Annotated in this window: 56 protein-coding genes; 15 read left to right on the top strand and 41 right to left on the bottom strand. The window is 67.3% G+C overall.

Features of this window, described 5'->3' with window-relative positions:
• Positions 1-49: 49 nt before the first annotated feature.
• From rpsG to hppD, 5 genes are all read right to left on the bottom strand, one after another.
• Complete coding sequence (gene rpsG, locus GPX89_RS43245; RefSeq protein ID WP_030517120.1) at positions 50-520, bottom strand: 30S ribosomal protein S7; 471 nt, start codon at positions 518-520, stop codon at positions 50-52.
• Positions 520-894, bottom strand: coding sequence for a 30S ribosomal protein S12 (gene rpsL / locus GPX89_RS43240; RefSeq protein WP_014353064.1), 375 nt, complete (start codon positions 892-894; stop codon positions 520-522). The genes rpsG and rpsL overlap by 1 nt, the downstream gene beginning before the upstream one ends.
• Positions 895-1,193: 299 nt before the next feature.
• Entirely contained in the window at positions 1,194-1,754 is a 561-nt protein-coding gene (locus GPX89_RS43235) for a DUF3558 domain-containing protein (protein WP_328602993.1), read from the bottom strand.
• A gap of 8 nt (positions 1,755-1,762) precedes the next feature.
• A complete protein-coding gene (locus tag GPX89_RS43230; RefSeq protein ID WP_157393595.1) occupies positions 1,763-2,293 on the bottom strand; it encodes a DUF3558 domain-containing protein in 531 nt (176 codons plus the stop codon).
• Between the two features lie 69 nt (positions 2,294-2,362).
• A complete protein-coding gene (hppD, locus tag GPX89_RS43225) occupies positions 2,363-3,586 on the bottom strand; it encodes a 4-hydroxyphenylpyruvate dioxygenase (RefSeq protein WP_157393594.1) in 1,224 nt (407 codons plus the stop codon).
• Between the two features lie 160 nt (positions 3,587-3,746).
• Here hppD and GPX89_RS43220 point away from each other — a divergent pair, with 160 nt between their 5' ends.
• Positions 3,747-4,268, top strand: a complete 522-nt coding sequence (locus GPX89_RS43220; RefSeq protein ID WP_157393624.1) for an Lrp/AsnC family transcriptional regulator — start codon at positions 3,747-3,749, stop codon at positions 4,266-4,268.
• Here GPX89_RS43220 and GPX89_RS43215 read toward each other — a convergent pair whose 3' ends face one another.
• The 9 genes from GPX89_RS43215 to GPX89_RS43175 form a co-directional block, all read right to left on the bottom strand.
• Entirely contained in the window at positions 4,269-4,913 is a 645-nt protein-coding gene (locus GPX89_RS43215) for a GntR family transcriptional regulator (protein WP_157393593.1), read from the bottom strand. It lies immediately after the preceding gene.
• Positions 4,914-4,941: 28 nt separating this feature from the next.
• Positions 4,942-5,934 (bottom strand): isopenicillin N synthase family dioxygenase, encoded by a 993-nt coding sequence (locus GPX89_RS43210; protein WP_157393592.1) that lies wholly within the window; start codon positions 5,932-5,934, stop codon positions 4,942-4,944.
• Positions 5,931-7,091 carry a periplasmic binding family protein gene (locus tag GPX89_RS43205; protein WP_157393591.1) on the bottom strand — a complete coding sequence of 387 codons (1,161 nt, stop codon included), beginning with the start codon at positions 7,089-7,091 and terminating at the stop codon, positions 5,931-5,933. Before GPX89_RS43205 ends, GPX89_RS43210 begins: the two co-directional genes overlap by 4 nt.
• Before the next feature lie 35 nt (positions 7,092-7,126).
• Complete coding sequence (locus GPX89_RS43200) at positions 7,127-8,134, bottom strand: ABC transporter permease (protein ID WP_157393590.1); 1,008 nt, start codon at positions 8,132-8,134, stop codon at positions 7,127-7,129.
• A complete protein-coding gene (locus GPX89_RS43195) occupies positions 8,134-8,865 on the bottom strand; it encodes an ABC transporter ATP-binding protein (RefSeq protein ID WP_328602998.1) in 732 nt (243 codons plus the stop codon). Before GPX89_RS43195 ends, GPX89_RS43200 begins: the two co-directional genes overlap by 1 nt.
• A 208-nt stretch (positions 8,866-9,073) precedes the next feature.
• Complete coding sequence (locus GPX89_RS43190; protein WP_157393589.1) at positions 9,074-10,414, bottom strand: amidohydrolase family protein; 1,341 nt, start codon at positions 10,412-10,414, stop codon at positions 9,074-9,076.
• Positions 10,415-10,559: 145 nt separating this feature from the next.
• On the bottom strand, positions 10,560-11,672 hold the full coding sequence (locus GPX89_RS43185; protein ID WP_328602992.1) for a winged helix DNA-binding domain-containing protein: 1,113 nt from the start codon (positions 11,670-11,672) through the stop codon (positions 10,560-10,562).
• Positions 11,673-11,694: 22 nt separating this feature from the next.
• Positions 11,695-12,669: an NADPH:quinone oxidoreductase family protein gene (locus tag GPX89_RS43180; RefSeq protein WP_157393588.1), complete on the bottom strand. Its 975-nt coding sequence runs from the start codon at positions 12,667-12,669 to the stop codon at positions 11,695-11,697.
• Positions 12,670-12,857: 188 nt separating this feature from the next.
• On the bottom strand, positions 12,858-14,639 hold the full coding sequence (locus tag GPX89_RS43175; protein WP_328602991.1) for a serine/threonine-protein kinase: 1,782 nt from the start codon (positions 14,637-14,639) through the stop codon (positions 12,858-12,860).
• Between the two features lie 224 nt (positions 14,640-14,863).
• Here GPX89_RS43175 and GPX89_RS43170 point away from each other — a divergent pair, with 224 nt between their 5' ends.
• Entirely contained in the window at positions 14,864-15,637 is a 774-nt protein-coding gene (locus GPX89_RS43170) for an acyl-[acyl-carrier-protein] thioesterase (RefSeq protein WP_328602990.1), read from the top strand.
• A gap of 108 nt (positions 15,638-15,745) precedes the next feature.
• A complete protein-coding gene (locus GPX89_RS43165; protein ID WP_157393586.1) occupies positions 15,746-16,522 on the top strand; it encodes a hypothetical protein in 777 nt (258 codons plus the stop codon).
• A gap of 259 nt (positions 16,523-16,781) precedes the next feature.
• On the opposite strand, the gene GPX89_RS43160 is transcribed toward GPX89_RS43165, so the two are convergent.
• Positions 16,782-18,449: an FAD-dependent oxidoreductase gene (locus GPX89_RS43160; protein WP_157393585.1), complete on the bottom strand. Its 1,668-nt coding sequence runs from the start codon at positions 18,447-18,449 to the stop codon at positions 16,782-16,784.
• 226 nt (positions 18,450-18,675) lie between these two features.
• Here GPX89_RS43160 and GPX89_RS43155 point away from each other — a divergent pair, with 226 nt between their 5' ends.
• Complete coding sequence (locus tag GPX89_RS43155; RefSeq protein WP_157393584.1) at positions 18,676-19,167, top strand: SixA phosphatase family protein; 492 nt, start codon at positions 18,676-18,678, stop codon at positions 19,165-19,167.
• A gap of 7 nt (positions 19,168-19,174) precedes the next feature.
• Here the strand turns inward: GPX89_RS43155 and GPX89_RS43150 are convergent, their stop codons facing one another.
• The gene (locus GPX89_RS43150; RefSeq protein WP_157393583.1) at positions 19,175-19,378 is read right to left on the bottom strand and encodes a hypothetical protein; all 204 of its coding nucleotides are present in this window, start codon (positions 19,376-19,378) and stop codon (positions 19,175-19,177) included.
• Positions 19,379-19,549: 171 nt separating this feature from the next.
• Here GPX89_RS43150 and GPX89_RS43145 point away from each other — a divergent pair, with 171 nt between their 5' ends.
• Both GPX89_RS43145 and GPX89_RS43140 read left to right on the top strand, forming a co-directional pair.
• Positions 19,550-20,014, top strand: coding sequence for a MerR family transcriptional regulator (locus GPX89_RS43145; protein WP_157393582.1), 465 nt, complete (start codon positions 19,550-19,552; stop codon positions 20,012-20,014).
• 3 nt (positions 20,015-20,017) lie between these two features.
• A complete protein-coding gene (locus tag GPX89_RS43140) occupies positions 20,018-21,019 on the top strand; it encodes an aldo/keto reductase (RefSeq protein WP_157393581.1) in 1,002 nt (333 codons plus the stop codon).
• A gap of 11 nt (positions 21,020-21,030) precedes the next feature.
• Here the strand turns inward: GPX89_RS43140 and GPX89_RS43135 are convergent, their stop codons facing one another.
• Both GPX89_RS43135 and GPX89_RS43130 read right to left on the bottom strand, forming a co-directional pair.
• On the bottom strand, positions 21,031-21,834 hold the full coding sequence (locus GPX89_RS43135) for a dioxygenase family protein (RefSeq protein WP_157393580.1): 804 nt from the start codon (positions 21,832-21,834) through the stop codon (positions 21,031-21,033).
• Positions 21,835-21,849: 15 nt separating this feature from the next.
• The gene (locus GPX89_RS43130) at positions 21,850-22,467 is read right to left on the bottom strand and encodes a GTP cyclohydrolase II (RefSeq protein WP_157393579.1); all 618 of its coding nucleotides are present in this window, start codon (positions 22,465-22,467) and stop codon (positions 21,850-21,852) included.
• 96 nt (positions 22,468-22,563) lie between these two features.
• Here GPX89_RS43130 and GPX89_RS43125 point away from each other — a divergent pair, with 96 nt between their 5' ends.
• The gene (locus tag GPX89_RS43125; protein ID WP_157393578.1) at positions 22,564-23,025 is read left to right on the top strand and encodes a MarR family winged helix-turn-helix transcriptional regulator; all 462 of its coding nucleotides are present in this window, start codon (positions 22,564-22,566) and stop codon (positions 23,023-23,025) included.
• Here GPX89_RS43125 and GPX89_RS43120 read toward each other — a convergent pair.
• Complete coding sequence (locus tag GPX89_RS43120) at positions 23,022-23,402, bottom strand: MerR family transcriptional regulator (RefSeq protein WP_328602989.1); 381 nt, start codon at positions 23,400-23,402, stop codon at positions 23,022-23,024. The two genes, GPX89_RS43125 and GPX89_RS43120, sit on opposite strands and share 4 nt — an antisense overlap.
• A 45-nt stretch (positions 23,403-23,447) precedes the next feature.
• On the opposite strand from GPX89_RS43120, the gene GPX89_RS43115 reads away from it, so the two are divergent.
• The 4 genes from GPX89_RS43115 (at position 23,448) to GPX89_RS43100 (ending at position 26,105) form a co-directional block, all read left to right on the top strand.
• Entirely contained in the window at positions 23,448-24,233 is a 786-nt protein-coding gene (locus GPX89_RS43115; RefSeq protein WP_157393577.1) for an alpha/beta fold hydrolase, read from the top strand.
• Positions 24,234-24,318: 85 nt separating this feature from the next.
• Entirely contained in the window at positions 24,319-24,801 is a 483-nt protein-coding gene (locus tag GPX89_RS45235) for a carboxymuconolactone decarboxylase family protein (RefSeq protein ID WP_157393576.1), read from the top strand.
• Between the two features lie 3 nt (positions 24,802-24,804).
• Positions 24,805-25,119, top strand: coding sequence for a GNAT family N-acetyltransferase (locus tag GPX89_RS45230; protein WP_157393575.1), 315 nt, complete (start codon positions 24,805-24,807; stop codon positions 25,117-25,119).
• The gene (locus GPX89_RS43100) at positions 25,116-26,105 is read left to right on the top strand and encodes a pirin family protein (protein WP_157393574.1); all 990 of its coding nucleotides are present in this window, start codon (positions 25,116-25,118) and stop codon (positions 26,103-26,105) included. Before GPX89_RS45230 ends, GPX89_RS43100 begins: the two co-directional genes overlap by 4 nt.
• A 1-nt stretch (position 26,106) precedes the next feature.
• On the opposite strand, the gene GPX89_RS43095 is transcribed toward GPX89_RS43100, so the two are convergent.
• Entirely contained in the window at positions 26,107-26,946 is an 840-nt protein-coding gene (locus tag GPX89_RS43095; RefSeq protein ID WP_157393573.1) for a helix-turn-helix transcriptional regulator, read from the bottom strand.
• A gap of 167 nt (positions 26,947-27,113) precedes the next feature.
• On the opposite strand from GPX89_RS43095, the gene GPX89_RS43090 reads away from it, so the two are divergent.
• The gene (locus GPX89_RS43090) at positions 27,114-28,121 is read left to right on the top strand and encodes an aldo/keto reductase (RefSeq protein ID WP_157393572.1); all 1,008 of its coding nucleotides are present in this window, start codon (positions 27,114-27,116) and stop codon (positions 28,119-28,121) included.
• 7 nt (positions 28,122-28,128) lie between these two features.
• On the opposite strand, the gene GPX89_RS43085 is transcribed toward GPX89_RS43090, so the two are convergent.
• Positions 28,129-28,599, bottom strand: a complete 471-nt coding sequence (locus GPX89_RS43085) for a PaaI family thioesterase (RefSeq protein WP_157393571.1) — start codon at positions 28,597-28,599, stop codon at positions 28,129-28,131.
• A gap of 47 nt (positions 28,600-28,646) precedes the next feature.
• Positions 28,647-30,140: a malate dehydrogenase (quinone) gene (gene mqo / locus GPX89_RS43080; RefSeq protein ID WP_198347859.1), complete on the bottom strand. Its 1,494-nt coding sequence runs from the start codon at positions 30,138-30,140 to the stop codon at positions 28,647-28,649.
• Positions 30,141-30,409: 269 nt separating this feature from the next.
• Between mqo and GPX89_RS43075 the strand changes: the two genes are divergently transcribed.
• Positions 30,410-31,261, top strand: a complete 852-nt coding sequence (locus GPX89_RS43075) for an LLM class flavin-dependent oxidoreductase (protein WP_157393569.1) — start codon at positions 30,410-30,412, stop codon at positions 31,259-31,261.
• Here the strand turns inward: GPX89_RS43075 and GPX89_RS43070 are convergent.
• On the bottom strand, positions 31,254-31,790 hold the full coding sequence (locus GPX89_RS43070) for a CGNR zinc finger domain-containing protein (RefSeq protein WP_328602988.1): 537 nt from the start codon (positions 31,788-31,790) through the stop codon (positions 31,254-31,256). The two genes, GPX89_RS43075 and GPX89_RS43070, sit on opposite strands and share 8 nt — an antisense overlap.
• 39 nt (positions 31,791-31,829) lie before the next feature.
• Between GPX89_RS43070 and GPX89_RS43065 the strand changes: the two genes are divergently transcribed.
• The gene (locus tag GPX89_RS43065; RefSeq protein WP_157393568.1) at positions 31,830-32,780 is read left to right on the top strand and encodes an EamA family transporter; all 951 of its coding nucleotides are present in this window, start codon (positions 31,830-31,832) and stop codon (positions 32,778-32,780) included.
• 78 nt (positions 32,781-32,858) lie between these two features.
• Positions 32,859-33,599, top strand: a complete 741-nt coding sequence (locus GPX89_RS43060; RefSeq protein WP_157393567.1) for a hypothetical protein — start codon at positions 32,859-32,861, stop codon at positions 33,597-33,599.
• 64 nt (positions 33,600-33,663) lie between these two features.
• Here the strand turns inward: GPX89_RS43060 and GPX89_RS43055 are convergent, their stop codons facing one another.
• The 18 genes from GPX89_RS43055 to GPX89_RS42970 form a co-directional block, all read right to left on the bottom strand.
• Positions 33,664-34,116, bottom strand: coding sequence for a hypothetical protein (locus GPX89_RS43055; protein WP_157393566.1), 453 nt, complete (start codon positions 34,114-34,116; stop codon positions 33,664-33,666).
• 136 nt (positions 34,117-34,252) lie between these two features.
• A complete protein-coding gene (locus GPX89_RS43050) occupies positions 34,253-38,206 on the bottom strand; it encodes a DNA-directed RNA polymerase subunit beta' (RefSeq protein WP_328602987.1) in 3,954 nt (1,317 codons plus the stop codon).
• A 100-nt stretch (positions 38,207-38,306) separates the two neighbouring features.
• Positions 38,307-41,795 carry a DNA-directed RNA polymerase subunit beta gene (gene rpoB / locus GPX89_RS43045; protein WP_328602986.1) on the bottom strand — a complete coding sequence of 1,163 codons (3,489 nt, stop codon included), beginning with the start codon at positions 41,793-41,795 and terminating at the stop codon, positions 38,307-38,309.
• 554 nt (positions 41,796-42,349) lie between these two features.
• Positions 42,350-43,093: a hypothetical protein gene (locus GPX89_RS43040; protein WP_157393564.1), complete on the bottom strand. Its 744-nt coding sequence runs from the start codon at positions 43,091-43,093 to the stop codon at positions 42,350-42,352.
• A gap of 12 nt (positions 43,094-43,105) precedes the next feature.
• A complete protein-coding gene (locus GPX89_RS43035) occupies positions 43,106-43,975 on the bottom strand; it encodes a hypothetical protein (RefSeq protein ID WP_157393563.1) in 870 nt (289 codons plus the stop codon).
• Positions 43,976-44,035: 60 nt separating this feature from the next.
• Positions 44,036-45,277 (bottom strand): MCE family protein, encoded by a 1,242-nt coding sequence (locus GPX89_RS43030; protein ID WP_157393562.1) that lies wholly within the window; start codon positions 45,275-45,277, stop codon positions 44,036-44,038.
• Positions 45,274-46,515 (bottom strand): MCE family protein, encoded by a 1,242-nt coding sequence (locus GPX89_RS43025; RefSeq protein WP_157393561.1) that lies wholly within the window; start codon positions 46,513-46,515, stop codon positions 45,274-45,276. The genes GPX89_RS43030 and GPX89_RS43025 overlap by 4 nt, the downstream gene beginning before the upstream one ends.
• Entirely contained in the window at positions 46,512-47,771 is a 1,260-nt protein-coding gene (locus GPX89_RS43020) for an MCE family protein (RefSeq protein ID WP_328602985.1), read from the bottom strand. The genes GPX89_RS43025 and GPX89_RS43020 overlap by 4 nt, the downstream gene beginning before the upstream one ends.
• A gap of 3 nt (positions 47,772-47,774) precedes the next feature.
• Positions 47,775-48,782, bottom strand: coding sequence for an MCE family protein (locus GPX89_RS43015; protein WP_157393560.1), 1,008 nt, complete (start codon positions 48,780-48,782; stop codon positions 47,775-47,777).
• The gene (locus tag GPX89_RS43010) at positions 48,782-49,858 is read right to left on the bottom strand and encodes an MCE family protein (protein WP_157393616.1); all 1,077 of its coding nucleotides are present in this window, start codon (positions 49,856-49,858) and stop codon (positions 48,782-48,784) included. Before GPX89_RS43010 ends, GPX89_RS43015 begins: the two co-directional genes overlap by 1 nt.
• An 8-nt stretch (positions 49,859-49,866) precedes the next feature.
• On the bottom strand, positions 49,867-51,219 hold the full coding sequence (locus tag GPX89_RS43005; RefSeq protein WP_157393559.1) for an MCE family protein: 1,353 nt from the start codon (positions 51,217-51,219) through the stop codon (positions 49,867-49,869).
• Entirely contained in the window at positions 51,216-52,082 is an 867-nt protein-coding gene (locus GPX89_RS43000; protein ID WP_157393558.1) for an MlaE family ABC transporter permease, read from the bottom strand. The genes GPX89_RS43005 and GPX89_RS43000 overlap by 4 nt, the downstream gene beginning before the upstream one ends.
• Positions 52,083-52,085: 3 nt before the next feature.
• On the bottom strand, positions 52,086-52,880 hold the full coding sequence (locus tag GPX89_RS42995; protein ID WP_033088700.1) for an MlaE family ABC transporter permease: 795 nt from the start codon (positions 52,878-52,880) through the stop codon (positions 52,086-52,088).
• 10 nt (positions 52,881-52,890) lie between these two features.
• Complete coding sequence (locus GPX89_RS42990; RefSeq protein ID WP_328602984.1) at positions 52,891-53,952, bottom strand: ABC transporter ATP-binding protein; 1,062 nt, start codon at positions 53,950-53,952, stop codon at positions 52,891-52,893.
• A gap of 276 nt (positions 53,953-54,228) precedes the next feature.
• On the bottom strand, positions 54,229-54,609 hold the full coding sequence (gene rplL, locus GPX89_RS42985) for a 50S ribosomal protein L7/L12 (protein ID WP_157393557.1): 381 nt from the start codon (positions 54,607-54,609) through the stop codon (positions 54,229-54,231).
• A 63-nt stretch (positions 54,610-54,672) separates the two neighbouring features.
• A complete protein-coding gene (rplJ, locus tag GPX89_RS42980; protein WP_157393556.1) occupies positions 54,673-55,236 on the bottom strand; it encodes a 50S ribosomal protein L10 in 564 nt (187 codons plus the stop codon).
• A gap of 282 nt (positions 55,237-55,518) precedes the next feature.
• Entirely contained in the window at positions 55,519-56,175 is a 657-nt protein-coding gene (locus tag GPX89_RS42975) for a chymotrypsin family serine protease (RefSeq protein WP_157393555.1), read from the bottom strand.
• A gap of 191 nt (positions 56,176-56,366) precedes the next feature.
• A partial coding sequence (locus tag GPX89_RS42970) for a PIN domain-containing protein (protein ID WP_157393554.1) occupies positions 56,367-56,646 on the bottom strand: 280 nt, incomplete at its 5' end.

Genomic DNA, 56,646 nt, shown 5'->3' with positions numbered 1-56,646 from the left:
ACATGTGACTCGTCTCCCGGCAGCTCCGAACGGAGGGCCGGGCCACAGGTCACCAGCGGTAGTGCGCGAAGGCCCGGTTCGACTCGGCCATCTTGTGGGTGTCCTCACGACGCTTCACCGAAGCGCCCAGACCGTTGCTGGCATCCAGCAGCTCGTTGGCCAGACGCTCGATCATGGTCTTCTCGCGACGGGCGCGGGAGTAGTTGACCAGCCAGCGCAGCGCCAGAGTGTTGGCGCGGCCCGGACGGACCTCGACCGGCACCTGGTAGGTGGCACCACCGACACGGCGGGGCTTGACCTCGAGGGCGGGCTTGACGTTGTCCAGCGCGCGCTTGAGGGTGACGACCGGATCGGTGCCGGTCTTCTCGCGGGCCTGCTCGAGGGCACCGTAGACGATGCGCTCGGCGGTGGACTTCTTGCCGTCCAGCAGGATCTTGTTGACCAGCTGCGTCACCAGCGGGGAGCCGTAGACCGGGTCGTTGATCAGGGGACGCTTGGGAGCGGGACCCTTACGCGGCATTAGCTCTTCTCCTTCTTGGCGCCGTAGCGGCTGCGGGCCTGCTTGCGGTTCTTGACACCCTGGGTGTCGAGCGAGCCGCGGATGATCTTGTAGCGCACACCCGGGAGGTCCTTCACACGACCGCCGCGGACGAGCACCATCGAGTGCTCCTGCAGGTTGTGGCCCTCACCGGGGATGTAAGCCGTGACCTCGACCGCGCTGGTCAGGCGAACACGCGCGACCTTACGCAGCGCGGAGTTCGGCTTCTTCGGGGTCGTGGTGTACACGCGGGTGCACACGCCACGACGCTGCGGGCTCCCCTTGAGGGCCGCAGTCTTGGTCTTGGCGACCTTGTCGCGGCGACCCTTGCGGACCAGCTGGTTGATGGTTGGCATAGACCGGCTTTCCTTTTAGTAACCAGGTGTCTGGAACTTCATGTCTTTGTCATTCGAGCTTTCCGCCCTGTTCCCGTGGCATTTCGTCTCCACGAGGTCGGGCGTGTCGAGCGCAGCTCAGAGCCTAATTCAAGGCACGCTGAAACGGTCAGCCGCTCTCGCTGGCCTACGTACTGCGCATCAACTTGCCCGAATGCTTCCGGGCACAGCGGTCCACGATACCCGCAGGCTTTGAAGGGGGCAAAAAGGGGTCCCTCGAGCGGGGCTGGTAGAGGGCTTATCGAGCAAGATCCGCGGTCTTATCGAGCGAGATTCAGGGTCAACTCGACCAGCTTGCGCGCGGCATCGCAGGGGTCCGCGTGCTGAGATCCGTTGCGGTAGTTGACCCACCAGCCGACGATGCCGGTGTCCGCCGCGGGAGCGCTCACGCCGCACGAGTCGGAGTCGTTCGGGCGGTGGGTTTCCAGCGATCGCCGACCCTGCACGGTTATGTCGTTGCTCACATATTTCAGGCGGTCGTTGTTCTGCTTCTCGTTGGCGAGCGAACCGAGCTCGTACCAATTGAGCGTGACCATGCCGCTGCCCGCGCTGCCGCCGGTGAGATTCCACATGCAGACCGCGCCGTTGAAGGACGGCTCGACGTACATGTTGTCGCCGACCGACTTGCCGATGTCGTCCTGCGCGACCACGGTGCACTCGCGCAGCAGCTTGTCGAAGTTGGTGTTGATCTTGGAGGTGCCGCCGGTGGTGCCCGGGGTCCCGCCGGCGGGGAGCGCGGTGCCCGGGACGGTCTTGCCGCAACCGGCGAGCGTGGCGGTCAGGGCGATCGTCGCGACGGCGAGTGCGGTCCTCTTGTTCACGGTCTGCCTCATCCCAGCCGCTGCACGGTCAGTTCGGCCATCTTGCGGGTGCGGTCGCAGGGGTTGCCGAGGTTGCCGCTGCTGAACACGCCGTAGGAGATGGACCATTCGAAGAAGTCGTCGTCGAGCTGGACCGCGAGGTCGCAGACGGCATTGCTCGGGTCGAGGGCCTGGAAGCCCTTCTTCCCGCCCACCTCGATGGTGTCCGGGGCACGGCCGACGCTGGCCACCCACGCCTTCTCACGGTCGATGGGGCTGCCGCGGTAGGAGGCGAAAGTGACGCTGGAGGAACTGATTCCACCGGCCTGCCAGTTGCAGCCGACCGAGTTCTTGAAAACCGTGGTGAGGGAGCCGAGCCCGCCGAGGTCTTTGACCTCGTCATCGGTGAGGTGGCCGCACTCGCCGACGAACGGTCCCAGCGTGGCCACCTTGGCGGGTGGCCGGAACGCTGGATCGTCGTTGGAATCCTTCTTCCCCCCACACGCGGACAGCAGCATCGCGAGGCTCAACCCCGCCACGATCGCCGACGCCATTCGCATGGGCTGAACTCTACTGGTTTTGCGCGATCCGGCTCGGCGTCAGGGTTTGCGGTCGTGTTGCTTTGCTGTTCAGAGGTTTCCGCGCGCCTCTTGTTCACGCTCTATTGCCTGGAACAGCGCCTTGAAATTGCCCTTGCCGAAACCGAGGGAGCCGTGGCGTTCGATGAGTTCGAAGAAGACGGTCGGTCGGTCGGTGATGGGTTTGCAGAAGATCTGGAGGAGATAGCCGTCCTCGTCGCGGTCGACCAGGATGCCGCGGCGCTGGAGTTCGGCGACCGGGACGCGGACGTGGCCGATGCGCTCGCGCAGTTCGGGGTCCTCGTAATAGCTGTCGGGGGTGTCGAGGAATTCGATGCCCTCACGGCGCAGCACGTCGACGGCGGTGAGGATGTCGTTGGTGGCCAGCGCGATGTGCTGGACGCCGGGGCCCTGATAGAACTCGAGGTATTCGTCGATCTGGGAGCGCTTGCGGCTGGGGGCGGGTTCGTTGAGCGGGAACTTGACGCGGTGGTTGCCGTTGGCCACGACCTTGCTCATGAGGGCCGAGTATTCGGTGGCGATGTCGTCGCCGACGAATTCGGCCATGTTCTCGAATCCCATGACGCGCCGGTAGAACTCGACCCATTCGTCCATGCGCCCGAGTTCCACATTGCCGACCACGTGGTCGATCGCCTGGAAGATGCGCTTGGGTTGCCCGGCGCGCGGGGCGTAGGCGGAGGTGCGCGGCTGATAGCCCGGCAGGTACGGGCCGTAGTAGCGGGAGCGGTCGACGAGGGTGTGGCGGGTCTCGCCGTAGGTGGCGATGGCGGCGGTGCGGACGGTGCCGTATTCGTCGGTCTCGTCGCGGGGTTCTTCCAGTACGACCGCGCCCTGGGCGCGGGCGCGCGCGATGCAGCGGTCCACGTCGGGGACCTCGAGCGCGATGTCCACCACCCCGTCGCCGTGCCGATCGTGGTGTGCGACAAGCGGACTGGCCGGATCCACCGCACCCTTGACGACGAATCGAGCGCCTCCGCTGCGCAGCACGAACGCCTTGTGGTCACGATTGCCGGTCTCGGGGCCCGCGTAGGCCTCCAACCGCATGCCGAAGGCGGACTGCAGATAGTGGGCGGTCTGGGTGGCGTTGCCGACCGCCCACACCACCGCGTCCCAGCCCAGCACGGGGAACGGGTCGGCGGCGGCATCGTGGTCCACCAGGCCGACGAGGCGGCGTAATTCGTCGTCGCCGGGCAGGTCGCCGGTGCGGGCGGGTTGGTGACCGTCGGTGCGCTGGTGTCCTGCGTCGATGCTCATGTGCCCAGAAAAACCCAGGGGTTCCGACTAGGCAATATCGCCGAATTCCACTGGACACTCTGGTGAATTGCACCACCATCTGCCCGCCGGTGCTGGACAATTTGAATAGCAGCGCACGCACGAGCGGGGTTCCGCTCGACTCATGAGCGGAGGCTCCCCGATGTCCCGCACGCCCGCCCGGCTGGATGAGCTGGACCTGGCCATCCTGACCGCCATGCACGAATACCAGAAGGCGGGCATCCTCGAACTCTCGCGCCGCACCCGGGTCGCCCGCGCCACCGTGCAGTCCCGCATCGCGCGCATGGAGGAGGCGGGGGTGATCTCCTCCTACGATCCGCAGATCGATGTCACCGCAGCGGGTTTCGACGTGCAGGCGTTCGTGACGCTGGAGATCGCCCAGGGTGCGCTGGACGCGGTGGCCGCCGACCTCGACGCGATTCCGGGCGTGCTGGAGGCGTATGCGACCACCGGTTCGGGCGATGTGCTGTGCCGCATCGGGGCGGACTCGCATGCCGGGTTGCAGTCGGTCCTGCTCAGCATCGACAAGACCAGTTCGGTGGTGCGCTCGCACAGTGTCGTGGTGCTGTCCACCGTGGTCCCGCATCGCACGCTGCCGCTGCTGCGCACGCTGACTCCGTCAGGATCGAGCAAGGCCCCGGCGTACCGGGCCGCGCATTCCTGATCAGCGGCGGTCCATGCGGGTGAGCAGCCCGCACACGTGGGCTTCGGCGGCCGCGCGGGCGTCGCCGGGGTGCCCGGATTCGAGGGCCTCGAGGATGCGCCGGTGTTCGCGCAGCGCGGTGGTGCGGTTGCGCGGGTGGGTCCACAGGTCGCCGCGGTAGAGGTGGGCCTGGGCTTCCAGGCGGGCGAGTTCGGCTGCGAGGGTGGCGTTTCCGGCGCGGTCGCGAATGAAGGTGTGGAATTCCAGGTCGAGTTCGGTGTCGCGGGCCGGGTCGGTGTTGTCGCGCAGGTGTTCTTCCTGGGTGGCCAGGATGGCGGTGAGTTTGCCGAGATCGGATTCGGTGAGGCGGGTGGCAGCGCCCCCGGCGGCGAGGCCGTCGAGGACCGCGCGCACGGCGAGCACCTCGCGGATGCGCTCGTCGTCGACGACGGCCACCCGCGCACCCGCGTGCGCGACGGTGACGGCCAGGCCCTCGTAGATGAGCTGCTGCACGGCCTCGCGCACGGGGCTGCGGCTCACGCCCAGGCGCGCGGAGAGGGCGAGCACGCTCAGCGGCGTGCCCGGCTCGAGTTCCCCGGACAGGACGAGCTGCCGCAGCTGGCGGTGCACGGTCGGGCCGAGCAGCTCGCCGTCCGGTTCGGTCATCGAGATTCCCTTCGTGTCGCTTCGAAACTTACCGCTGCGGGCGGTAGTTGGCCTGCACGCGCTGGGTGAGGAAGTCCGCGGCGGTGACCGGCGGATAGACCCCGCGCGGGCCCCGAATGATCGCGTCGCGGTCGGCCTGGGCGAAGTAGGCGATGCTGTAGCGGTCGCCCTGGTACTCGTCGGGGCCGGGACCGCGCACGCGATGGAAGTTGGACGGCAGCTCGTCGTCGCTCCACCGGGTGAGCATGTCGCCGATATTGCAGGTGATCAGGGACGACGACGGGGTGATGGAGGTCCACCGCTGGTCTTCCATCTCCTTGCCGGGACAGACCTGCAGCCCGCCCTGGCCGTCGCGCTGGAACAGCAGGGTGAGGCAGTCGAAATCGGTGTGCGCGCCCGCCCGCCAGCGGCCGGGGACGTCGCGCAGTTCCGCCGGGACGGCGAAATAGTGCAAAAGCCGCAGGGTGGACTGGTATTCGGGCGACGCCGGGTCGTGTGCGGCGGTGAAGTGGTCGCGGGGGAAGCCGAGGCGGTCGGCGAAGCAGGACAGCACCCGCATGGCCACGGTCCAGCAGCGGTGTTCGAAATCGAGGATGGCGGCGGCGAATCCGGGTAGTTCGGCGTCGGTGGGCCACAGTCCCGCCATGTGCGGTCGGGTGACCTGGTAGGACTCCTTCTGGTCGGGGACGCCGATGGAGGGACGCACTTGGCTCAGGCTCTCCCAGCCCGCGTTGTTCGCCTTGACCAGCGGGTACTGCCCCTTCACCGGTTCGGGCAGCGCGAAGAAGCCTGCGGTGCGAGCGAAGACGTCGTCGATCAGTTCCTGCGGGATGCCGTGGCCGGAGAGCTGGAAGAAGCCGATCTCGGTGGCGGCGGTCCAGAGTTGGTCGGTGATCTCGGTGCGGCGCTCGTCGAAGCCGGTGAGATCGATGACGCGGATGTCGCGGCTGTCGGTCTCCGAGCCGAGGCCGCCCATGCGCTGTTCGCGGGCCACTTCGGACAGGTCGTAATCGGTGCTCATGCGGTTACCTTCGGGTCGATGAATTCGGTGGTGACCAGGTCGCGGGCGGCGAGCCCGGCGGGTACGGCCGCGCCGCCGCGGCGCAGGATGGGGCTGAAGGCGTCGATGACGCGCTGCACGCGGGCGGTGTCGAAACTGCCGATGACACCGTCGCTTTCGGGTCCGACGAGGCCGTTGTCGATGAGCACGCGGGAGCCGAAGGCGGCGAGTTCGGCGCTGTAGGGCGTAAATTTGGGGCTCTTGGCGACGACGTCCACCACGACGTCGTTCACATGCTGGGGGTCGGCCTTGAATTGCGCGGTGGCCCTTTGGATCATCGGCACCAGCCGTTGCAGGCAGGGCCGCAGCTCGTCGAGCTTGTCGGCCCGCACGGTGACCGTGCGGGCGTAGCCCTCGTAGCCGACGTCGCGCAGCAGCTGGTAGGCGACCGGCTTGTTCCAGGCACGCACCTCGTGTTCGTAGACGTAGGGCTCGGAGTTGGCGAAGCCCTGTTGCGCGAACGACGGATCGGCGACGAAGCGGGACGGCGAATTGTCGTAGGAGGCGTCGATCTGCTTGGCGTTCAACAACCCCCGGTCCACCAGCCAGTCGGGATACAGCTGCCCCTGCGAGACCACCACGGGCGCACCGGATTTCCCGATGTCGGCGATGCCCTTCCAGTCCGGATGCGTCTTGGGATCCCACATGAGCATCTGCGGGCTGTAGCGGAGCAGCGTGGTGACGGCGACCACCGGCTGTTTGCCCGCCGCGGCGATGGCCTGCTCGGAGTGGGTGAGGCCCAGGGTGATCGAGGAGTCCACGTACATCTGCGAGGGCACCGTCTGGAAACCGATGGCCGGTCCGCCCGCGCGAATCTCCAGTTTCACGCCGGTGTCCTTGCCGTCGACCACGAGCGGCCCGGTGACCTTGCTGTTGTCGGCGTCGACGCGGTAGCCGGGGCCGAGCAGGCCGAAGATCGGGCCGGAGTCGGTCTCGGGTTCCCATTGCAGCTGGACCGTGACGGTGGCGGGGCAGACCCCGGCGAGCTGTTGTTCGGGCGGGGCGGCGGGCAGGGCCACGGCCGGTGTGTCGGCGGGCTTGTCGGAACAGGCCGCCGCGGCGGCGACGGTCAGGGCGGCGAGGGCTGCGACGCCGATCCGCCGGAAGGTTTTGGACATGGCTTCTCCACGAATAGTGCCGGGGGCGTGTGTTTTCAGCGGCCGGAGGCGTGCCAGCGGCCGACGGTGAGCCGCTGCGCCGCGGTGAACAGTGCGAAGACGGTGACGCCGAACAGGGCGGCGAGCACCAGTGCGGCCAGCAGATCCTCCGATTGCAGGCGGGCGCGATAGGTGTCGAGCAGGGTGCCGATGCCGGGCTGCCCCTTGGCGAAGAACATGTCGCCGATGACCGCGCCGGTCACCGCGAGTCCGGCGGCGGTGCGCAGGCTGGCCATGATGGACGGCAGCGCGGCGGGCAGTTCCAGGGAAACCAAGCGGCGCAGTCGATTCGACCGGCCGAGCGCGAACAGCTCGCGGAGATTGGCGTCCACCGACTGGATCCCGAACAACGTCATGGCGATGATCGGATGCACCGCGATGAGCACGCACACGATGGTCCGCGCCGTCGGCCCGTACCCGAACCACAGCCCGATCAGCGGCACCACGGCCAGCACCGGAATCGCTTGCAGCACAACCGCATATGGGTATACCACCCGCTCGACCACCTTGGCCTGGCTCATGATCACCCCGACCGCGACGCCGATCACCGCGGCCAGCGCCAGCCCGGTGACGGCGATCCGCGCGGTGACCGCCAGCGCCCGCAGCATCACTTCCAGTTTCGCCGGGTCGGCCAGCGATTCGGTGAGGACCCGATGCGGCGGCGGCAGCAGGAACCGCCGCTGCGGCGAGAGCAACACCAGCGACACCAGATACCAGGCCCCGAGGGCGAGCCCGGCGGAGACCAGCGGCACCAGCGCCTTGCGCAACACGCGTACCGCGAGCGCCCCGACAGCCGAGCGCGACTTCTCCGCGACCGCTTCGGCGGCGAGTGCGTTACCGGCGGTCGCTTTCGGTGACGGGTTCGATGCGGGCTCGGAGGGCGGCCGCGTGATCCGAGCCACGCCGTCCGGCCCGGGACCCGGCGCGAGTTCGGGTGCGGGGCGGCGGTCGGCGCCGCTCGCGGCAGTTCGGGCGGGAGGGGCTGCGGTGGGGTGAGCGGCCATCAGGAGGCTTCTTTCAGGGATGCGGACACCTGGGCCGCGAGCGCGGTGAAGGCCGGCTCGTAGCGCAGGTCGCGGGTGCGGGGATACGGGAGGTCGATGTCGATGACCTCGTGGATGCGCCCGGGGCGGGCGGACATGACCACCACGCGGGAGGCGAGGAAGACGGCCTCGGAGACCGAGTGGGTGATGAACAAGGCGGTGAAGGCGTTGTCTCGGTAGAGGCGCAGCAACTCCTCCTGCATGCCCAGCCGGGTGATCTCGTCGAGCGCGCCGAAGGGTTCGTCGAGCAGCATGAGTTCGGGTTCCAGCGCCAGGGCGCGGGCCAGCGAGACCCGCATGCGCATGCCGCCGGAGAGCTGGCCGGGCAGCTTGCCCGCGAAGTCGGCCAGGCCGACCGCGGTCAGGGCGCGCGTCGCGCGCGTCCGCCGTTCGGTGCGGCCGATCGCCCGCAGCTCGGCGCACAGTTCCACATTGCGCAGCACCTTGCGCCAGGGCAGCAGGGTGGCGTCCTGGAAGATGAATCCGACCGAATCGGTCTGCACCGCAACGCTTCCCGACGTGGCGCTGTCCAATCCGGCGGCCAGCCGCAGCAGGGTGGACTTGCCGCAGCCGGAAGGCCCCACCACGGCGACGAATTCGCCGCGGCGGACCTCCAGGTCGATGCCGTCCAGTGCGACGACCTCCCCGGATCCATTGCCCCCGAATCGCTTTCCGACACCGGCGAACGAGATCTCGGTGGCGCGTCCGGGTTCGGCGGCGAGGTCGGGTCCCGGCCGCTCGGCGGGTGCGCCGGACAGGAGGGCCGTGCCGCTGTGTGCTGTGTCCCGTGGAGCCACCACACTCACCTTCTCACTTTATTGCGTGCAATGCTTGACGTCCTTTCAGTCTTGCGTTCCTTGATTACATGCAATCGAGCGTCTGTTTCGGCTCGATTAACTGTTATCGCATGCTATTCAGCAGGTTCACGAGGTCGGCCTCGTCGATCCGGGTGCTGCGGCCGTCGCGGATCACCGCTTCGCCGTCGACCCAGACGGTGTCCACCACGCGCGGGGAGCCGGTGGTCAGCAGGCTCGCGCCCGGGTCGCGGACGGGCAGGCAGGCGAAGTCGCGGTCGAAGCGCACCAGGGTGAGGTCGGCGCGATCGCCGACGGCCAGACCGGTGGGGCCGTCGGCCAGCCCGAGGGCGGGGGCCGCACCGCGGGTGGCCAGGCGCAGCATGTCGTCGAAGGGGAGCAGATCGGCGCGCTCGTGGTGGGCGCGCTGCAGGTAAGCGCCCACGCGCAGGGCCAGCAGCATGTCCTGGGTGTCGTTGCTGGCCGCGCCGTCGACGCCGAGACCCACGCGCACGCCGACGTCGAGCATGGCGGGAATCGGGGCCACACCGCTGCCGAGGCGCATATTGCTGAGCGGGTTGTAGGACACCGAAACCCCGCGTGCGGAAAGGGTTTCGCGACCCTGGGCATCGAGTTTGCAGCAGTGCACGGCGAGGGTCCGCGGGCCGAGCAGTCCGCCCGCGTCCAGGTAGTCGACGGCCGAGCGGGCTGCATGCAATCGGCACATCTCCTCGTCGGTGCCGGTCTCGAGCAGGTGGATGGAGATGGTCTTGCCGTGCTGCGCGGCGTATTCGGCCACCGCCGCCATGCCGTCCGGGGTGAGGCAGCGCGGGTTCGGCACGGCCAGCGCGGTGGTGATGCGGGAACCCGCCAGGCGCGTGTCGAGATCGGCGAGATGAGCGAAGACCTCCGGAAGCGGTTGCACCAGACGGGGATCCATCCCCCACTTGCGAGTGGGGTCCGACCGGTCGGCGAGGCCGCGCCCGAACACGACCCGGATCCCCAACTCCGACAAGGCTCGCAGTGCCGCGTCGTGCACGGCCTGCGACGGGTTCGGCCACATGTGCTCGACGACGGTGGTGACGCCGCTCCGCAACAGTTCGAGTCCACCGGCCAGCGCGGCCGCGTAGGTCTGCTCGGGGGTGGCGGCGACGGTGAATTCGCCTACGCAGTGCAACCATTCGAGCAGCGGCAGCCCCTCCCCCGCTCCGCGCAGGACGGACTGTTGCAGATGGGTGTGGGTGTTGACGAAACCCGGGATCAGATGGCCCCCGGCACCGTCGGTGTAAGGGAGCTCGAGTCCGGCTCCCGCACCGGGGGCGAGGGCGGTGATCACGCCGTCGACGACCACCACGTCCTGTCCCGGCAACCAGCGGGGACCCGCCGGGGTGGCGAGGTAGGCGGTGACGTCACCGATGACGACGGAACAGGGCTGAATGCGCACCATGCGGCATTCCTCTCGGAAATGCGGCTGGTTCGCCCACCGGGTGTTCGATGGTGCCCGTCGCCCGTTGCAGCCATGAGCGTCGTGCCGGGAAGCCTAACGACCCGGTGTTGCCCACAGGTAAATCCTCGCGCGCGATCTCACCCGGCTACGGCCGCAGGTCGGCTCCCGGCGCCAGGATCTCGACGCTGCGCGTGTGGGTGGGTTCCAGGAATTCCAGCAGGGCAACGGCTTCCGCTTCGACGGCCTCGCGTTCGGCGCGCGTCCAGGTGCCGTGCGGGCAGATCCGCAGCGATGCCGTCGTGCCCTTGGTGAAGACCTTGTAGACACCGGTCAGGTATCCGTCCACCAGCACCGGCGAGACCTGGTTGGCGAAGGCGCGCAGGGGCGGGGCATTGCCGTCGGGGACGATCCGGCTCCGATCCTGGTGGGACAGAATCGCATTGTCGTACCAGCCGAGCAGGCGGACCGGTGCGGGCAGTTCGGGATCGGCGAGTACGGCGTCGGCGGCGTCGTAGAGGGTGCGGCCGCGGTCGTCGGTGTAGGTGCGGACGCGGTCGCCGAGTTTTGCGACGGCCGCCTTCATTCCGGTCAGTTTGGACCAGGTCTGCATGTCCATGGTGGTGGCGGGGCCGAAGGCGCGCAGGTAGCGGAGCAGGAGCTCCTCGAGGGGATAGCCCGGATCGAGGGGTGCGCCGAGCCAGGGCTGCACACGGGACCAGATCGGGCGGCTGCTGTCGCCCCAGCGGCCGCGGGGCGGGGTTTGCAGGACGGGGAGCTGATAGAGCCAGGCTTGGACGATCGCGCCCGGGTCACGGTCGGGGTAGAGGGCGGCGGCGTGCTCGCGCAGTTGCGCGGCGGGCATCGGTTCGTCGCCCAGTACCGATTCCCCGTGCGCGCGAACCTCTTCCGGGTCCAGCCCGACCAGCGCGCCGTAGTTGAAGCCCTTGCGGAACGGGATCTTCTCCAGTTCCGGCTGGATGTGCGGAGCGATGCGCAGTGCGTCCGGCGGGGTAACCAGGTGAATGGTGCCGCGCATCAGGGTGATTCGCACCAGCGAGCGGTCGTCGAGGGCCTTCGAGACCGTCGCCGGGGCGAAATCGATTGCGCGGCTCCACAACGCGACGAACGGCGGCAGCATGTCCTGCGCCTGCAGGCCGACCAGGTGGTCACACAGGTCGCCGACGTCGAGCGCGGTTCGCTCCAGCAGGTGCTGACGGGCGAGCAGTGTCCGGTTGAGAATCCGGTTGGACAGCTTCACGATTCAGCACCGTAGCGCTTTCTCAGCGGATCGTGACGACGACTTTCCCTGTCGCGGTGCGCTTGTCGAGGGCGGAGACGGCCTCGGCGGTGTGTTCGAGGGTGTAGAGCACCGGTTCCGGCGGGGCGATCTTGCCGTTGGCCAGCAGCGGCTCCACCTCGGCCCACTGTTCGGCCAGGTAGCCCGGGTGGGACATGGCCCATTCACCCCAGGCCGCGCCGATCACCTCGACGTTCTTGAGCAGCAGGCGGTTCACCTTGACGGTGGGGATCTCACCCGCGGTGAAGCCGACCACCAGCAGGCGGCCGGCCGAGGCCAGGGAGCGGATGCTGTCGGTGAAGCGGTCGCCGCCGACCGGGTCGAGCACGATGTCGACGCCGCGGCCATCGGTGAGTTCCTTGACCGCGTTCAGCCAGCCGTCGGTGAGCACCACGTCGGTGGCGCCGTTGGCCCGCGCGACCTCGGCCTTCTCCTCGGTGCTGACCACCGCGATCACCCGGCCCGCGCCGAGCGCCTGGGCCATGCGCAGCGTGGAGGTGCCGATACCGCCGGCCGCGCCGTGCACCAGGACGGTCTCGCCCTCGGCGAGGCGGCCGCGATTGCGCAGGCAGAAGTGCACGGTGAGGTCGTTGAACAGCACGCCCGCACCGGCTTCCAGCGACACGTTGTCGGGCAGCTTGAACACCATGTCGACCGGGGCTACGGCTACTTCCGCGGCGGCATTGCCGAGCAGGGTCAGCGCGACCACGCGGTCACCGGCCCGCACGTGCGCGTTCTCCGGGGCCTCACGCACGATGCCCGCGACCTCGCACCCGACGACGTAGGGCAGCGGCGGCTTCATCTGGTAGAGGCCGCGGGTCATGAGGACGTCCGGGAAGGCGATGCCGGCGGCGTGCACGTCGATGACGACGCCACCCGGATAAGCGACGGGCTCGGGGAAATCGACCACCTCGATGGATTCGGGGCCTTCAAGCTTGCTCACCACGGCTGCGCGCATTTTCCCGATCAACTCCGATCAATCCACCTGCGGATGCTCCCCCGCCTCCCCGCGACTCTAGCGGGCGGCTGAGAGCCGTGACCAGTCTCGCATCCGTACCCGCGTTGGGTGCCAACGCGATCTTGGACGTACCCGGGGAGTTACCCCGGCCACCACTAAATCAGTTGTCACGCTGGGAATCGGAAAGCTCAGCGGTGGGCGTATTCGATCATGGATTCATTAGCGGCGACCTGGCCGCCACTGGTGATGACCAGGCTGTAGGCGGTGATTTTGTACTGGGTGCCGTCGGTGGGGTTGGTGACGGTGAAGCCGCCGGAGCCGTCGGGCACCGGGTCGTCGAGCTGGATGCCCGCGCCGTCGCTGATGCGCAGGCCCTTGTAGTAGTAGCGGCCCGCGGAGGTGCGGCAGACGACCAGGCGCGACTTGTCGGTGCGACCGATGGCCATGGCCGGATCGTCGCCGTTGCAGCGCGGCGATTGCGAGGTGAATCCCTGGCCGTCCGTACCGGATACGGAGCCGGAGAGCGGGGCCAGCGTCGTGGTGGGAGGCGTTGTGGTGCGGTAGGCCGAGGTGGTCGTGACCGAGCCCCCGGCGCTCGGGGTGACCGGCGCGGCGCTGTTGCCGCCGCCGTCCTTGCCGCCGGTGTGGCTGTTGGACAGCAATGCCCAGCCGAGCACGCCTCCCAGCACCAGGACCACGCCGATGAGCGCGCCGATCAGCAACGGCAGCCTGCTGCGCGGTTCGGGTGGCAACGGCAGTGGCGCGGAGGGGTGCTCGCGGGGCCGCGTCGGGTTCTCGTACCGTCCCGCCGGGTTCTCGTAGGTGGGTGCGACGGGCTGCCGCCGCACGGTCGGGTCGTAGTTGCCGGGTCCGGAGTAGTTCCCGGGTCCGGAATGGACCGGCGGTCCGGCGGGGCGCTCACCGCTCGGCTGGCCCACCGGACCGGAAAGGCGCTGCGGCCCCGAAGGATCCACCGGCCTCGACGGATTCGTCCCCCGCGGCGGCGGGTTCCCGTACGGCTGCGCGGGCCCCGAGGGATGGTCCAGGTACCGCGAACCGGAATGGCTCGGCGGCACGGCCGGGCTGGGAAGGGTCGGCGGGGCGGGCGGCACCGTGGTGCGGGCCGGTTCCCCCTGCCCGGCGCGCTGCAGCGCGGCCCGCGCCGCCCGCGCCAGCTGCCCGGCGCTGGCGAAGCGGCGCGTCGGGTCCTTGGCCATGCCGATGGCGACCACCTGGTCGAACCCGACCGGCACGCCCGCCCGGACGCTGGGCCGCGGTGGCGGCGTGAGCATGTGGGCGCGAATGGTGGCCAGATTGCCCTCGGTCAGGAAGGGCGGTCTGCCGGTGAGGGATTCGTAGAGCACGCAGGCCAGCGCGTAGATGTCGGCTCCGGCCGAGACGGTGGCGCTGTGCTCGAAGCGTTCGGGGGCCATGTAGGCGAACGAGCCGATGGCATTGCCGGTCTGGGTGAGCTGGGCGTCGGATTCGGTGTGGGCGATGCCGAAATCGACCAGGTAGGCGAACATCTCGCCGGTGAGCAGGATGTTGGCGGGCTTGACGTCGCGGTGCACGAGTCCGCTCTCGTGGGCGGCGTCGAGCGCGGCGGCGATCTGCTCCACCACGGTGACGGCGTGCTCGGGCGGCAGCGGGCCCTCGTCGTGCAGGTACGCCTTGAGGTCGCGGCCGCGGACCAGGCGCATGTCGATGAACAGGACCCCGTCCACCTCACCCCAGTCGTGCACCGGAATGACGTGTGGTTCCTGCAGTTTGGCGGCGGTGCGGGATTCGCGGCGGAAGCGCTCGACATAGCTGGGCTGCCGGGCCAGGTCGACATCCAGCAGTTTCACGGCGACCACTCGATCGCGCACGGTGTCGTAGGCCTCGTAGACCTCGCCCATGCCTCCGACGCCGAGCAGTCGCCGCAATTCGTACTGTCCGAACCGCGTACCGGCCCTCTCCCCTGCGGCCAATCGCGTCGTCCTCCCTCTGCCGGATCTTCGAAAACCAAGGCTACGGCTCGGGTGACGCACTGTCACCACTCCCTGAGGTGACCATCGTTCCCCCCTGTGGCGAGTTGACCGTAGAGTCATGTGACGGACTTCGGTCAACAGGCACCGCGACGGTGCTGATGGATAGACATGCGGCACGCGCTGTTGGGTAGGACTCGGAACGGCGTGCAGCGCGAGGAGCACCAGTGTCACTCGATGAGCCACTCGCCCCGCTTCCCGAGGAGGGCATGGGCTTCGCTTCCGCGTGGCCCGTCCGGGCCGGCGATGTGGATCCCTATCACCGGCTGCGATTCGATGCCGCGGCCCGCTACCTCCAGGACATCGCCTGGGAGGAAATGCAATCCGGGTTCTTCCACCGGACCGATCCGGCGTGGATCGTGCGGCGCACGGTGGTGGATGTGGTGCGGCCCGTCCACTGGCCGGATCGGGTGGAACTGCGGCGCTGGTGTTCGGCCATGTCGACGCGGTGGACGAATATGCGGGTGCGGATCACCAGCGAGGACGGCGGATTGATCGAGACCGAAGGGTTCTGGATCAATATCAACGAGTTCACCAATATGCCGACCCGCATCAGCGACGAGGGCCTGGCCCAGCTCGCCCGCACCACCGACGAGCACCGGCTGCGCTGGCGGCCCTGGCTGACCGATCCCACACCGCCGGAATCGGATGTGGATCTGCCGTTCCCGGTGCGCGCCACCGACATCGACCAGTACAACCACGTGAACAACGCGGCCTACTGGCAGGCGCTCGAGCAGTATCTGGTCGACTACCCGAAGCTGGTCGCCGGACCGCATCGCGCGGTCATCGAGTACATCGCGCCGGTGCTGGCACGGCAGCACATCAGTGTGCGCAGCCGGTACGAGCCCGGCGATCGCACCGGGCACCCCGCGCTGCGACTGTGGTTCGTGGTGGGCGGGGTGACCACCACCGCGGTGCGCATCGGTCCGCTGCCGAGCTGATCTTTCGCGACATCCCCGGATCACCTTCGCATTCGCTGGCCGTTTGCCTGCGACACTGGGCGACGAATCGATCGCCGAGGGGGTGGTCGAGAACAGGAGATCGTCGCCATGCGATTGGCTCACCTAGCGCTGCTGGCCGCCACGCCCGCCCTCGTTGTCGGGCTCACGGCCTGTAGCCACTCCAAGGATTCGGCGAAGAACACCACCTCGACCTCGGTCGCGGCGACCAGCACCACCACGGCTCCGGCCACGGCGACGACCTCGCCCAACCCGAAACCGCTGCCGCCCAATCCGACCCGGCCGCCGGTACCCACCACCCAGACCGCCTCCGACGTCAATTGCGGACCGGTAACCGGAGCCAATGGGCAGAATGCCGACGTGATCGCCTACGCCAATGCGGCGGGCGTGCCCGGCTGCACCGAGGGCATCACGGTCGCCACCCATTACGTCCAGGGCACCAGCTCCGGCGAGGCCGTCCAGGTCGACGGCTGGACCTGTGAAGCCCAGCCCGACACCGCCGTTCCGCACATCTGCTTCAAGGACGGCTTCCTGCTCGGCCTGCGCGGCGGCGCGGCCCCGGTCCCGCCCGCTCCCCCGACCACGACTCCCCCGCCGACCACCACCTCGGTCGCGCCCGCGGGCAATGTCAACTGCGGCACCGTGACCGACGCGGGCGGCGGCACGCGGACCGTGATCGCCGTGGCCACCGCGGCGGGCACCGTCGGCTGCACCGAGGCGATCAATGTGGCGAGCCAGTACGCGCAGGCGATCAGCACCAGCGACGTGGCCACCATCAACGGCTGGTCCTGCAACGCCCAGCCGGACCCCGCCTACCCGTCCATGTGCGCGAAGGACGGCCTGCAGATCGAGCTCGGCGCACAGTAGACCCGACCTGCCCGAAAGTACTGCGGCCCCACCCGGTTCGGGTGGGGCCGCAGTGTCCAGCGGGAGCGGGGCAGACCCCCGGGCTCTCTGGGGTTCGGCGGCGAAGCCCCCAAGGCAGCTCCTTGGGTTCGGACCAAGCCCCAAGGCAGCTCCTTGGGTTCGAGCCAAGCCCCAAGGCAGCTCTTGGCTTCGGGGCCAAGCCCCCAAGGCGGCTCCTGGGGGTTCGGGGGCGAAGCCCCTGAGAGTCCCGAGAGTTGGGCTATCCCTTGGCTGCCTTGAGCAGATCCTCGATCTTCGTGAACTTCACGCGGGGGCGGCCGCCGGCCTTGCCCGCGGTCTTCTCCGCGGTGTCGATGGCCTTCCAGCCCTCGCGGCCGATCTGGTCGGGCTGCCGCTCGGCCAGCAGCGCTTCCAGGGCGGCCCGATTGCCTTGCGGGGCGGCCAGTTTGCCGTTGGTGAAGTCCTCGATCAGCTGGTCCACGGTCTCCTGCGAGTCGACGCGGTTGGAGCCGATGACGCCACGGGGGCCGCGCTTGATCCAGCCGGAGACGTACACGCCCTGTACCGGGTTGCCGTCGGCCAGGACTCGGCCCTTGGCATTGGGGATGACGCCGTTCGACTCGTCGAAGGGCACGTCCGCCACGGGCTCGCCCTTGTAGCCGATGGAGCGCAGCACCAGGGAGGCGTCCAGAGTGCCGGTGCGCTCGGAAGCGCGGGCCACCGTGCGACCGTTCTCCTCGACCAGCTCATTGTGCACATAGGTGAGCGACTCGACCTTGTCGTCGCCGTGGATGGCCGTGGGCGACACCAGGTACCGGAAGACGATGCGCTTGTTGGCAGGGTTGCGGCTGCCGTCGGCGTACTCCTTGGCCAGTGTGTACTTGAGCCGCAGCGACGGTTCCACGTCCGGATCGTCGAGCTGGGCCTGGGAAGCCGGGTCAAGATCCAGGTCACCGTGGTCGACGATGATGTCGACACCCTTCAGGTGCGCCAACGCCAGGAACTCCGACGAGGTGTAGGCGGCCTGCAGCGGACCGCGACGGCCCAGCACCACGACCTCCTTGATGTTGCTGCGGCGCAGCGCATCCAGAGCGTGGTCGGCGATGTCGGTCTTGGCCAGCTCGTCCGGCGAGACGGTGAGCACGCGGGCCACGTCGAGCGCGACATTGCCGTTGCCGACGATGACGGCGCGCTCGCCCGAGAGGTCGAAGTCGCGGTCGGCGAAGTCCGGGTGGCCGTTGTACCAGGCCACGAACTCGGTGGCGGAGTGGCTGCCGGGCAGGTCCTCGCCGGGCACGCCGAGGCGGCGGTCGGTGGCCGCGCCCACGGCGTAGATGACGGCGTGGTGGTGCGCGAGCAGTTCCTCGTGCGAGATGTGCTTGCCGACTTCGACATTCAGCCGGTACTGCAGCGCCTCGCGACGGAAGGCCGACTCGAACAGGCTCGCCACCGACTTGGTGCCCGGGTGGTCCGGCGCGACGCCCGCGCGGACCAGGCCGTACGGCGTGGGCAGCCGGTCGAACAGCTCCACCTCGACATCGGCGCGGCGCAGCAGCTCCTCGGCGGCATAGCAGGCCGCGGGGCCCGCGCCGACGACGGCGACGCGCAGCGTGCCGAGGTCCTTGGGCGCGCGCGTGGGCGCGACCAGCGGCTCGAAGTTCGACTCCAGCGGATGCCGCTCGAAGTAGGCGGCATTGATGTCCTTGAACCGCGCCAGCGAGGCGAGCAGGTCGTCCTCGGAGAAGATCGCGTCGACCGGGCAGGCGTCGACGCACGCGCCGCAGTCGATGCAGGTGTCCGGGTCGATGTAGAGCTGCTCGGTCGTGGCGAACTCGCGTTGCTCAGGCGTGGGACGAATGCAATCGACCGGACACTCGGGTACGCAGCTGGCGTCGTTGCAACAACGCTGCGTGATCACATAGGCCATATCTCGCAGATCCTCGAAACTGTCGCGTGGTGCTACTCCGCTCGGGGTTCGAGCAGGGCGGTAGAACACGTTCTAATATAGGCGGCATTCCATCGGGTGTCGGCACTGCGATGTGACGCCACCTTCAGTGTGCCTCGAGTGTGAGCACTGTCTCGACGCGGCACCGGCGTGCACCGCTGTGAGTCCGGTCTCGGGGCTCGACTCGAGGACACTTACCGTAATGCCTATGGTGCGGACTCTCATCTTGATGCGGCACGGCAAATCGGGATACCCGGAAGGGGTGGCCGACTTCGAACGGCCGCTCGCGCCGCGCGGGCAGCGCGAGGCGGCGCTGGCCGGAGACTGGCTGCGCGAGACCCAGCCGATGATCGACGCCGTCCTGTGTTCCAGTTCCACGCGGACCCGCGAGACCTTGGCGGCCACCGGCATCACCGCGCCGGTGTCCTACGAGAAGTCGATCTACGAGGCGTCCCCGCACACCCTCATCGAATTGGTCCAGCTCACCGAGGATTCCGTCGAGACCCTGCTGATGGTCGGCCACTCCCCCGGAATGCCCTGGACCGCATGGGAACTGGCGGCCAACCGCGATTCCGCACCGGCGGAGGAGATGAGCGCGAAGTTCCCCACCTCCGCGTTGGCGGTCATCGAATTCGACCGGCCGTGGGCGAGCGCCGACCCGGGCACGGGCGAACTGGTGCGCTTCCACGTGCCGCGGTAGGGCGAGATCAGCCGAGTAGTTTGCCCTTCCACACCACGACGCCACCGACGATCAGCAAGAAGAGCAGCGCCAGCCAGAAGTTCGTCAAAAACCACACCACTCCGAACACCGCGACCACGGGCAGCGCGGCGATGGCCGTGATCACCGGTTGTTCCTTGGCCGTCTCCAGAGCCGAGCGCGCCCTGATCCGATCCATGTCTTTTCCAGGCATGACCCCAGCGTAGGCCCGAAATCCGCGGGTTGCCCGGCGCATCGAATCTTCGCGCCCGGTGGATCAGATCTTCGCGCCCGGTGGATCAGATCTTCGCGCACTTTAGGCTTGCTTGGAGTGCACTCCAACCCACTACCGTCGGGGTTGGTTCGGCAGAGGAGGGCGAGACCGATGGCAGCAGCACCCGTACAACAGCGGAACGCACCGCTGGACGTCGTCGAGCACGAGCGGCCGCGGTATTCGATCGGCGAGGTGTCCGATCGCTGCGGCCTGACCCGCGACACGCTGCGCTGGTACGAGCGCATCGGGCTGATGGACTACGTCGGCCGCGACCACAGCGGCCAGCGGCGTTTCAGCGACCGCGATCTGGACTGGCTGGCCTTCATCGGAAAGCTGCGGCTCACCGGAATGTCGGTGGCCGACATGGTGAAGTACGCGGAACTGGTGCGGGAAGGGCAGCACACCTACCCGGAACGCCTCGAGATGTTCCGGCGCACCCGCGCCGAGGTCCTCCACCAGATCGAGGAATTGCAGTCCACCCTGGTCGTTCTCGACTACAAGATCGCGCTCTACGAGGGCGGTCCCGTCTGCGATCCGCCGTACCGCACGAATGGCAGTGCTACCAAAGGGGATTGATCGATGACCGGCACACAGGCCTTACCGACCGCGGCCCTCGGGAACACCCGGGTCGGCGCGCAGGGGTACGGGGCCATGGGCATCAGCGAGTTCTACGGCCCGACCGACGCGGCCGAGGCGCGGGCGACGCTGGAGCGGGCGCTGGAACTGGGCGTGACGCTGTTCGACACCGCCGACGTCTACGGCAGCGGGCACAATGAGGAATTCGTCGGCGAGTTCGTGCGGGCGCACCGCGAGAACGTGGTGCTGGCAACGAAATTCGGGATCGTCCGCAAGGCCGACGATCCGGCGTTCCGCGGCATGGACAACTCACCGGAGTACATCCGGCGGTCGGTGGACGCCAGCCTGAAACGGCTCGGCATCGAGGTCATCGACCTGTACTACATGCACCGCAAGCAGCCGGGCGTGCCGATCGAGGACACCGTCGGCGCGATGGCGGAACTCGTCGCGGCGGGCAAGGTCCGGCAGCTCGGGCTGTCCGAGGTGACCGGGGCGGAACTGCGCGCCGGGCACGCCGTGCATCCGATCGCGGCGGTGCAGTCGGAGTGGTCGCTGTTCTCGCGGGACGTGGAGCGCACCGCGGTGCCCGCCGCCGCCGAGCTGGGCATCACCTTCGTCCCGTATTCGCCGCTGGGCCGGGGCTTTCTGACCGGTGCCGCGCCGACCACCGGCGAAGGCGATGTGCGACGCGGCATGCCGCGGTTCAATGGCGAGAACGCCGTGAGCAATACCGAACTGCTGGCCCCGCTACGGGCCATCGCGGAAGCGCGCGGCCTCACCCCCGCGCAGATCGCCCTGGCCTGGGTGCACGCGCGAGCCCGGGTGCACGGCCTGTCGGTGGTGCCGATTCCGGGCACCCGCAGCCGGATTCGGGTCACCGAGAATGTCGCGGCCGCCACGGTGGAGCTGACCGCGGACGAACTGGCGACCCTGGAACCGATCGCGGGCCAGGTCGCCGGGGATCGCTACGCGGACATGACCTTCGCGTCGGCGGGTCGCGAGTAGCAGATCGATAGTCAGCCGATCTGAATGGACCTCTTCGCCATGCCGTACCAGAAGCCGTCGATGGCGGTGTGCTGAGTGGACAGCTCATCCGCGCCCGCGCCGAGTGTCACGAACAGTGGCGCGAAGTGTTCGGTGCGCGGGTGGGCGCGGCGGGCGTCGGGGGCGGTGTGCTCGAAGTTCAGCAGCGCGTCGATGTCGCCCGCCGCCAAAGCCTCGTCGCCCCAATGGTCGAACTCCTTGGACCAGCCGGGCGCGTAATCGCTGGGGAGGCCGAAGTTCGCCTCGCGCAGATTGTGGGTGAAGAAGCCGCTGCCGAGGATCAGAATCCCCTCGTCGCGCAGCGGGGCGAGGCGGCGACCCAGGTCGTAGAGGCCGACCGGGTCCAGGGTCGGCAGCGAGAGTTGCAGGACCGGGATGTCGGCGTCGGGATACATCTCCACCAGCGGCACGTACGCGCCGTGATCGAGCCCTCGGGTGGGAGCCTCGTGCACCGGATGTCCCGGACGATCGAGTAGCGCACGGACTTTCGCGGCCAGCTCGGGTGCGCCCGGAGCCGCGTAGCGGACCCGGTAGTAGTGCTCGGGAAAGCCCCAGAAGTCGTAGATCAGCGGCACGGTGGTGGTCGCGCCGAAGGTGACGGGCGCGTCCTCCCAGTGCGCCGAGACCACGAGAATGGCCGTGGGCCTGGGCAGTTCGGCCGACCAGGCGGCCAGCTGGCCGGGCCAGATCGGGTCGTCGGCCAGCGGCGGCGCACCGTGGCTCAGATAGAGCACCGGCATGCGGTCCGCCCGCTCGTGAGTCACGGCCTGGGACATGGGTTTTCCTTTCGATTACCCGACGAGTCGGATGGTGTGGCCGGTGTGCTCGGCCTTGGCGCGCAGGTAGCGCAGGTTGGCGGGGTTGGCGTGGACGCCGGTCGGCAGGGTGTCGCGCACGGCCACACCGAGCGCCGTCAGCTGGCGCACCTTGTCGGGATTGTTGGTGAGCAGGTCGATGTCGTCGACGCCCAGGGCGGAGAGCATCTGGGCGGCGGCGGTGTAGTCGCGGGCGTCCTCGTCGAAGCCGAGTTCGGTATTGGCCTGGTAGGTGTCCAGGCCCGAGTCCTGCAGGGCGTAGGCGTCGAGCTTGTTGTACAGGCCGATGTCGCGGCCCTCCTGACGCAGGTAGAGCAGGATGCCGCCGGCCTCGGCGATGCGTTCCACGGACTCGCGCAGCTGGGGACCGCAATCGCAGCGGGCCGAGCCGAAGACGTCACCGGTGAGGCATTCCGAGTGCAGGCGCACGAGGGGCGTGTCCCCGGGCTCGCCGAGAATGAGGGCCAGGTGTTCGCGGCCGTCGGCGAGGCCGTCGAAGGTGACCGCCTGGGCGGTGGTCGAGTAGCCGTCGGCGAAGGTCAGCGGGATCCGCACGCGGGTGCGGACGCGAGCGCCGACGAAAGTGCTGCTCATGATTGCTCCTGAGGGCCACGGACCATGTCGTTCAAAATTGAACCGTGGGGAGCGCGAGGTTATTCCACTTCGAACAACCGGCTGTAACCTGGGCAGATGAGTTCACGCTGGCTGACACCGGCCCAGCAGGAGGCATGGTTGGCCTACTTGAGCGCCTCCAGCCTGCTGGAACGCCGAATCGGGCGGCAGCTCGAACGGGACTCCGGACTCTCGCACCTGCAATACGAAATCCTGGTTCGGCTCGCCGCCGCCCCGGACGGTGAACTGCGCATGGCCGAACTGGCCACCACGCTGCTCAACTCCAAGAGCAAGCTCACCTACCAGGTCGACCAGCTGGAGAAGGCCGGGCTGGTGACCCGCCGCAGCTGTCACAGCGATCTGCGCGCCGTCTACGCCCGGCTCACCGACGCGGGCCGGGAACGCCTCGAACAGGCCGCGCCGGGGCATGTCGATACCGTGCGCGAATTCTTCATCGACGCGTTCACCCCGGAGCAATTGGCGGCGGTCACAACGGGTTTCACCGAGGCCAATCGCCGACTGCGGGATGCGCCGGGTTAGAGATCCGGGTCGAAGGGGGCGGCGAGGACGGCATCCTGCTGCCGAGCCAGCAGCTCCCGCCGCCGGGTGAGTTCGGCGATCTGATCGTCGAGACGATGCAGGCCGTCGCCCACTACTTTTCGCGAGTGGTCACAGTGCTGGAAGCCGGAATCGGTGGCGCAGGGCAGCAATTCGCGGATGTCGCGGGTGGGCAGACCCGCGTCGAGCAGCTCACGGATGCGGGCCACCCGGTCGGGGGCCGATTCCGGGTAGCTGCGGTAGCCGTTCGAATCGCGGTGCGGGACAAGCAGTCCCTGCTCTTCGTAGTAGCGCAGCAGCCGCGGGGCCACGCCGGTGACCCGGGACAGTTCCCCGATCAGCACTGTGACCTCCCGCACATCGCATTGACCTTCACACCCATGTGAATCCCTAACGTCGCCGCCATGACGAACATTTCTTCCCTCCCCGCACTCACCACCCTGGTCACCGGTTCCGGCCCCGCGATCGTGCTCGCCCACGGCGGGGGCGGCGGCATCGACGCCAACTTCGGCGGGCTGATTCCCCTGCTCGCCGAGGATCATCTGGTGATCGGCTCCGACTACCCCGCCGACGACACCCCGCTCACCCTGGACCTGCTCGCGGACGCCCTGGTGGCCGAGGCGGTCGCGAACGGCGCGGAGACCTTCTCGATCGTCGGGTTCTCGCTCGGCACCACGGTCGCGATTCGCGCGGCCGTCCGGCACCCCGACCGGGTGCGTGGGCTGGTGCTCGCGGGTGGCTTCGCCAGGATCGACAATCGGGGGCGGATGAATGTCCGACTGTGGCAGCAGGCCCTGGCCGCCGGGGACCGGGCGGCTTTCGCACAGTATTGCCTGCTGGCGGGGTTCAGCAAGGACTTCGTGAATGCCCTTTCAGAGGAACAGCTTTCGGAGTTCCTGACGCAGATCGCGGCGAACATCCCCGGCGGCACCGCGGCGCAGGCGGCGCTGGTCGAGGCGGCGGACGTGCGTGCGGATCTGGCGCGGGTCGCCGTGCCGACGCTGGTCATCGGTATGAGCGGCGATCTGTTGTCCGATCCCGCGAATGCCCGTGAGCAGGCGGCGGGCATTCCCGGCGCGGAGTACACGGAGTTGCCGGGCGGGCACGTGGTCATGATCGAGCAGCCCGACGCCTGGCACGCCACCGTGCTCGGCTTCTTCGCGCGGCAGCGCGCGGGAGCCGAACGCTGAGTTAACCGGACAGACCTCGGGCCGGAACGTCCAATTTTCAGACCGGAAGGCACGGTTCACGTTCTCGGCTTACGATGCAGCCACTATGCAGTCGCCTGTAACTCACGACCGGGTGTGGATCGACAAGCAGACGCCCGAGGTCTTCCACGCACTCAATAGCGTCGCCATCGCCGTGCGCGACGCCGCCGCGATGGCCGATCTGGACCGTGCCGTCATGGAATTGGTGAATGTGCGCGTCTCGCAGCTCACCGGTTGCCCGTTCTGCCTGGACCTGCATATGCGGTCCGCCCGTGACGCCGGCGTCACCCAGCAGCAATTGGATGTGCTGACCGCCTGGCGGCGCAGTCCCTACCTGTTCACGGAACTGCAGCAAGCAGCCCTCTCGGTAGCCGAGACGGTGACATCGTTGCCGGATGAGGAAAGCATGCAGCATGAGTATGCTGCTGCGCGGCAACATTTGTCGGATGACCAGATGTCTGTACTCATCTGGGCCGCGACCACAATCGGCGCGTTCAATCGCGTGTCGATTTTGAGCAAACATCCGGTGCGGGTGCGGAAGGAGAACTGAACAATGAGCGAACAGGCCGTGGCGGCCGCCGTCGTTCGCAACGACGCGCAACACCGGTACGAGGTGTGGTACGGGAATTCGCTCGCCGGGTTCAGCGAGTACCGCGAGCGAGACGACAACGACACCACCTTCATTCACACCGAGGTGGACCAGGAATTCAGCGGTAAGGGCCTGGCGAATCTCCTTGCCCAGGAGGCGATCAAGGATGTGATCGCCCGCGGCCGCGTCATCGTGCCGCGCTGCCCGTTCATCAAGAGCTGGCTGGACAAGCATCCCGAATACGACGAGTACGTGGTCGGCAAGGGCATCAAGCGATGAGCGACCTGGAGCCGAAACCGGAGGAGGCGCTGTGCGAATCCTCCGGGCGGCCGGGGCCGCGCACGGAGTTCTTTTCCGCCCGCGAGGTGCCGTTGGGCGGTGTGCGCGGCGTGACCGTGTTCCGGTCATTGCCGCAGCGTGACCTGCCGACCGTCGGCGCGTGGTGCTTCCTGGACAACTTCGGCTCGGGTTCCGAGACCAATCCCGAGGGCCACGACATCGACCCGCATCCGCACATCGGATTGCAGACGGTCACCTGGCCACTGGACGGGCGCATCCGCCACCGCGACAGCGTGGGCTCCGACGTCGAGATCGAGCCCGGACAGCTCAACATCATGACCTCCGGACACGGCATCGCGCACTCGGAATATCGGGTGCCGGGCCATATCTCGGGCCGGGGTCTGCAGTTGTGGGTCGCGCTCCCGAATGAATCCCGGGATATCGCACCACATTTCGAGCAGCATCGGGAACTGCCGGTCTTCTCGATTCCCGATGCCGTCACCGGCACCGTGCTGATCGGGTCATTGGGTGGTGTCACCTCACCGGCCACCGCCTATACCCCCATTGTCGGCGCGGACCTGGTCGTACGAGCCGAGGCGAATGCCGACCTGCCGTTGAATCCCGAATTCGAGCACGCGGTCCTGGTGATCGAGGGTGGGCTCGGAATCGACGGCACCCGGGTCGAGCCGGGCAGCCTGTTCTATCTGGGCAGTGACCGTGAATCGATTCGGCTGCACGACACCGATGGTGCACATCTGCTATTGCTCGGCGGCGAACCGTTCGGCGAAGATCTGGTGATGTGGTGGAACTTCGTGGCGCGCAGTCACGAAGAGATCGAACAGGCCCGAAACGATTGGGAGAAACACGATATCGGGCGGTTTGCCGATATCGCCGGACACACCCCGGATCAGCGGATCCCGGCACCGCCGCTGCCCGGCTTGCATTTGAAGCCGCGCAAACGCCGGTGCGGAGTTCCGCACGACTGAATTATCGGCTGGTCATCGACTGAGTTCCGATGACGCGCAACAGATCCAGTTTCTCCTGCGTATCGGTATTCGGCGCCGGGTAGTAGATCAGCACGTGGCGGGTGGCGCTGGGCGTGAGCAGCGGTTCGCAGACCAGGTCCAGCACCCCGACCTCCGGGTGGATGATCCTTTTGGTGTGCCCCCGGTCGCACCCGACCTCGTGTTCGTTCCACAACCGCTCGAATTCCGGGCTGGCCGCGCGCAGCCGGGACACCAGTTCGGTGACATCGGCGTCGCCCGCCCGGCGGGCGGCGGTGGCGCGCAGATCGGCGACGTGCTTGTGGCTCATGCCCTCCCAATCCTCCTCGGGGAAGATGGCCCGGGAGGCGGGCTCGGTGAACCAGCGCCACGGCAGATGCCGGTCCAGACCCCGTCGCTGTGAGTGATCCCCGGATATCAGGGTGTGCATCCGGTTCTGCACCAGCACCTCACCCAGATCCGAAATAACCACGGCCGGAGTGTCATCCAGCTTCGAGAGCACGTGCAGGATGCCGGGCCCCACATGGCTGTCACCGCCCCTGGCCGGAGCCTGATGCCCCGACAGGTGGTAGAGGTGATCGCGCTCGCGGTCGGTCAGCCGCAGCGCCCGGGCCAGCGACGCCAGCACCTGCACCGAGGGCCGCGGCCCGCGGGCCTGCTCCAGCCGGGTGTAGTAGTCGGTCGACATGCCCGCGAGCATCGCGACCTCGTCCCGACGCAGGCCCGGGGTGCGGCGGCGCGCACCCTGCGGCAGCCCCACAGTCGCGGGTTGCAGCTGCTCACGGCGGCGGCGCAGGAAGTCTGCCAGCTCGGTTCGATCCATCCCACCACTCTCCCCTGTCCCCGGTCCGGTATCCAGGTACGGGTGATCCCAGGCATGCGCGCCGTGAGATCTTCCACAGTCATCCCCAGCCGGGTAACCAGGGATCGCGAATCCCTGGATAAACGCTCCTCTCCCATCCTGGGATCGGACGGAGCAACGTTGTGGGCATGACGCAGAACCTCACCACAGTCCAGCTCGGCCAGACCGGGCCCGCCGTTTCCCGCCTCGCCCTGGGGGCCATGGGCATGTCCGGCATGTACGGGCAGGCCGACGAGGCCACCTCGATCGCCACCGTGCACGCCGCCATCGATTCGGGCGCGAACCTCATCGACACCGGCGACTTCTACGGAATGGGCCACAACGAACTGCTCATCCGGCAGGCGCTGGCCGACCGCAAGCGCGAAGACGTCCTGCTCAGCGTGAAGTACGGGGCGCTGCGCGGACCCGACAACAGCTTCGGCGGCGTCGACACCCGCCCGGCGGCCACCAAGAACTTCCTCGCCTACTCGCTGCAGCGGCTGGGCACCGACTACATCGATATCTACCGGCCCGCGCGGCTGGACCCGAATGTTCCGATCGAGGAGACCATCGGCGGTCTCGCGGACATGGTGAAGGCCGGCTACATCCGCCACATCGGCCTGTCCGAGGTCGGGGCGGAGACGCTGCGCCGGGCCGCGGCCGTGCACCCGATCGTGGATCTGCAGATCGAATACTCGCTGATCTCGCGGGGTATCGAGGCCGAAATCCTGCCCGTCGCACGCGAACTCGGCATCGGCGTCACCGCCTACGGGGTGCTCTCGCGCGGCCTGCTCAGCGATTCCCTGCGGCCCGGACAGCAGTTCGCGCCCAGCGACTTCCGCGCCCACAGCCCGCGCTTCCAGGGTGAGAACCTCGACGCCAACCTGCGTCTGGTCGACGCGCTGGCCAAGATCGCGGCCGACCACCAGGTGACGGTGGCCCAGCTGGCCATCGCGTGGGTGCTGTCGCGGGGCGCCGACATCGTGCCGCTGATCGGCGCGCGGAAGCCGGAGCGCTGGGCGGAAGCCGTTGCGGCGGTGGATATCCAGCTCTCCGAGGCCGAGCTGGCCACCATCGAGGCGGCCGTGCCCGCCGACCAGGTCGCGGGCGGGCGCTACGCCCCGGCGCAGATGGCCATGCTCGACAGCGAGCGCTGAGCGCGGCTCAGGAGCGCCGCGGCCGGATGACCGCGGTGAAGGCCGCACTGGCCACGGGTTTGCCGGTGACGTCGGTAATCGTCACCGGCACCTCCAGTTCGATCTCGGTGCGGGACGCGATGTTCGCGCGGGTCTCCGCGATCGTCTCCGGGGTCAGCTCGGAGGTGGCGCTGAACGGGCCCGCATCGCCCTTGGCCCGGGCCAGGTATTCGATGCGCCCGTTGCGGGCGACGATGAAGGTCTCGCCGAGCAGGTCCACGATGCCGGAGATGGACGCGCCCATGGCGGCCGTCTCGGCCAGGCCGAACAGCAGGGCAGCGTGGACATCGCCGTTGTGGTTGTAATGCTCGGGCTTGCCGGCCATGCGGACCACATTGCGGCCCGGCGCGTATTCGACGCCCTCGATGCCGGTGAACTGGATGAAGCCGAGCTTCTGGAAGCCTGCCATCACCATTTCGCCCATAGTGGCGCTGTCCATGCCGTCTCCTGCCGGATCAAGAAATTGAAACGTGTTCCAATTTCTTATCAGCCAACCACCCGGCCCGCCAGACCCAGCGCCTCCGCGGTACCGGCCATGGTCTGCCGCGCCAGCCGCGCATCCTTGGCCAGGCTCTGACCCAGGGTCGGCATGAGCGCGCGCAGGCGCGGCTCCCACAGCCGGGAGTAGCGCGGGAAGCAGCGCTCCAGCACCTCCATCAGGACGGTCGGGACGGTCGACGCGCCCGGTGTCGCACCCAGCACCGCGGCGATCGAACCATCGTGGGCGGCAACGACTTCCGTGCCGAACTCCAGCACGCCGCCCTGCTCCGAATCCGGCTTCACGATCTGGGCGCGCTGGCCCGCGGTGATCATGGTCCAGTCCTCGGCACGGGCCTCGGGCACGAATTCCCGCAGGGCCGCCAACTTCTTCTTGCGCGTCGAGGCGACCTGCGAGACCAGCAGCCAGGCCAGCTCCTTGTTCTGCTTCAGCGCGGCGGTGAGCGGCTGAATATTGTCCGGGCGCATGGAAGCCGGGGCGTCGAACAGCGAACCGCGTTTCAGGAAGCGGGGATTCGCGCCGGGATAGGGCCCGAACAGCAGGGCGCGCTCGCCGTTCACGATGCGGGTACCCAAGTGCGGCATGGCGATCGACGGCGCACCGGCCGGGGACCGGCCGTACACCTTGGCGTCGTGCCGGGCGATCGTGTCCGGATCGTCGCAGCGCAGGAATCGGCCGCTGACCGGCAGCAGCCCGTAGCCCTGCACCTCCGGGATGCCCGCCCGCTGCAGGATCTTCAGCGCCCCGCCACCCGCACCCGCGAAGACGAAGCGCGCGTCCACCTTTCGGGTCAGCCGGTCGTTGTCGGTACGCCAGTCGACCCGCAACTGCCAGGTGCCGTCATTGTTGCGGCGCAGGCCGCGCACCTCGCAATTGCGGTGGATCTCCACATCCTGCCAGCGCAGCCAATGGAACAACTGGCCGGTGAGCTCGCCGAAATCGATATCGCTGCCGGTGATGTCGCGGGTGGCGGCGATCGGCTCGGAGTCCGCGCGTCCCGCGGTCAGCAGCGGGGCCCATTCGCCGATCACCGCCGGATCGTCACTGAATCGCATATTCGCGAAAAGGTGGTGCGCGGACATGGTTTCGTGGCGACGGCGCAGGAAATCCACCTCCGCGCGACCGCGGGCCAGCGTCATGTGCGGCACCGGATTGATGAAAGTCGCCGGATCCCGCAGGATCCCGGCCCCGACCAGCGACGCCAACAGCTGACGGGTGAGCTGGAACTGCTCATTGAGCTCGAGCGCGGGCTCGATGTCGATCGAGCCGTCGGCCTTCTCGGTCGTGTAATCGAGCTCGCACAGACCCGCGTGACCGGTGCCCGCGTTGTTCCAGGCCGCCGACGCCTCCGCCCCGACCTCGGGCAGCCGCTCGTACACCGCGATCGTCCAACTGGGTTCCAGATGCTTGATCAATGTCGCGAGAGTCGCGCTCAGGATGCCGCCGCCGATCAAAACGACATCGTAGGGACGCAGGGGCACTTGTGTTCTCGTTGTCATTACCCGCTAGCACCATTCGCCGACCCGCCAGAATGCGCAGCAACCCTATCCTCCACGCCCGAACCGTGCACGCGGAGCTATCCCCCACCGCCGTCCCGGTTGCGCGAAAGTCCGGCATCGCCCTATATTGGCGGCAATCCAAGAGATGCTCTCCAGAAGTTGTGCCGCAGAATGAGAGCATCCGCCTCCAGACGAGGTGCGGAGTGGGCGGCAGAGTTTGTGCCCACTCATGCCCACATGGAGGTCATCCCATGCACATCGGTCTCGGACTACCCATTTCCGATCCCCACGCCCTGCTCGACTGGGCTCGCCGCGCCGACGCCGGCCCGTTCTCCACGCTCGGACTGCTCGACCGGCTCGTCTACGACAATCCCGAACCGCTGGTCACCCTCGGCGTGCTCGCCGGGGCCACCGGCCGCGTCAAACTGCAGACCGAGGTCCTCATCGCACCGCTGCGCGAACCGGCGCTGCTGGCCAAACAGGCCGCCACCCTGGACGTGCTGTCCGGCGGACGATTCGTGCTCGGACTCGGCGTCGGCGGTCGCGCCGACGACCACGAGGCCTCCGGCACCGAACTGCGCACCCGCGGCCGCCGCCTCGACGAGCAGATCGGTCTCATGCGCGAACTCTGGGCGGGCAAGCCGTTCAGCGACAGCTGCGGGCCCATCGGGCCCGCGCCGCTCTCCCCCGCCGGTCCCGAACTGCTCTTCGGCGGCTTCCAGCCCGCCGCCATCGATCGCGTGGGCCGTTGGGGCGGTGGCTTTCTCGCGGCCGCCGCGCCCTCCTGGGCCGGTGGGCTCTTCGAGACCGCCCGCCGCTCCTGGACCGAGCACGGCCGCCCCGGCGCGCCGCGCATCGTCGCCCAGGTCAATGTCGCGCTCGGCGCGCAGACCGTGCTCGACGATGCCCGCGCGTCCATGGGCGCGTACTACGAATTCACCGGCGGCCGCGCCGATTCCATGGTGGCGGGCATGCTCACCACGCCCGCCCAGATCCGTGACGCCATCGCGCAGTTCGGCGATCTCGGCGCGGACGAAGTGATGCTCTACTGCTACGGCCGCGACGCCGACCAGGTGGACCGGCTCGCCGACGTGGTCAGCTGACCGTCTTGCGGGCCCGGTAGGCCGCCACCGCATTGCGATTGGTGCAGGTGGTCGAACAGTAGCGACGAGAACGGTTGCGGGACAGGTCCAGCACGATGCCCTCGCAGTTGTCATCGGCGCAGATGGACAGGCGGGACAGCTCGTCCGCGCGAATGAGGTCGATCATCGCCATGGCGGTTTCGACGGCCATGCGGACGTGCAGCGGAGCCTCCGGCGCGACGGCGTGGATGTGGTAGTCGAGGCCGTCGTGCCGGACCAGTCTCGGGACGGCGCGATGTTCGGCCAGGATCGCGTTCACCAGCTCGACGGCGGTGTCGCGGTCAGCGAGCAGCAGGCGGCGCAGCGGAGCGCGCTGGGCGCGGACCGCGGCCAGTTCGGCGTTGGTCCGAGCGTGGCTGCCGGTGTAGGCGTGCTTGACGAAAAACTCGTCCAGCTGGGCGATCTCGGTCAGGGTGTCAGGGTCCTCGGCCGAGTTCACCAGCTCCACCGCCGCCGCCATGGATGCCACCGTGTCATCAGTGAAAATCACTTTGACAGATTACACCACCGGCTCGTATCGTCATTAGCCATGGCGACTTTGACTCATGACACGGTGGTGTCGAACCGGCTGCGATCCGGTCTGGTTTGCGCGGTGGCGTCGGCGTCCGCCTTCGGCCTGTCCGGGCCGCTGGCGCGCGGGCTCATCGACGCCGGGTGGAGTCCGGCCGCCGTGGTCATCGTGCGCGTGCTGCTCGGCGCGCTCGTGCTGTTGCCGGTGGCCGTGCGACAACTGCGCGGCGACTGGGAACTGCTGCGCCGCAATGCCGCACTGCTCGCGGGATACGGCCTGCTGGCCGTCGCGACCGCGCAACTGGCCTACTTCAACGCCGTCGCCCACATGGCGGTCGGGGTCGCCCTGCTCATCGAATACACCGCACCCATCGCGGTGGTGGTGTGGCTGTGGCTGCGCCACGACCAGAAGCCCGGGCGCGCAACATTGCTCGGCGCGATCATCGGCGTGGTCGGACTGATCCTGGTGTTGAACCTGAATTCCGGGACGCAGACCAGCTTCGTCGGAATCGCCTGGGCCATGGGCGCGATGGTCGGTGCGGCAGCGTATTTCATCCTGTCCGCGCACGCCGGTGATGCAGTGCCCGGCACGGTGCTGGCGACGAGTGGCCTGCTGGTCGGCGGGCTCGGCATCCTGGCGGCGGGGCTGATCGGCATCGTGCCGCTGCACGCCACCACCGATCCGGTTGCCTTCCAGGGCTTCACCGTCGCCTGGTGGGTGCCGCTGCTGGCGCTGGGCGTGGTCACCGCGGCCATCGCGTATGTCACCGGCATCGCCGCCACCCGCATGCTGGGTTCACGCCTCGCCTCCTTCGCCGCACTGGGTGAGGTATTGGCCGCCATCCTGTTTTCCTGGGCGCTGCTGGGTCAGACTCCCGCGCCGATTCAATTGCTCGGCGGCGCATTGATTCTCATCGGTGTGGTCTTTGTGCGCCTCGGTGAACCCGACGGCGACCAGATTGCGCCATAACCCTTCACATCTCGAGTTGATAACGGTAGTTTGTCGCAAATGTCGGGGAAACTAGTCCGCAACTCGAGAGAAGCCACAGTGCGTACAACCAAATATCTTGCGCCCGCCCTGCTTTGCCTGACCACGCTCACCGTTGCGGGCACCGCCACCGCAGAACCAGCCGATAACCCCGCACAGCCCGCCATGCAGGCTCCCGCGCAGCCCGCCCTCCAGATCAAGGGCACCGACCACGCCATCGGCTACGACGTGGCTCTCTCCGCCGACCACCGCTCCGCCGTGAGCACCCTGCAGGCCGGCCACTTCCTCGCCACCTGGGACGGCGACGCCGTCATCGTCACCAACGACGACGGAGTCCTCGTCTCCACGGTCCCGCTGAAGTACGACATCGGCGGCAAGACAGCCGAATTCACCCCGGTGATCGACCAGGACAACCGCCGCCTGACCCTCACCCCCGTCGCCGAATCCGACACCCAGCTCCGCGACGTCGACCCGCAGCAGCACTTCTTCGACGTCGTCCAGGCGCACCTGCCCGCCGTCGCCACGGGTGCGGCCATCGGCGCCACCATCGGCTTCATCGCCGGCTTCCCCCTCGGCCTGTTCGTCGTCGACTTCATCACCGCCCCGCTGCTGGCCGTCGTCGGCGGCGTGGTCGGCGGCGCCATCGGCCTCACGATGGACGGCGGCCAGGAGGCTTCCGACGCGGCCCTGAACTACCTCGACTCCCTGGCGCCGGGCACCGCCACCGTCTTCCGCCCGGTGTTCGCCGCGCTCCCCACTTCGATGCCGACCGAGCTCGAGGGTCTGCTGCCCGCGAACTGAACCGGCCCCCAACGCGATTCGGCCCGCGCTCCCTCTCGGAGCACGGGCCGTTCGCGTTCCCGCCTCACTCGAGGAAGCTCACCGACTCGATCTGCATGGAGTTGGGCCAGTGGTACCACCAGACATTCATCTCACCGGCGAGCTGGAATCGGAAGGTGTGCCCGGCCGCCGGACCGTCGATGACCGTCCACAGCCCATTGGGCTGCCCGATCACCGCACTGACACTGCCGTCGTTCCAGTCGAATCGACCCCGGGTCGGCGAATCCAGCGCATTCCACGGCAATTCGGCGGTGAAATGGCCGGAGGTGATGCCGGGCAACAACGGACCGGAACAACCCCAGACGTCGGCTTCCCGATGGATGCCCTGCCCCGCGCTACCGGTGCCCGGCACCATGACGCCGCTCAGCACGCCACCGTGCGCGCACCCGCCGCCCGAATCCGCCTGTGCCGGCGGCGCTGCCACCGCCAGCGCCGCCCCGCACAGCAGGGCCGTCACTACACCGTGCCGAACAGACATGCCGACTCCTCCCCGATCGGGGATAGCAAAACCGTCGCAAACAGCTTAGACCCGGACCGGGCGAATCGGTCGTGAAAAGGGAACGGCCCCCGCTCCGAGTGGAGCGGGGGCCGAATCCTATTGCCTGGCTACAGCCTTAGCGGTAGTCGCTGAAGCCGTAGTCGTCCAGCGGAACCGCGGCACCGGTAGAGGTGCCGAAGCCGTCCGGGCTGTAGTAGCTGTCGTCGTAGGACGGGACAGCGTACGCCGCCTGGCGCGCCTCTTCGGTGGGCTGAACCTGGATGTTGCGGTAGCGGTTGATACCGGTACCGGCCGGGATCAGCTTACCGATGATCACGTTCTCCTTCAGGCCGATCAGCTTGTCGGAGCGGCAGTTGATCGCGGCGTCCGTGAGCACGCGGGTGGTCTCCTGGAAGGAGGCCGCCGACAGCCACGAATCGGTCGCGAGCGACGCCTTGGTGATACCCATGAGGACCGGACGACCCGAGGCGGGCTCGCCACCCTCCGCGACCACGCGACGGTTCGAGGCCTCGAACTCCGCGCGCTCCACCAGCGAACCCGGGAGGAACTCGGTCGCACCCGAATCGATGATGGTGACGCGGCGCAGCATCTGGCGAACGATCACCTCGATGTGCTTGTCGTGGATGGACACACCCTGCGAGCGGTACACCTCCTGGACCTCGTGGACCAGGTGGACCTGCACCTGACGCGGGCCCATCACGCGCAGCACCTCGTGCGGATCGGCCGAGCCCTCGAGCAGCTGCTGACCCACCTCCACGTGGTCACCGTCGGCGAGCAGACGCTCGGAGCCGTCCTCGTGCTTGAACACCCGCAGACGCTGACGCTTCGACAGCTTGTCGTACAGGACCTCGTCCGACCCGTCGTCCGGGATGACCGTGATCTTGTAGAAGCGGTCGTCGTCCTCGAGCCGCACGCGACCCGACACCTCGGCGATGGGGGCCTTGCCCTTGGGCACACGAGCCTCGAAGAGCTCCTGAACTCGGGGCAGACCACCCGTGATGTCGTCACCCGCGACACCACCCTGGTGGAAGGTACGCATGGTCAGCTGGGTACCGGGCTCACCGATGGACTGGGCGGCGACGATACCGACGGCCTCACCGATGTCCACCAGCTTGCCGGTCGCCATGGAGCGGCCGTAGCAGGTGGCGCACACGCCGGTGCCGGTGGTGCAGGTCAGCACGGAGCGGACCTTCACCTCGGTGATGCCGGCCTCGAGCAGCGCCTCCAGGGCGGGATCGCCCAGGTCGTGGCCCTTCTCGATGATGACATTGCCCTTGGCGTCGAGCGCGTCGGTGGCCAGCGTACGAGCGAAGGTGCTGGTCTCCACGTGGGCGTCCCGGATGACAGAGCCGTCGGCCTGCCGCTCCGCGATCGGCACCACGATGCCGCGCTCGGTGCCACAGTCGGTCTCGCGCACGATGACGTCCTGCGACACGTCCACCAGACGACGGGTCAGGTAACCCGAGTCGGCGGTACGAAGCGCGGTGTCGGCCAGACCCTTTCGCGCACCGTGGGTGTTGATGAAGTACTCGAGAACGGTCAGGCCCTCACGGAAGGAGGACTTGATCGGCCGCGGGATGAACTCACCCTTCGGGTTGGTAACCAGACCCTTCATACCGGCGAGGGTACGAGTCTGGGTGAAGTTACCGGTCGCGCCCGAGTCGACGATCGTGATGATCGGGTTGTCGGCCGGGTAGTGCGCGCGCAGCGCCTTACCGACCTCTTCGGTCGCTTCCTGCCAGATCTTGACCAGGGCGTTGTTGCGCTCCTGGTGATCGAGCGCACCACGCTGGTACTTCTTCTCGATCTGATCCGACTGCGCCTCGTAGCGCTCCATGATCTCGGCCTTCTCCGGCGGGACGAGCACGTCCGACATGGAGACGGTGACACCGGACCGGGTGGCCCAGTAGAAGCCCGAGTCCTTCAGCTTGTCGACGGTCTGCGCGACGACGATCATCGGGTAGCGCTCGGCCAGATCGTTGATGATCGCGGCCTGACGCTTCTTCGGCATCGGCTCGTCGATGAACGCGTAGTCCGCCGGGAGCAGATCGTTGAAGATGACGCGGCCCAGCGTGGTCTTGGTGGTCCACGCGTCGCCACGCTGCCAGCCGTTCGGGAACAGCTCGGCCTCGACGTCCCGGGGCGGACGCTGATCGGTCAGACGGATCTTGATCAGCGAACGCACGGTGATCTCGCCACGGTCGACGGCCATCTGTGCCTCGGCGGGCGAGGAGTAGACGCCGAATTCCGGCTCGTCCTTGGTGGCCTCGCGGAACTGGCCCTTCGCCTTCTCGTCGAGACGGGTCAGGTAGTACAGACCGGTCACCATGTCCAGACGCGGCATGGCGAGCGGACGACCCGACGCCGGCGACAGGATGTTGTTCGAGGACAGCATCAGGATGCGGGCCTCGGCCTGCGCCTCCGCCGACAGCGGCAGGTGCACGGCCATCTGGTCACCGTCGAAGTCGGCGTTGAACGCCTCACACACCAACGGGTGCAGCTGGATGGCCTTGCCTTCGACCAGCAGCGGCTCGAAGGCCTGGATACCCAGGCGGTGCAGGGTGGGCGCACGGTTCAGCAGCACCGGGTGCTCGGAGATGACCTCTTCGAGGACGTCCCACACCTGGGGGCGCTGACGCTCGACCATCCGCTTGGCGGACTTGATGTTCTGCGCGTGGTTCAGGTCGACCAGACGCTTCATGACGAACGGCTTGAACAGCTCGAGCGCCATCAGCTTGGGCAGACCGCACTGGTGCAGCTTCAGCTGCGGACCGACCACGATGACCGAACGGCCGGAGTAGTCGACACGCTTACCGAGCAGGTTCTGACGGAAACGACCCTGCTTGCCCTTGAGCAGATCGCTCAGCGACTTCAGCGGGCGGTTACCCGGACCGGTGACCGGACGGCCGCGACGGCCGTTGTCGAACAGCGCGTCCACCGACTCCTGAAGCATCCGCTTCTCGTTGTTCACGATGATCTCGGGCGCACCCAGATCGATCAGTCGCTTCAAACGGTTGTTGCGGTTGATGACGCGGCGGTACAGGTCGTTCAGGTCGGAGGTCGCGAAGCGGCCACCGTCCAGCTGCACCATCGGGCGCAGCTCCGGCGGGATCACCGGAACGGCGTCGAGGACCATGCCCATCGGCGAGTTGCCGTTGGTCTGGAACGCGGCGACGACCTTCAGACGCTTGAGGGCGCGAAGCTTCTTCTGGCCCTTGCCCGTCCGGATGGTCTCGCGCAGGTTCTCGGCCTCCGCGTCGATGTCGAAGGTCTCCATGAGCTTCTGGATCGCCTCGGCACCCATTGCGCCGGTGAAGTATTCGCCGTAGCGGTCCTGCAGCTCGCGGTAGACCACCTCGTCGATGATCAGCTGCTTGGGGGCCAGCTTGGTGAAGGTGGTCCAGATCTCGTCGAGCCGGTCCAGCTCACGCTGGGCGCGGTCGCGCAGCTGACGCATCTCGCGCTCGCCGCCGTCCTTGACCTTGCGGCGGACGTCGGACTTGGCGCCCTCGGCCTCCAGCTCGGCCAGGTCGGCTTCCAGCTTCTGGGCGCGGGCCTCGAGGTCGGCGTCACGCTGGTCGGCGACGGTCTTCTTCTCGACCTCCATCTCCGCCTCGAGCGTGGAGAGCTCGTTGTGACGCAGCTCGTCGTCCACGGCGGTGATGACGTACGCGGCGAAGTAGATGATCTTTTCCAGATCCTTCGGCGCGAGGTCGAGCAGGTAGCCCAGACGCGACGGGACACCCTTGAAGTACCAGATGTGGGTGACCGGCGCGGCCAGCTCGATGTGGCCCATGCGCTCACGACGCACCTTGGCGCGAGTCACCTCGACACCACAGCGCTCGCAGATGATGCCCTTGAAGCGGACGCGCTTGTACTTACCGCAGTAGCACTCCCAGTCCCGGGTGGGACCGAAGATCTTCTCGCAGAAGAGGCCGTCCTTCTCCGGCTTCAGCGTGCGGTAGTTGATGGTCTCCGGCTTCTTGACCTCGCCAAACGACCAGTTGCGAATGTCTTCGGCGGTCGCCAGGCCGATCCGGAGTTCATCGAAGAAGTTGACGTCTAGCACGTAACTTCCTTTCCCCTGTTCGGGTTGAGTATGAGCAAAAGTGCAAAATCGGTTGCCCCGCAGCGCTTTTCGCTTAGATCAGCGCTGCGGGACCAATCGCTCACTGCGCCAGGTCGTCGACCGTCGCAGCCTCGTTGCGGGACAGGTTGATACCCAGGTTCGCCGCGGCGCGCTCCAGGTCCTCGTCGTCGCCGTCGCGCATCTCGATGGCGGCGCCGTCCGAGGACAGCACCTCCACGTTCAGGCACAGCGACTGGAGCTCCTTGAGCAGAACCTTGAACGACTCCGGGATACCCGGCTCCGGAATGTTCTCGCCCTTGACGATGGCCTCGTACACCTTCACGCGGCCGACCACGTCGTCCGACTTGATGGTGAGGAGTTCCTGCAGGGTGTAGGCCGCGCCGTACGCCTGCATGGCCCAACATTCCATTTCACCGAAGCGCTGACCACCGAACTGCGCCTTACCACCCAGCGGCTGCTGCGTGATCATCGAGTACGGACCGGTCGAACGCGCGTGGATCTTGTCGTCGACCAGGTGGTGCAGCTTCAGGATGTACATGTAGCCGACCGACACCGGGTACGGGAACGGCTCGCCGGAACGGCCGTCCAGCAGGACCGCCTTACCGTCGTCGTTGATCATCTTCTCGCCGTCGCGGTTCGGCAGGGTCGAACCGAGCAGACCGGTCAGCTCCTCCTCGCGCGCACCGTCGAACACCGGGGTGGCGATGTTCGTGTCGGCGGGCTGGCCGATCATCTCCTCGGGCAGGTTCTTCGCCCAGTCCGGGGAGCCGTCGACCTGCCAGCCGGTCTTGGCGATGTAACCCAGGTGGGTCTCCAGCACCTGACCGATGTTCATACGACGCGGCACACCGTGGGTGTTCAGGATGATGTCGACCGGGGTGCCGTCGGGCAGGAACGGCATGTCCTCCTGCGGGAGGATCTTGCCGATGACGCCCTTGTTGCCGTGGCGGCCGGCCAGCTTGTCGCCGTCCTGGATCTTGCGCTTCTGCGCGACGTAGACGCGCACAAGCTCATTGACACCGGGGGGCAGATCGTCGTCGTCATCGCGCGAGAACACGCGGACGCCGATGACCTTGCCGGACTCACCGTGGGGCACCTTCAGGGAGGTGTCGCGGACCTCGCGGGCCTTCTCACCGAAGATGGCGCGCAGCAGGCGCTCCTCGGGGGTCAGCTCGGTCTCACCCTTCGGGGTGACCTTGCCGACCAGGATGTCGCCGTCACGGACCTCCGCGCCGATGCGCACGATGCCGCGCTCGTCCAGGTCCGCCAGGACCTCGTCGGAGACGTTCGGGATGTCCCGGGTGATCTCCTCGGCGCCGAGCTTGGTGTCGCGAGCGTCGATCTCGTGCTCCTCGATGTGGATCGAGGTGAGCACGTCGTCCTCCACGAGGCGCTGCGACAGGATGATCGCGTCCTCGTAGTTGTGGCCTTCCCACGGCATGATCGCCACGAGCAGGTTCTTGCCCAGGGCCATCTCACCGTTCTCGGTGCAGGGGCCGTCGGCGAGCACGTGCCCGGCCTCCACGCGCATGCCCTCGTCCACGATCGGACGCTGGTTGGCGCAGGTGCCCTGGTTCGAACGCTCGAACTTGCGCAGGCGGTAGCTGCGGCGGGTGCCGTCATCGTGCATGACGGTGATGAAGTCGGCCGAAACCTCTTCCACCACACCGGCCTTCTGGTTCACGACCACGTCACCGGCGTCGACGGCGGCGCGCAGCTCCATACCGGTGCCGACCAGCGGCGACTCGGAACGGATCAGCGGCACGGCCTGACGCTGCATGTTCGCGCCCATGAGGGCACGGTTGGCGTCGTCGTGCTCGAGGAACGGAATCATGGCGGTCGCGACCGACACCATCTGGCGCGGCGAGACGTCCATGTAGGTCACCTCGGTCGGGGAGACGTATTCCATCTCCTCGTTGCCGCGGCGCGCGAGCACCTTCTCCTCGAGGAAGTTGCCGTCGGCGTCGACCGGCGAGTTGGCCTGCGCACGAACGTGGCGGTCCTCCTCGTCGGCGGTCAGGTACTTGACCTCGTCGGTGACGCGGCCGTTCTCGACCTTGCGGTACGGGGTCTCGATGAAACCGAACGGGTTGACCCGCGCGTAGACCGAGAGCGAACCGATCAGGCCGATGTTCGGGCCTTCCGGGGTCTCGATCGGGCACATGCGGCCGTAGTGCGAGGGGTGGACGTCACGGACTTCCAGGCCGGCGCGCTCACGGGACAGACCACCCGGGCCCAGCGCCGACAGACGACGCTTGTGGGTCAGACCCGAGAGCGGGTTGTTCTGGTCCATGAACTGCGACAGCTGCGAGGTGCCGAAGAACTCCTTGATCGCCGCCACGACGGGACGGATGTTGATCAGGGTCTGCGGGGTGATGGCCTCGACGTCCTGGGTGGTCATGCGCTCACGCACGACACGCTCCATACGCGAGAGGCCCACGCGGATCTGGTTCTGGATCAGCTCGCCAACCGTCCGCAGACGACGGTTGCCGAAGTGGTCGATGTCGTCGACCTCGACCGGAACCTCGACGCCGCCGGGGACGGTCATCAGCTTGTCGCCCTGGTGCAGGCGGACCAGGTACTCGATCGTCGCGACGATGTCTTCCTTGGTCAGCACCGAACCCGTGACGGGCACACCGGCGTTGACGCCCAGCTTCTTGTTGACCTTGTAGCGGCCGACGCGGGCCAGGTCGTAGCGCTTCTCCTTGAAGAACAGGTTCTCCAGCAGGGTCTGCGCGGACTCCTTGGTCGGCGGCTCGCCCGGACGCAGCTTGCGGTAGATGTCGAGCAGCGCCTCGTCCTGACCCGGGGTGGAGTCCTTCTCGAGGGTGGACATCATGATCTCGGAGAAGCCGAAGCGCTCGGTGATCTCCTCGGTGGTCAGGCCCAGCGCCTTGAGCAGCACGGTGACCGGCTGACGACGCTTGCGGTCGATACGCACACCGACGGTGTCGCGCTTGTCGACGTCGAATTCCAGCCACGCGCCACGCGAGGGGATGACACGCACGGAGTGCAGCGTCTTCTCGGTGGACTTGTCGATGGAGTCGTCGAAGTAGACGCCCGGCGAACGCACCAGCTGCGACACGACGACGCGCTCGGTGCCGTTGATGATGAACGTGCCCTTGTCGGTCATCATCGGGAAGTCGCCCATGAAGACCGTCTGAGACTTGATCTCACCGGTGTTGTTGTTGATGAACTCCGCGGTCACGAACAGCGGCGCCGCGTAGGTCATGTCCTTGTCCTTGCACTCCTCGATGGAGGCCTTGACCTCTTCGAAGCGCGGGTCGGAGAAGGACAGCGACATGGAGCCGGAGAAGTCCTCGATCGGAGACAGCTCCTCGAGCACCTCCTCGAGGCCCCCGACGGGGTTTTCGACGTCGCCGCGCGCGATGGCACGCTCACGCCAGTCTGCTGAACCGACCAGCCAGGCGAACGATTCGGTTTGTAGATCGAGAAGTCCGGGAACCTCCAGGGGTTCGCGAATCTTCGCGAAAGACACCCGCTTCGGGGCTCCGGGGATACCGGCCTTGGTCTGGGTGGAGACTGCCAAGATGCGTCCTTCCAGCACCTCACGCGCGTCGCGTGGTGGTCCGCGACCGTCGCTTGTCTGCTACGAATTCCGCTGGTTACTACCCCGAACGAAACCCGAACAGCAAACAGCGGAAGTAACACCGGAAGGTGGAACTTTCGTGATGCGATCGAGGTATGGACAGGAGGCAGCCAGCGCAACGTCCAAAACTACACCCAAACCTACGGGGGTGTCAAAGTACCACCCGTGGCGATCCGTGGGCGGCAACTTCGCCCCGGTGTGTCTGTGTCGATATCGCGGCGATCAGAACGCCTTTACCAACACATCCGAGTGACGGTCTCCACAGATATCCGGCCGGGCCGTAGAGTCGCTGGCTGCGTTCGCGAGGCCCACGCCGGCGTCCTGTCCCCTGTGACAGCCGCCGCTGTTGTGAATAGCGTGACGGCTCGGACGAAAGTCGTCAAGTGGCGGTCCGAGTTGACAAATCGCGAGATCGCCTGTCCCAGTACAAGATCACCTTCCGACGTCGTGCGATGCCGGAAAGACACCGGCGCGCAGCGGCCGGGAGGACCTATTTGTCCGTGATCACCGGATCACTTGTCGGTGATCTCCGAGGCCAGCCAGTGGCCCTTCACCTTCTCCATGCGCAGCACGATCGGGCCCGACGCGAGGGGTTCGGGCTTGCCGTCCTTGACCGCGGAGATATTGAGGTTGACCAGGAGTTCGGCCCGGTCACCGGTGAGCAGCGTCACGCCGATCGGGTCGGTTTTGACCTCGGTGTCGGTCTTGGTCTGCTTGATGGTGTCGACCGTGGTGTCGACGAAGCTCGCGAAGTCCTTCTGCATCTTGTCGGTGAGCACCGAGTTGACGTCGGTCTTCCACTTGTCGATCTCGGCGGCCTTGTAGCCGTAGAGGGTGGTCAGGGCGTGCTCGCCCGCGGCCTTCACCTCGTCGGTGGCGCCGTTGTCGACGTAGGCCAGATTGCCCGAGTCCGACTTCGGCTTGCTCACCCAGTGATTCACCGCACCGACCACCGAGAAGGCCAGCAGCAGCGCCGCGACCCCGCCGCAGACCGTGGCGACGCCCCAGTTACGCCAAAATCCGCCCTGTCGGACCGGCTTGGAATACTGTTGCGGGGCAGGGTTTTTGGACAGGCCCGGACGGCGCGGCGGGGTGGTGCGCGACGCAGTCCGATCGGAGCGCTCGGTGGTGGACCGGGCGCTCTTGGCGGGACGGGTGCTCTGCACATCCGCTGCGGTGGTGCGCGACGCGGTGCCGCGCTGGGCGGCCGGGCGGCGCGGGGTGACGCGGTTGACGGGGCGTTTCCGGTTGGCCATGGTCACTCCCTCCTAGTTGCCCGGTTTGGGGGTCGGGGTCGGCTGGGACGTATCGTTCTGCGGCGCGGCGGCCGAGCCCAGGGGCACGGGCTCGCCCAGGTTCTGCGCCTTCTCGGCCTTCCAGGTGTCGCCCGTCTTCACCATGTCGAGGGTCCACAGCTGGCGGAAGCTCGCCGGTTGGCCGCCGGGCCAGCTGCGGGTGATCTTCAGCACCGCGAAGGTGGAGGCGTGATCGAGTTCGCTGTTGAGCGAGGTGAGCGTGATGCCCTCGACGGAGGCCTGGATCCGGGTCTTGGAGTCCTGAGCCTGCTTCTTCAGCTCGTCCTGCCCGTCCTCCTGCTGCTTGAGCAGGTCCCCCGTCATCGATGACCGAATATTTGCCAGCGAGCCGTCGATATCGTCCGGGTTGATGGACATGAGGTTCACGGCGGCCTGGCGGGCGTCGGTCAGCACGGAGTCGCGGGCCTGAGCCCGGCTCTCGTCCTTGTGGTCGCCGAACCACAGGTAGCCGATCACGCCGGCCGCGATGACCGAGACGATCAGCAGCGCGATCGCGCCGACCCTCGCGAACCGCCGCATGTCCAAGCCGTCCGCGGGCGGCGCGTCCGTGACCTGTTCGACGGGCAGGGCCTGCGCGGGCGGTGAAACCGGCTCGGCGGGCGCCGTGGGCTCGGCGGCCTCGGCGGGCTTGTCGAGCACCACCGTCGGCTCGGACGCCGGTTCGACCGTCTCCGTGCCGGATTCGGCGTCGGCGCCCGCGCTCTGGAACGACTCCGAGGTCGCGACGTCGGCCCAGGACGCGTCCGGGGTTGTTTCGGGAACCGACTCTGTCGTCGGCTTCTCGAGGTTCTCCCCCGATTCGCTGTCCTTGTGCTGGCTCACGCCGCCACCATACTTTCCTCTCTTCGCGCCCTAGCTGGGACTTCGGTCACCGTGAAGCGGTCAGTGCTTGGGGGTGATGCCCATCAGCGTCGCCAGCTGCGTCGCGACCGGGTTCAGATTGAGCTTGTCCGGGTCGTACTTGGGCTTGTCGTCCCACGGCTGCGGGACATTGGGGTCGGCCAGATCGGCGCGCGCCGCGCCGCGGACGTCGGTTTCGCTGCCCTGGGGGACCGCGCAATGGGCTTCCGTATTGAACGGGAAGTCGTCGCGGGTGTCGTCGAAGTTCGGGTTCTGGGCCTTCATCTGGTCCAGGATCCGTTGTGTGCCTTCGTATCCCACGGTGCAGGCGGGCGGGTCGTTGGTCTCCAGCACCAGGCCGAAGTGGGTGGTGCCGTCACCGGGCGCGGTCGAGGAACCACCGAGCGGCAGCAGCGGCAGCATCGCGAGCACCGGGCCGAGGGCGTAGAACTTCGGCGAGATGGCCGCCAGCAGCGTGCGCAGGTTGGTGAGGTCCTTGGTGAGGGCCGGGCCGCTCTCCTGCAGCAGACGCTGGATCGCGGAACCCGCGTCGGTGCCGGTGCCGATGAGGCGGCGGATGTCCGGGTCGTTGGACTTCAGCTGCGCGGTGAGCTTGTCGAGGCCGTCGCTGAACTGCAGGATCGCCGGGGCCTGCTCGGCCTGGGTGCCGAGAACGGGCTTGGCGGCCCGGATCAGCGCCAGGGTCTGCGGCAGGTTGTCCAGGCCGGTGGCGCTGAACTTGTTGAGCGAGTCGACCAGGATCTTGAGGTTGTCGCCCTGGCCGTCGAAGGCCTTGCCCAGCTCGGTGATGGTGGTGGACAACGCCTTCAGGTCGGTGGTGTTGGCGAAGTGGTCGACACTGGTGAGCAGATCCTCGACGTGGATCGGCGTGGCCGCGCCGTCGATGACCGAGCCGTCGTGCAGCCACGGCGAGCCATCGCTGGTCGGCACCAGGTCGACGTACTGCTCACCGATGGCGGAACGGTTGGCCACCACGGCCTTCGCGTTGGCGGGGACCTTGGGCTTGCCGGAGTTCATCTCCAGGGTGATGAGCACGCCGTCGGGGGTGACGTCGAGGTCGCCGACCCGGCCCACGGGCACGCCGCGGTAGGTGACCTCGGCGCCCTTCGACAGGTTGCCGGTCTCCTTGGCCTGCACCTTCACCTTGTACAGCCCGAAGCCGAGCATGTTGTCCAGGCGAACGTATTTCGCGCCGACGAACACCACGCCGAGCACGGCGATGAGCGCGAAGGCGATCAGCTGATTACGCACCAGACGAGTCATCGCGGACCACCCACTCCCAGCTGCTCGAGGATCGATCCCAGCGGATCGGTCGGTCCCGTCGCCCCGGTCGGCCGCGCCACGGTGGGCGGCAGCGGCAGCAGGGAGACGGTCGGCCAGCCGCCGCGCGGGCCGTTGCCGTTGTAGTACGGGTTGGTCGGATCGACGTTGACCTGGCGGCCCGAGGGCGGCAGGTACTGCGGATCCGGCTTGCCCACACCGAGATTCGAGAGCAGACCGCCGATCTGCAGGTCGACCGAGAGCCAGGTGTTGACCTGGCCGCCGAACGCGGACTTTATGGCCTCGTCCGGGAACGGGTAGGTCGGGATGAGCGGGAACGCGGTCACCAGGTCACCGGCCGAATTGCCCAGCGCCTGCAGCGTGGGCCGCAGCGAGGACAGGTCGGTGATCAGGTTGTCCTTGGAGTGGTTCAGCACGTCGAAACCGGCCTGCCCCACCCGATCCAGCTGGGTCAGCATCTGAATCAGCTGCGGCCGTTGCTCATTGAGGATCTTGATGCCGTGCGGCAGCTCGTCGAGGATCTTGGAGATCTGGGTGGTCTGCTGCCCCACCCGGCTGCTGAGCGTGTCGAGGCTGTCCAGCGCACGGGTGATGTTGTCGACCTGGTCGTCGAGGCCCTTGATCAGGGTGTTGGCCTGGTCCAGCAGATCCCGGACCTTGCCCTCGCGACCGCCCAGAGTCTTGTTGAGCTCCACCACGATCGGCTGCAGCTGCGCCACGCCGCCGCCGTTGAGCAGCAGCGACAGCGCGCCCAGCACCTGCTCCACCTCGGTGGCGGTGCGGGTGTTCTCGACCGGGATCTTCGCGCCGTCCTTCAGCTTCGCCGCGTCGGCGTTCTGGGCGGGAGCGGACAGCTCGATGTACTTCTCGCCCAGCAGGTTGGTCTGCTTGACCTCGGCGCGGGCATTGGCGGGCAGGTTCACGGCATCGTCGACCAGCACCTGCACGCTGGCTTCCCAGGCGTTGTCGGGCGCGATGCGGATCTTGTCGACCCGGCCCACGGCCACGCCGTCCACCTTCACCGTCGACTGCGGGACCAGGTCCAGCACGTCGGAGAAGCGGATGTCGAGGTGCATGGGGTGCTTGCCGACATTCGGGCCGCCGGGCAGCGGAATGCTGTCCGCGCCACAGCCCGCGGCCACCATGGTGACCGCGCCGAGCGAGGTGGCGATCAGGGCGGCGCGCTTGACCCGTCCGCCGCGAATGCGCTTGGCGCTCATCGCTGTCCACCTTCCTGCTGCGACGGCGGCTGCTGGTCGGACGGGTTGCCCGGGACCGAGCCCGGCACCGCGTTGCGCTGCTCGTTCTCACCGCTGAGGATGCCGAAGGGCAGCACCAGCGTCGGCGTCTTCACGCCCGCGGTGAGCTGATCGGTGATCACCTTGCAGTTGTTCAGGATCGGGCCCAGCTGACGCGAGATGGCGTCGAACTTGGGGTCGCCGGGACGCAGCTTGCCCAGATCCAGCATCTTGCAGATGACGCCGAACGGGTCCTGCAGGTCGGTGAAGTTGGGGCGCATGTCGAGCGTGCCGGTCTCACCGTTGTGCACGTTGATCAGGTTGCTCAGCGCGGTCGGGATGAGCGGCAGCGCCTTGGCCAGATCGTCGCGCTGATCGGCGAGCGTCTGGGTGAGCTTGGTCAGCGCGTCGGCGTTGGACTGCACCAGATCCCGGTTGTCGTCGATGAACCGGGCCACGTCGCCGAGCGCGACCGACAGCAGGCTCAGCGCGTCGCCGAGGGTCTGGCGCTCGTCGGACAGGAACCCGGCCAGCGAGGCCAGCTGGGTGTTGAAGGTCCGCACCTGCGCGTCGTTGTCGGCCAGGGTCTGCACGAAGACCTGCAGGTTCTTGACCGTGTCGAAGATGTCGTTACGCGAATCGGAGAGCGCGTTCGCGGCCTTGGACAGCTGGGTGAAGCTGTTGCCCAGCGCCTCACCGTTGCCGGAGAGGTTGTCCGCGGAGGTGCGCACCAGCTGGTTCAGCGCGCCGTCCTTGTTGGCGCCGTTGGGGCCCAGCGCATCCGAGAGATCGGTGATGGACTTGTAGAGCCGGTCCACCTCGACCGGGGTCGCGGTGCGATCCTTCGGGATGGTGGCGTTGCGGCCCATCTTCGGCCCGCCCTTGTAGACGGGCGCGAGCTGGATGTACCGGTCCGACACCACCGACGGGGTGATCTGGGCGGCCTTGGCGTCGGCCGGAATGTCGTACTTGCGATCGACTTCCATCACGACCTGGACGATGTCGCCCTTGGGCGTCACCTTCGTGACGTGACCGACCGGCACGCCCAGGATGCGGACATCCGAGCCCTCGTAGATGCCGATGGACTTGTCGAAGTCGGCGGTGATGGTGGTCGTGTTGAGCTTGCCGAAGCCCCACCACGCGACGCCGGCGAGCGCGACCCCGAGGACGGCCACCAGGGCGATGACCTTGCTCTTGGTGCTGGTACCGCGCAGAGCGGTGAGCGGATTCTTCGCCACGGGCTAACCTCCCAACTTTCGGATCGGCTGGCGGTCACCCGGAATGTCCGGCAGCGCGGGCGGAATCAGGTTGGTGATGACCGCGTCGAACCAGCGGCCGTTGCCCAGCACATTGGCGTAGAGCCCATAGAAGGGCGCGGCCAGGGTGAGGGTCTTGGAGATGTCGGCCTGGTGGTCGTTGAGCAGGTCGATGGTCTTGTTCAGGTTGGTCAGCGCGGGGCCGATCTGCTGCTCGTTGTCCTTGACCAGCGCACTCAGTTCGGCCGCAATGGTTTTCGCGCCGGTGAGCAGCTGGTGGATCGCCTGCTGGCGCACGTTCAGCTCGGCCAGCAGCTCGCCGCCGTTGGAGATGAGCCGCTCGAACTCCTGGTTGCGGTCCGCGAGCACCTTCGAGGTGGTCTTGGTGGCGGCGAACAGCTGCTTGAGCTGATCGTCACGCTTGGCCAGGGTCTCCGAGAGCCGCGCGACGCCGTCGATCGACCCCCGCAGTTCCGGCGGCGTCGTCGAGAAGGCATCCGAGAGCACCTGGAAGCTCTGCGCGAGCTGCGCGGTGTTCGTCTCCTCGATGTTCTTGGCCGCGTCGCTGAACGCGTCCACCACGTCGTAGGGAGACACGGTGCGCGAGAGCGGAATCCGGTCCGAGGGGTTGAGGATCTTGGTGCCCTTGGGATCGAGCGCCAGATACTTCTGCCCGAGCAGGGTCTTGATCTGGATGGAGGCGGTGGTCTCGTTGCCGACCCAGGCGTCCTGGGTGCGGAAGTCGACCAGCACCTTGTCGCCGTCGAGTCGGACGTCGGAGACCGCGCCGACCTTCACGCCGGCGATGCGAACCTCGTTGCCCTTCTTCAGCCCGGCGGCCTCGGAGAACTCGGCGGTGTACTTGGTACCCGCCCCCAGCAGGGGCAGCTTGTCCAGATTGAACGCGGACATGGTCACCAGCAGCACCAGGAGCAGGCCCAGCCCGCCCATGAATGCCGGACTGCGCTTGCCCAGTACGGTGCGGTCGTCCATCAGCGGCCTCCCTTCCCATGGCAGCGCGGGGCCGGATTGGTGTAGATCGGCTGGTTCACGGTCGGCATGTTCTGCAGTGCGGGCGGGAAGTTCAGCTGCGGCGCGTCCTTGGTGCCCGGCCCGGCGACGATGTCGATGCCGCACAGGTAGAACTGGAACCAGGAGCCGTAAGAGGCTGCGCGCCCGAGCTTCTCCATCTTGATGGGCAGGTTGGTCAGGCCCTCGTCGACCTCGTCCTTGCGGTCGTTGAGCGTGCCGGTCAGCTGGTTCAGGCCCGCGATAGCGCCCTGCAGGTTCGGCCGCACCGGGACCAGCAGGTCGGCGGTGGCCGAGGCCAGGTTGCCCAGCGAGGTGACGGCCGAGCCGATGGTGCCGCGGTCGGCATTGAGGCCGGTGACCAGCGCCTCGGTGTTCACGATCAACTGGTCGAGCTGGTCGCCGCGGGAATTGATGCTGTCCAGCACCGCGTTCAGGTTCTTGATCAGCTCGCCGATCACCGCGTCCTTGTCGGCCACCTTGTTGGTGAGCGAGGCGGTGGTGGCCACCAGGTCCCGGATCGTGCCGGATTCACCCTGGAAGACCTGGATGATCTCGCCGGACAGCTTGTTCACGTCCTCGGGCGTGAGCGTCTGGAACAGCGGCCGGAACCCGTTGAACAGCTCGGTCAGATTGACCGCGGGCTTGGTGCGCTCCAGCGGGATCGTCGCGCCCTTGTTCATCTTGCGGCCCTGCTCGCCGGTGCCCTGTTCCAGCGCGACGTAGCGCTGTCCCACCAGGTTCCGGTACTTGATGGTCGCGGTGGTGGAGGCGGGCAGCCAATCCCGGTCGGTCAGTTCGAATTCCACATTGGCCAGGCGCTTGTCCACGATGGACACATTGGTCACCTTGCCGACGCGGACACCCGCGATGCGGACCTCGTCGCCCTTGTTCAGGGAGGTCACATCGGTGAAGCGGGCATTGAACTTGGTGCCGCCGCCACCGTAGTTGGCGATGGTCAGCGCCAGCACGCCCGTCAGGAAGACCGTGACGAGAATGAAGGCGATGAGTTTGGTCAGCGTCGGCCCGAGGCCGCGCAACACATCCTTCACTTGACGCTCACCTCACTGCCGCGGAACGCCGGGGCCGCGATCTTGGTGACCCAGCTGGGCACCTGGTCGGGCGAAACACCGTGGGCCGCACCGTAGATCGTGCCCAGCGCCTGGGACTCCTGCGGCGAGTAGGCGGTGGTCGGCGTGTAGGGGCCGTACACCTTGTACTGCGGCTCCTGCATCCGGCCGATGTTCTGGTCGCCCGGATTGCGGCTGGGCGGCTGGTAGGAGCCGTCATTGCCGGAACCGTCGGTGTACTGGCCCGGGTCGGTGCCGGGCGGGTACATCGGAATGCAGAGCGGGCCGCGCGAGTCGAACCATCGCGGCTCGTCCTGGTTGGGAACGTAGCGGCCGCGCGGGTTCACGATCGACACGCTCACCCGCGAACCCGGCAGATCGGTGCCCTTGCCGAAGATCTCGTCGATGCGCGGCTTGAGCTCCGCGAAACCGGCCAGCGCGCAGCTGTAGCTGGGCGAGTACTTGGCCAGCGCCTCGAGCGCGGGCCGCGAGTCGGCGGCCACGTCGATGATGTTGTCGCGGTTGGCCAGCAGGAAGTCGGCGGTGGTGGAGGCGCTCGGGGTGAGCGTCGCCAGCAAGGTGTCGATCTGCGAACGCTTCTGCACGATGGTGGCATTGGTGGTGCGCAGGTTGTCCAGCGCGTCCACCAGCTGCGGCGCGGCGTCGGCGTAGGTGGTCGCCACGTCGGCCAGGCTCTTCAGATCCTGTTGCAGCGTGGGCATCTCACCGTTGACCTGGGTGATGATGGTGTCGAGCCGGTCGACGGTCTTGCCCAGTTCCTCCCCCTGTCCCTGCAGCGCGTTGGACAGCGCGCCCAGCGTGGAGGACAGGTACTGCGGCGGAATCGCCTGCAGCAGCGGCAGGATGTGATCCAGCAGCTGGCTCACCTCGACGGCATTGCCGGTGGTGTCCTGGTGCAGGGTCACGCCCTCGGTGAGGTGGCCCTGCGGGTCCGCGGGCCAGGTCAGGTCGATGTAGCGCTCACCGAAGAGCGTCTTGGGCAGCAGTCGCGCGGTCACGTTGACCGGGATCTCCTTGGCCTTGGCCGGATCGATGGCCAGGTCCAGTTTGACGTTCTTGCCGTCGTAGGAGCTCGACCGCAGTTCGCCGACAGTGACGCCGCGGACCTTCACATCCGCGTTGCGGGTCAAGGCGTTTCCGACGGTGTCGGTGATCAGGTTGACCCGCACCGAATCGGTGAACTGCTTGTTGTAGATGGCGATGGTCGTCCAAAGAAACAGCGCGACCAGTACGAAGAACAGCACACCAAGGGTCCTGGTGCGCAGCTTCTCGGTCTTCCGCCAGAACTGCACACGCTCCGGGTTGCTCATCCGGCCACCCGCACCGTCGTGGTCGTACCCCAGATCGCCAGGGACAGGAAGAAGTCCAGCACGTTGATGAGCACGATCGCGGCACGCACCGCACGGCCCACGGCCACACCGACACCCGCGGGACCGCCGCTGGCGTTGTAGCCGTAGTAGCAGTGCACCAGGATGATCACGAACGCGAAGACGAGCACCTTCACGAACGAATAGAGCACGTCTTCGGGTGGCAGGAACAGACTGAAGTAGTGGTCATAGGAGCCACTCGACTGCCCGTTGAAGTAGATGCTGATCAACCGCGAGGCCACGTAGGTGCCCAGCAGGCCGACCACGTACAGCGGAATCACCGCGAGGAAGCCGGCGATCGCGCGCGTGGTCACCAGGAACGGCACCGACGGCACCGCCATCACCTCGAGCGCGTCGATCTCCTCGGAGATCCGCATGGCGCCCAGCTGCGCGGTGAAACCACAGCCGACGGTCGCCGACAGCGCCAGCGCCGCGACCAGCGGCGCCAGCTCACGGGTATTGATGTACCCGGTCAGGAAGCCGGTCAGGACTCCGGAACCAAGGGCGTCAAGGGCTTTGAAGCCCTGCAGACCGACGACCACACCGACCGAGGCCGACATGAACACGATCACGCCGATGGTGCCGCCGATGACCGCCAGCGCACCCGAACCGAAGGTCACCTCGGCCAGCAGCCGCATGACCTCCTTGCGGAAGTGCACCAGCGTTCTCGGAATGGCGCCGATGGCCTTGGAGTAGAACGACATCTGGTCCCCGGCCTTGTCGACCAGGTTCACCGGGGCCTCGATGACCGGCTTCACCCGGCGCGCCGACCGGGAGAAGACGGTGGAACGCTGCGAAACGACCATGGGTCACGCGCCCTTTGCGGGGACGACCTGAAGATAGATCAGGGTGAGAACCAGATTCAGGAAGAACAAGACGAGGAACGTGATCACCACGGATTGGTTCACCGCGTCGCCCACTCCTTTCGGTCCCCCCTTGGGATGCAGGCCCTTGTACGCGGCGATGACCCCCGCCACCACGCCGAAGATCAGCGCCTTGATTTCGCCGATCACCAGGTCGGGGATCTGCGCGAGGGCGGAGAAGGACGCGAGATACGCGCCCGGGGTGCCGCCCTGCAGCCCCACGTTGAAGAAGTAGCCGCCGCAGATGCCGACGACCGACACCAGGCCGTTGAGCAGGAAGGCGACCAGCATCATGCCCAGCACGCGCGGAACCACCAGGCGCTGAATGGGATCGATGCCGAGGACCTCCATGGCGTCGATCTCCTCGCGGATGGTGCGCGAGCCGAGGTCGGCGGCCACGGCCGAACCGGCCGCGCCCGCGATGATCAAGGCGGTCACGACCGGAGCCGCCTGCTGAACGGTTGCGAGCACCGAGGTCGCACCGGTGAAGTTCTCCGCGCCCAGCTGCTTGATGAGCGAGCCGGTCTGCAGGGCCACCACGGCGCCGAACGGGATTGCCACCAGAGCGGCGGGGAGGATCGAGACACTCGCGATGAACCACGATTGCTCGATGAACTCCCGCCACTGGAAAGGCCGGCGGAACGTCTTCCGGAGCACGTCCAGAAACAGGGCGAAAATGTTGCCGGCCTGGGCAAGTCCCGACTCGACCGGGGTGCGCAGTCGCGTCAGGGTGGGGTTCACGGGCGGTATGTTACCCGTTAGTCAGGTTCTGTCGAACCGTGGCGTCGTACCCGCCTGTATAGGCGGGCATTACCTGTGTGTCGGAATCATCGCCGTTCTGCTGCATGGACTCCCGAATGGCTTCCTGAGCAGCAGGCGGCAGGGTGTGCATGATCTGACGGACCCGCTCGCGACGACGGTTCACCGCGCCACGCACGGGCATCCCCGGCTGCGCCCGCATCTGCGGGATGATGCCCTCGATCTCCTCCGCGCCACCGGCGTGGTGACCCGAGTCGAACATGGCCTGCTCGCGGGCCATCTGGGCTTCGTCCTTCTCCTCGGACATACCGATGGGGCCCTGCATGCGGCCGTTGAGGAACTGCTTGACCACCGGCTCCTCCGAGGTGAGCAGCACCTCGCGGGGACCGAACATGACCAGGTTGCGGCGGAACAGCATGCCGATGTTGTCCGGCACCGTACGCGCGAGGTTGATGTTGTGCGTGACGATCAGGATCGTGGCGTCGATCTGCGCGTTGATATCGATCAACAGCTGCGAAAGATAGGTGGTGCGAACGGGATCCAGACCGGAGTCCGGCTCGTCGACGAGGATGATCTGCGGGTCCAGCACCAGCGCGCGAGCCAGGCCGGCACGCTTGCGCATACCACCGGAGATCTCACCGGGCAGCTTCCCCTCGGCGCCCAGCAGACCGGTCAGCTCGAGCTTCTCCATGACGATCTTCTTGATCTCGGATTCGCTCTTCTTGGTGTGCTCGCGCAACGGGAAGGCCGTGTTGTCGAACAGGTTCATGGATCCGAACAGCGCGCCGTCCTGGAAGAGGACGCCGAACAGCTTGCGGATCTCGTAGAGCTCCTTGTTGGAGCACGTGGTGATGTCGGTGCCGTCGATGTAGATCGAGCCCTTCTCCGGACGGAGCAGACCGATCAACGACTTCAGGAAGACGGACTTACCGGTACCGGACGGGCCGAGCAGAGCGCTGACTTCCCCCGGAGGCAGCGTCAGAGTGACGTCCTGCCAAATACGCTGGGAACCGAACGACTTCGTGATGCCTTCGGTCCTGACCTCGACGCCCACGCCAACCTCCACTTTCTCCGACGAGCGCCCTACATGTAACCCTGAGCCACAAATTTCGCGCGGTGTGGCGCGTCACAGTAGGTTCGGCCACTGTATCGCATATATACCGTCTCGGACACCGGGACCTGACTGGTCGGTAGAAAGTTTCATTCCGAAGTCGCGATCACGGGTGTATTAAGGGAGAAAGATACGCGAAAAGGGCGGCCCCACAATGGGAACCGCCCTTTTCACAAAGGGACGCGTTGCCGAGTATGACCCCGGCACACAATCTCCGTCTTACTTGACGGTGATCTTCGCGCCGGCCTCCTCGAGCTTCGCCTTGGCGGCCTCGGCGGCCTCCTTGTTGACCTTCTCCAGGATGGCCTTCGGGGCACCCTCGACCAGGTCCTTGGCTTCCTTCAGGCCCAGGCCGGAGACGATCTCGCGAACGACCTTGATGACCTGGATCTTCTTGTCGCCGGCACCCTCGAGGATGACGTCGAACTCGTCCTGCTCCTCGGCGGCCTCGGCCGGGGCACCAGCGACACCCGCGGCGGCGACGGCGACCGGAGCAGCGGCGGTGACCTCGAACTTGTCCTCGAACGCCTTCACGAACTCGGACAGCTCCAGCAGGGTCATGCCGGCGAAGGTCTCGAGCAGCTCATCAACGTTGGCCATTGATATTTCCTTTCGTAGGTTCGTCGCTGTGTCGACAGCGGCGAATAGGTTTGGGGTTGTGACTTATTCGGCGTCGGCAGCAGCGTCGGCGGCCGGAGCGGCGGCGCCACCCTCGGCCTGCTTCTTCTCCTGCAGCGCGGCCAGCAGGCGCGCGACCTGGTTGCCGGGGGCGGCGAACAGGCCGGCAGCCTTCGACAGGTTGCCCTTCATGGCACCGGCCAGCTTGGCCAGCAGCACCTCGCGCGACTCGAGGTCGGCGATGCGCTCGACCTCGGACACGGACAGCGCAGCGCCGTCCATGTAGCCGCCCTTGATGATGAGCGCCTTGTTGTCCTTGGCGAACGCCTTCAGCGCCTTCGCGGCCTCGACCGGCTCACCGGTGATGAAGGTGATGGCGGTCGGACCGACGAACAAGTCATCCAGGCCTTCCACGCCCGCCTCGGCGGCGGCACGCTTGACCAGGGTGTTCTTGGCGACGGAGTAGGTAGCGTTCGCGCCGAGGGCACGACGCAGCTCAGTGATCTTGCCGACGGACAGGCCACGGTATTCCGTGACGACAGTCGCGGTGGACGACTTGAACTGCTCGGTGATCTCCGCGACCGCGGTGACCTTCTCAGGCTTTGCCATACTTCGCCTCCTCTCTGGATGGTCGGTTCTCGTATGAACTACCGAGTTCCGCCACAGGGGCCGGCGACAAAGCTAACGCCCCGGTCGCAGAGCGAACCCGGGGCGCACAAGAAACGCGATCTCTCGCAAGTTTCCCTACCTCGGCTCTCCCTGCGTGGGCCGCCGGCAATATCGCCGGACCTTCGACTGCCTCGAGGGCAGCAACCAACGGTCTTCGGTAGAACGATTGGGGGTGATCACCGAACGGATCGATGACCGTCGTCCAATATAGCGGACACGCATCTAACCAGCAAAATCGAGGTGGAACCCGGCTCCTACCCCGCCCCTGCGGTCGAGGTCGTCGAGGATCGCGGTGATCGAGGAACTGCCGCCCCACACCCACTGGTTGCCGATCAGGGCGTCACCCGCGACCACCGGCGCACCGGAATCACCGGGGAATTCGGGCACGGTGGTGACCAGGTAGGGGCCCATCGAGCTGAGGGTGGTGCCGCAGGTCCGGCCGCTGGTATCGCCCTGCTTGCACACCGGGGTGCCTTCCGGCGGCGGCGCCGCGATCCGGCGGATCGTCGTATCACCCACCGTCGCAACGGGATCCACCATCGACCGGTCGAAAAGGATGACGGAATAGTCCAGCCCGACCCCGTGCGGCCCGGGACCGATCGGATTGCCGCCACTGACGTAGTCGACCGTCCCGATCCGCCCGAGCGACGGATCATGCGGGTAGACCGCGTCCCCTCGCTCAAAGGCGCAGTGCGCGTTCGTGAGCCCGACCAGATTCCCCGCCGCGTCCGACCCGATCGCGGTGAGCGTGCAGTAATGCACCAGCGACAGCGACCCGACCGGCGCTCCCCACGACAACGCCACTCCCGTGCCCCCGCCCACCGGCACCCGTCGCGGCTCCTCCGCGTGCACGCGGGCAGCAACGGACACAACGGTCATAACACCCATGATTATCGAACCGAAAAGCACTGCCGCCGAGCGATTTCGAGTCATCACGCCTCCGGCTTGGATGGACGATCAGAGCAAACACAACGGTCGCGTTTCGCTCTTATCCAAGCCCCTGACGCTCACAACCCCGCGCCCGAACCCCGATCCCCCGGTCGATCAGCGTGTCGAATCGGCCTCGAAGGCTACGGCTCGATACGAATCACCGTCTCCACCTTGCCGATCCCCTTGTCGAACGATGCGATACCCGACCCCGGGGCAGCCTCGGAAAGCGCCACCAGATAGGCGTCCGCGAACGACAGACGGTAGTGCTCGTAGACGTCGATCGCACGAATGAGCAGGCCGGGATCGCCGGTGACGATGTTGCGAGAACTGACGAGCACCCGCGCCAGAGCGGCGACCTGAGGTCTCGGCACCTGGTAGACGCTCTGCAGCACATAGACGGTCTCGGCCAGGATCAGATCC

Source organism: Nocardia terrae (assembly GCF_009760405.1).
GTDB lineage: Bacteria > Actinomycetota > Actinomycetes > Mycobacteriales > Mycobacteriaceae > Nocardia > Nocardia terrae.
The sequence above is the reverse complement of the archived record's forward strand: the minus strand, read 5'-3'. Positions and strand labels throughout refer to the sequence as shown.

What these genes read in the sequence shown, in the direction of transcription:
- GPX89_RS43055 (WP_157393566.1), bottom strand. Translation starts at nt 34,116, where the DNA reads ATGTCTGTTCGGCACGGTGTAGTGACGGCCCTGCTGTGCGGGGCGGCG.
- GPX89_RS43005 (WP_157393559.1), bottom strand. Translation starts at nt 51,219, where the DNA reads ATGAGCAACCCGGAGCGTGTGCAGTTCTGGCGGAAGACCGAGAAGCTG.
- GPX89_RS43130 (WP_157393579.1), bottom strand. Translation starts at nt 22,467, where the DNA reads ATGAGCAGCACTTTCGTCGGCGCTCGCGTCCGCACCCGCGTGCGGATC.
- GPX89_RS43205 (WP_157393591.1), bottom strand. Translation starts at nt 7,091, where the DNA reads ATGTCCAAAACCTTCCGGCGGATCGGCGTCGCAGCCCTCGCCGCCCTG.
- GPX89_RS43180 (WP_157393588.1), bottom strand. Translation starts at nt 12,669, where the DNA reads ATGCGCGCAGCCGTGGTGAGCAAGCTTGAAGGCCCCGAATCCATCGAG.
- GPX89_RS43095 (WP_157393573.1), bottom strand. Translation starts at nt 26,946, where the DNA reads ATGGATCGAACCGAGCTGGCAGACTTCCTGCGCCGCCGCCGTGAGCAG.
- GPX89_RS43115 (WP_157393577.1), top strand. Translation starts at nt 23,448, where the DNA reads ATGACGAACATTTCTTCCCTCCCCGCACTCACCACCCTGGTCACCGGT.
- GPX89_RS43160 (WP_157393585.1), bottom strand. Translation starts at nt 18,449, where the DNA reads ATGGCCTATGTGATCACGCAGCGTTGTTGCAACGACGCCAGCTGCGTA.
- GPX89_RS43030 (WP_157393562.1), bottom strand. Translation starts at nt 45,277, where the DNA reads ATGACTCGTCTGGTGCGTAATCAGCTGATCGCCTTCGCGCTCATCGCC.
- rplJ (WP_157393556.1), bottom strand. Translation starts at nt 55,236, where the DNA reads ATGGCAAAGCCTGAGAAGGTCACCGCGGTCGCGGAGATCACCGAGCAG.
- GPX89_RS43165 (WP_157393586.1), top strand. Translation starts at nt 15,746, where the DNA reads ATGCGATTGGCTCACCTAGCGCTGCTGGCCGCCACGCCCGCCCTCGTT.
- GPX89_RS43100 (WP_157393574.1), top strand. Translation starts at nt 25,116, where the DNA reads ATGAGCGACCTGGAGCCGAAACCGGAGGAGGCGCTGTGCGAATCCTCC.
- GPX89_RS43220 (WP_157393624.1), top strand. Translation starts at nt 3,747, where the DNA reads ATGTCCCGCACGCCCGCCCGGCTGGATGAGCTGGACCTGGCCATCCTG.
- GPX89_RS43085 (WP_157393571.1), bottom strand. Translation starts at nt 28,599, where the DNA reads ATGGACAGCGCCACTATGGGCGAAATGGTGATGGCAGGCTTCCAGAAG.
- GPX89_RS43090 (WP_157393572.1), top strand. Translation starts at nt 27,114, where the DNA reads ATGACGCAGAACCTCACCACAGTCCAGCTCGGCCAGACCGGGCCCGCC.
- GPX89_RS43000 (WP_157393558.1), bottom strand. Translation starts at nt 52,082, where the DNA reads ATGGTCGTTTCGCAGCGTTCCACCGTCTTCTCCCGGTCGGCGCGCCGG.
- GPX89_RS43200 (WP_157393590.1), bottom strand. Translation starts at nt 8,134, where the DNA reads ATGGCCGCTCACCCCACCGCAGCCCCTCCCGCCCGAACTGCCGCGAGC.
- GPX89_RS43140 (WP_157393581.1), top strand. Translation starts at nt 20,018, where the DNA reads ATGACCGGCACACAGGCCTTACCGACCGCGGCCCTCGGGAACACCCGG.
- GPX89_RS43190 (WP_157393589.1), bottom strand. Translation starts at nt 10,414, where the DNA reads ATGGTGCGCATTCAGCCCTGTTCCGTCGTCATCGGTGACGTCACCGCC.
- rpsG (WP_030517120.1), bottom strand. Translation starts at nt 520, where the DNA reads ATGCCGCGTAAGGGTCCCGCTCCCAAGCGTCCCCTGATCAACGACCCG.
- GPX89_RS43125 (WP_157393578.1), top strand. Translation starts at nt 22,564, where the DNA reads ATGAGTTCACGCTGGCTGACACCGGCCCAGCAGGAGGCATGGTTGGCC.
- GPX89_RS42975 (WP_157393555.1), bottom strand. Translation starts at nt 56,175, where the DNA reads ATGACCGTTGTGTCCGTTGCTGCCCGCGTGCACGCGGAGGAGCCGCGA.
- GPX89_RS43145 (WP_157393582.1), top strand. Translation starts at nt 19,550, where the DNA reads ATGGCAGCAGCACCCGTACAACAGCGGAACGCACCGCTGGACGTCGTC.
- GPX89_RS43040 (WP_157393564.1), bottom strand. Translation starts at nt 43,093, where the DNA reads ATGGCCAACCGGAAACGCCCCGTCAACCGCGTCACCCCGCGCCGCCCG.
- GPX89_RS43210 (WP_157393592.1), bottom strand. Translation starts at nt 5,934, where the DNA reads ATGAGCACCGATTACGACCTGTCCGAAGTGGCCCGCGAACAGCGCATG.
- GPX89_RS43075 (WP_157393569.1), top strand. Translation starts at nt 30,410, where the DNA reads ATGCACATCGGTCTCGGACTACCCATTTCCGATCCCCACGCCCTGCTC.
- GPX89_RS43135 (WP_157393580.1), bottom strand. Translation starts at nt 21,834, where the DNA reads ATGTCCCAGGCCGTGACTCACGAGCGGGCGGACCGCATGCCGGTGCTC.
- GPX89_RS43015 (WP_157393560.1), bottom strand. Translation starts at nt 48,782, where the DNA reads ATGGACGACCGCACCGTACTGGGCAAGCGCAGTCCGGCATTCATGGGC.
- rplL (WP_157393557.1), bottom strand. Translation starts at nt 54,609, where the DNA reads ATGGCCAACGTTGATGAGCTGCTCGAGACCTTCGCCGGCATGACCCTG.
- GPX89_RS43065 (WP_157393568.1), top strand. Translation starts at nt 31,830, where the DNA reads ATGGCGACTTTGACTCATGACACGGTGGTGTCGAACCGGCTGCGATCC.
- GPX89_RS45230 (WP_157393575.1), top strand. Translation starts at nt 24,805, where the DNA reads ATGAGCGAACAGGCCGTGGCGGCCGCCGTCGTTCGCAACGACGCGCAA.
- rpsL (WP_014353064.1), bottom strand. Translation starts at nt 894, where the DNA reads ATGCCAACCATCAACCAGCTGGTCCGCAAGGGTCGCCGCGACAAGGTC.
- GPX89_RS43230 (WP_157393595.1), bottom strand. Translation starts at nt 2,293, where the DNA reads ATGCGAATGGCGTCGGCGATCGTGGCGGGGTTGAGCCTCGCGATGCTG.
- GPX89_RS45235 (WP_157393576.1), top strand. Translation starts at nt 24,319, where the DNA reads ATGCAGTCGCCTGTAACTCACGACCGGGTGTGGATCGACAAGCAGACG.
- GPX89_RS43025 (WP_157393561.1), bottom strand. Translation starts at nt 46,515, where the DNA reads ATGAGCGCCAAGCGCATTCGCGGCGGACGGGTCAAGCGCGCCGCCCTG.
- hppD (WP_157393594.1), bottom strand. Translation starts at nt 3,586, where the DNA reads ATGAGCATCGACGCAGGACACCAGCGCACCGACGGTCACCAACCCGCC.
- GPX89_RS43215 (WP_157393593.1), bottom strand. Translation starts at nt 4,913, where the DNA reads ATGACCGAACCGGACGGCGAGCTGCTCGGCCCGACCGTGCACCGCCAG.
- GPX89_RS43150 (WP_157393583.1), bottom strand. Translation starts at nt 19,378, where the DNA reads ATGCCTGGAAAAGACATGGATCGGATCAGGGCGCGCTCGGCTCTGGAG.
- GPX89_RS43155 (WP_157393584.1), top strand. Translation starts at nt 18,676, where the DNA reads ATGGTGCGGACTCTCATCTTGATGCGGCACGGCAAATCGGGATACCCG.